Origin of the sequence: Actinosynnema sp. NPDC020468 (assembly GCF_040642015.1) — a bacterium.
Lineage (GTDB): Bacteria > Actinomycetota > Actinomycetes > Mycobacteriales > Pseudonocardiaceae > Actinosynnema.
This window is the reverse complement of the sequence record NZ_JBFAEO010000016.1, coordinates 67,249-123,303: the sequence shown is the minus strand read 5'-3', so window position 1 is coordinate 123,303 and position 56,055 is coordinate 67,249. Positions and strand designations below refer to the sequence as shown.

Here is a 56,055-nt window from a genome sequence, read left to right as displayed (position 1 = left end):
TGGCCCGGTTCTTCCAGGACGTCCACATCGGCCGGGACTGGGGTGACACGGGGCAGCACTTCACGATCACCCGGGGCGCGCACGTGCTGGAGGGGCGGCACGGTTCGCTGGCCGCGTTGCGGGCCGGCGACCACCTCGTGGAGGGCGCGCACTGCCCCGGCCAGAACCGGACGTCGATCGGCGTCGAGAACGAGGGCACCTACACCGCCGAACTGCCGCCGGACGAGCAGTGGGACGCGCTCGTGTGGCTGTGCGCCACCGTGTGCCGGCAGTACGGGATCCCACCGTCGGAGATCCACGGCCACCGCGACCACTACGCCGACACCGTGTGCCCGGGTGACGCGCTCCACGCCCGGCTCCCGGCGCTGCGCGCCGAGGTGGCCCTGCGCTGACCGCGTGCGGTCAGGCGGACTCGATGATCCGCCACTGGGGTCCGTTCACCCAGGTGGCCTCGAGGCGGGAGCGGTGGTCGGGGGTGGTGAACTCGATGACCACGGCGGCGGCGGGGCGTTCGACGGAGGCGGCGAAGCCCTGGCGCGGGGTGGCGGAGATCGGGTCGATGGACTTCTCGGACCAGCGGACCGCGGCGACGCCGCCCTGGAGCTGGAAGCTGCGCAGGTAGACCTGCTCGCCGTTCAGGCTGCTCCAGGTGCCGTTCTCGGACGGGACCTGGGCGGTGGTCGTGGTCGTCGTGGTGGTCGTCGTCGTGGTGGTCGTGCTCGTCGTGGTGCGCTCGGACGTGGTCGTCGTCGGCGGCACGGTCGTGGTCGTCACGACGGTGGTGGTGGTCGGCGGTGGGGTGGTGGACACGACCGTGGTCTGCTGGCTCGTCAGGCCCGCGACCAGCATCGGGCGCTCGGGGACGCCCGCCTCCAGGACCGAGCGGATGCCCAGCCAGGACAGCGCTACGGCGACCGCGGTCGAAGCCGACCACGCCGCCAGGTACTGCAACCCACGGGACACGGGGACATCCTGCCGGCGGGTCCGGATGATCGGACCCCTGAGGTCGCTTCGCGTGAGGCCGGTCACCGGGTCCAGTGACACCCGAAAGCGTTACGGTGCGCGCCATGGTTTCGGTGTTGCTCGTCGAGGACGACCCGGTGGTGCGCTCCGCGGTGTCCAGGGCCCTGACCGGTCTGGGGCACGCCGTCCTGCCCGTCGGCACGGCGCTGGAGGCGCTGCGGGAGATCACCAACTCGACGTTCGACCTGGTGGTGCTCGACCTCGGGCTGCCCGACATGGACGGCGCGGACGCGCTGCGGATGATGCGCGGCGTCTGCGACACCCCCGTCATCGTGGCCACCGCGCGGGACGAGGAGTCCGAGATCGTCCGGCTGCTCAACGCGGGCGCCGACGACTACCTGGTCAAGCCCTTCTCCAGCGAGCACCTCGCGGCCCGGCTGTCGGCGGTGCTGCGGCGGGCCCGCAAGGAGGCCGCGCCCGAACCGCTGCGGATCGGGCGGCTGACCGTCGACCTCGACCGCCGCGAGGCCACCCTGGAGGGCCGCGCGCTCAACCTGACCCGCAAGGAGTTCGACCTGCTCGCCTACCTCGCCGCCCGTGAGGGCAAGGTCGTGGCACGCGGCGAGCTGCTGGCGAACCTGTGGAACATGCCCGGCCGGCACGACGACCAGACGCTCGACGTGCACCTGTCGTGGTTGCGCCGCAAGCTCGGCGAACGGGCCGCCCAACCCCGCTACCTGCACACCGTGCGCGGGGTCGGGTTCAAGCTGACGGCCGCCGAGTGAGACGGTCCCTCGCCCTGGTGTCGCTGGCGGTCACCTCGATGGTGGCGCTGGCGTTCCTCATCCCGCTGGGGCTGATGGTCCGGCAGCTGGCCGAGGACCGCGCGCTGTCCGACGCCGAGCGCCAGGCGGGCGCGCTGGTGCCGGTGCTGGTGATCACCTCGGACCCGGCGAGCATCGAGCAGGCGCTGACCAGCACGACCGGCCGGGTCGCGGTGCACCTGGCGTCCGGCCAGGTGATCGGCAAGGTCAAGGCGACGCCCGACCAGTTGCGCAACGCCCAGCAGAAGGGGTTGGCCTCCACCGAGGAGCTGCCCGACGGCCTCGTGCACCTGCAACCCGTGGTGCTGGACGAGGGCAAGGTGGCGGTGGTCGAGGCGTTCGTGCCGCAGGAGCTGCTGTCCCAGGGCGTGCTGCCGGCGTGGTTCGCGCTCAGCGGCGTGGCGGTGTCGCTGGTGCTGGCGTCGGTGCTGGTGGCCGACCGGCTCGGCGCGCGGGTGGTCACGGCGTCGACCGAGCTCGCCGACGGCGCCCGCCGGATGGAGCAGGGCGACCTGGAGACCAGGGTGACCCCGAGCGGGCCGCCGGAGCTGGCCGACGCGGGCGGTGCGTTCAACCGCATGGCCGACCGGATCAGTCAGCTGATGGCCAACGAACGGGAAATCCTGGCGGACCTCTCGCACCGGTTGCGCACTCCGCTCACCGCGTTGCGGCTCGATTCGGAACTGCTGGGAACGGACAACAACGCCAATCGTGTGCGCCAGGCCGTGGTGGCCTTGGAACGCGAGGTCAACGAACTGATCCGGGCCGCCCGGAAAGAACTCACCGACCCGGCCGGCTCGCGCAGCGACGCGGCGCAGGTGGTGCACGACCGGCTGGTGTTCTGGTCCGCGCTCGCCGACGACCAGCAGCGGCTGTGGAACCTGCGGGGCACCGAACGCAGCGCGTGGGTGCCGTTGACCCGCAGCGACCTGGCGGCGGCGATGGACGTCGTGCTCGGCAACATCTTCCGGCACACGCCCGAGGGCGTCGGGTTCGTCGTGGCGCTGTTCCACCAGCCCGACCGGGTGGTGATCGTCATCGAGGACGCGGGTCCGGGCATCGAGGACCCGGAGACGGCGCTGCGCCGTGGGAGCAGCAGCGCCGGCTCCACCGGCCTCGGACTCGACATCGCCCGCCGCGCGGCCGAGTCCACCGGTGGTTCTCTGGTGATCGACCGGGGTCCGCTGGGCGGGACGCGAGTCCAGCTCCGGCTTACCCGGCTCGGCGATGGCCAAGGTTAGTGCGGACTTTCTTTCCCCCGCCTCATGGCACCTTTAAATGTTCCTTAAATAAGTTCCGGTTGACAATTCCCGGTCAGTCGATAAGGTCATTTTTGGAATTGAGGCCGACCGCAGCGCTCTCCCCCTTGCCCGGTCCGCCTCGTTCCCCGTTCGGTGCGGCGACCGCAGCAGCGCTTCCCTGCGAAAAGCGCTCGCGCGGTCGCCGCGCCCGAAATGCCGCCGAATGCAGAGGGAATCCGCGTGTCGCGCAAGAACAGTGCACTGACCGCTGTCGTCCTCCTGGCCGGGCTGGCGCTCGCCGGGTGCGGCGCCTCCGAGGACGTCGGACAGGTGACGGCCACCGCCACCACCCTGGTCCGGACCGTCTCCCACTCCGGCGCGCAGTCGACCGCGTCCTCCTCGGCCTCGCCGAGCAGTGCCGCGAGCAGCGCGTCGCCGACGACGACCACCACGACCACCACCACGACGACGACCACCACCGAGACACCCACGCCGGAACCGGTGAAGCCGCCCGTCAAGACCACGCAGCAGCCCTCCCCGCCGGACGCGGGCACCGACGTCGACGCCGCCGAGGCGAAGGTGCTGGAGCTGACCAACAGCGAGCGCGCGGCACAGGGGTGTCCGACCTTGGCCTTCGACGCGAGACTGGCGCAGGCGGCGCGCGGCCACAGTGCCGACATGGCCGCCCAGAACTACTTCGACCACACGTCCAAGGACGGCCGGACGTTCGTGGACCGGGTGAAGGCCGCGGGCTACCCGTCGCCGGGCGCGGAGAACATCGCCGCCGGCCAGCGCACGCCCGAGTCGGTGGTCAAGGGCTGGATGGAGTCGCCCGGCCACCGCGCGAACATCCTCAACTGCAAGCTCAAGACGCTCGGCGTCGGGATGGCCAAGGGCGGGTCCTACGGCGTCTACTGGACGCAGAACTTCGGCTGGTGAGCTAACCCGAGGTCAGCTCGTCCAGGATGAGCACGGTGTGGCTGGACGTCACGTCGGGCATCGTCTGGAGCCGGGACAGCACCAGGTCGCGCAGGCTGTGCGCGTCCGGTGCCCGGACCAGCAGCACGAGGTCGTAGTCACCCGACACCAGCGCGCCGTGCCACACCTCCGGGATCGCCAGCACCCGTTGCCGCACCGCCTTCCACGAGTGCTGGCTGATCTTGAGGTAGACGTAGGCGGAGATGCCGAAGCCGTAGCGCTCGGGGTCGACCACCGCCGTGTACCCGGTGACGACGCCGTCCCGGTGCAGCCGGTCGACGCGCGAGTACGCGCTCGCGCGCGAGATGTGCAGCTTCTCGGCGAGCGCGCGCATGGACAGCCGGCCGTCCGCGCGCAGCTCCTCGACGATCCGCCGGTCGGTGTCGTCCAGGGGTGCCGAATGTCCAGCTCTGGCCGTCATGCGGTCGACCATAGCCCCCTGCGGTGACCATTCGTCCAGGTTCCGGGCGCAGATCTGGAACTTTGGTCGGTGTGACGCGGACCATGCCTCCCAACTCGCGTTTCGAGTGACGGAGGAGCCCATGACCCGCACCCACGTGCCAGAACGGTCGCTCGTGCCGACCGACGAGCCCCTGGCGTTGCTGCGCAAGGACGGGTCGCGGGTCGAGGACTCGCCGCTCGCGATGCCCGACGACGACGTGCTGGTGGAGCTGCACCGGCGGATGGTGATCGGCAGGCGCTTCGACACCCAGGCCACCGCGCTGACCAAGCAGGGCAGGCTCGCGGTGTACCCGTCCTCGCGCGGCCAGGAGGCCTGCGAGGTGGGCGCCGTGCTGGCGCTGCGCGAGCGGGACTGGCTGTTCCCGACCTACCGCGACTCGGTCGCGCTCGTCACCCGCGGTGTCACGCCGGCGGGCACGCTGACCCTGCTCCAGGGCGGCTGGCACCTCGGGTACGACCCGTACGAGCACCGGGTGGGCCCGCAGTGCACGCCGCTGGCCACGAACACGCTGCACGCGGTCGGGTTCGCGCAGGCCGCGAAGGTCAAGGGCGAGGACACCGCGGCGCTGGTGCTGCTGGGCGACGGCGCGACCTCCGAGGGCGACACGCACGAGGCGCTGAACTTCGCCGGCGTGTGGAAGGCGCCGGTGGTGTTCCTGGTGCAGAACAACGGCTACGCGATCAGCGTGCCGATGGCCAAGCAGAGCGCCGCGCCGTCGCTGGCCGCGAAGGGCGTCGGGTACGGGGTGCCGTCGGTGCTGGTCGACGGCAACGACGTGGCGGCGGTGTACGCGGTGGTGCGCGACGCGCTGCGCTCCGGCGGACCGACCCTGATCGAGGCCCTGACCTACCGGATCGAGGCGCACACCAACGCCGACGACGCGTCCCGCTACCGCACCTCCGACGAGGTCGCGGCGTGGCTCGACCGGGACCCGGTGGACCGGATCGAGGCCTACCTGACCGGGCGCGGCCTGCTCGACCAGGCCCGGCGGGCGGCCGTGGCGGAGGAGGCCGAGGACTTCGCCGCCGGCGTGCGCGCCGCGCTGAACGCCGACGTCGAGCCCGACCCGGCCGAGCTGTTCGCGAACGTCTACGCGGACATGCCCGTCCACCTGCGCGAGCAGGCCGCGATGCTGCGCGAGGAGTTGGCGTGACCGAGGTGTCGATGGCGGGCGCGCTGAACAAGGCGCTCGCCGACAGCCTGGAGGCCGACCCGACCGTGCTGGTGTTCGGCGAGGACGTCGGCGCGCTGGGCGGGGTGTTCCGGGTGACCGACGGGTTGGCCGCGCGGTTCGGCGAGACGCGGGTGTTCGACACGCCGCTGGCCGAGTCCGGCATCGTGGGCACCGCGATCGGCATGGCCATGAACGGGCTGCGGCCGGTGGTGGAGATGCAGTTCGACGCGTTCGCCTACCCGGCGTTCGAGCAGATCACCAGCCACCTGGCCAAGTTGCGCAACCGGACCCGGGGCGCGGTGTCGCTTCCGGTGGTGATCCGGGTGCCCTACGGCGGCGGCATCGGGGGCGTCGAGCACCACTGCGACTCCTCCGAGGCGTACTACACGCACACGCCGGGGTTGCGCGTCGTCACGCCCGGCACGCCGGCCGACGCCTACCGGCTGCTGCGCGACTCGATCGCCTCGCCGGACCCGGTGATCTTCCTGGAGCCGAAGCGGCGGTACTGGGCCAAGGGCGAGCTGACCGGCGACGCGGTGGCGTTCGACCGCGCCGTGGTGCGCAGGCCCGGGAGGGACGTCACGCTCATCGCCTACGGGCCGATGGTGACGACCGCGCTGGAGACCGCCGAGGCGGCCCGGGACGAGGGGTGGGACGTGGAGGTCGTGGACCTGCGCACGTTGGCGCCGTTCGACGACGAGACGGTGTGCCGGTCGGTGGTGAAGACCGGTCGGGCCGTGGTGGTGCACGAGGCGTCCGGGTTCGGCGGGTACGGCGCGGAGGTGGTGGCGCGGGTGACCGAGCGGTGCTTCCACCACCTGCACGCGCCGGTGCTGCGGGTGACCGGGTTCGACATCCCCTACCCGCCGCCGAAGCTGGAGGAGCACCACCTGCCGAGCGTGGACCGGATCCTCGACACCATCGGTCGGTTGCAGTGGGACGACGAGGTCGTGGGAGGTCGCGGTGCCTGACTTCCGGCTGCCCGACCTGGGCGAGGGCTTGACCGAGGGCGAGATCGTGACGTGGCTGGTGTCGGTCGGCGACGCGGTGGCGATCGACCAGCCCGTGGTGGAGGTCGAGACCGCGAAGGCGGTGGTGGAGGTGCCGTGCCCGTACGCGGGCGTGGTGCGGGCCCGGCACGGGGCGCCCGGCGAGAAGCTGGCGGTGGGCGCGGTGCTGCTGTCGGTCGGCGAGCCGGCCGAGGACGCCGCGGCCGCGCCGGTCGCGGAGTCCTCGGAGTACAGCGGGAACGTGCTGATCGGGTACGGGACCTCGGAGTCCAAGCGCCGTCGTCGGACGCGTCGGCCCGCGGTGCCCGAGGCCCGGCGGTCGGCCGAGCCCGCCATCGCCCCGGCGGCTCCGGCGGTCCCGTCGGCTCCGGCGGTGATCTCGCCGATCGTGCGGCAGTTGGCGCGGGAGAACGGGGTGGCGCTGGACCGGGTGCGGGGTTCCGGTCCGGGCGGCGTGATCCGCCGGGCGGACGTGGAACGCGTGCTGGCCGAGGGTTCCCCGTCGGTGACGGGGCGGCGGATCCCGCTCACCGGGTTGCGCGGTGCGGTCGCGGCGAAGCTCAGCGCCTCGCGCCGGGAGATCCCCGAGGCGACGGTGTGGGTGGACGTCGACGCGACCGGTCTGCTGGCCGCGCGGGCGGCGCTGCCGTCGGTGTCGCTGCTGTCCCTGCTGGCCCGGTTCACCGTGCTGGGGCTGCGGAAGTTCCCCGAGCTGAACTCGCGGGTCGAGGACGACGCGATCGTGGTGCTGGACGAGGTCCACCTGGGCTTCGCCGCGCAGACCGACCGCGGCCTGGTCGTGCCGGTGGTCCGCGACGCCCACCGGTTGACCACCGCCGAACTGGCGTCGGGGATCGCCGGTTTGGCGACGTCGGCCCGGGAAGGCCGGATCGCGCCCGCGTCGTTGACCGGAGGCACCTTCACGGTCAACAACTACGGCGTCTTCGGCGTCGACGGCTCGGCCGCGATCATCAACCACCCGGAGGCCGCGATCCTGGGCATGGGCCGGATCATCGACCGGCCGTGGGCGGTGGACGGGCAGTTGGCGGTCCGCAAGGTCACCCAGCTGACGCTGGCGTTCGACCACCGGGTGTGCGACGGCGGCACGGCGGGCGGCTTCCTGCGCTTCGTCGCCGACTGCGTGGAGAACCCGATCACCGCGCTGGCCGACCTCTGAAGCGGTCCGTGCCGGCGTCCCCACCGTCGTGGCCGCCGGCACGGACCTCCTGCTCGGGACCTTGATCCGCTCTCGTTCGAGCGGAGTCCGCTTCACACGGGGCAGTCCTGGCCGCTTCGACCGGGAGCGTCGCCCTCGTCGGCGCCGCGCACCGGTCGAACCGGTGGCCGAGGTGAACCGGATCGTGGTCGGGTGGCGCCGACCCGGAGGCCGGCGGGCGCTAGCGTGGGACCGTGGCACCGGACTACCCCATTCGCACCGAGCGCCTGTCCCTGCGGCCGTTCGACCTCGACGACCGCGCCGCCCTGTACTCGTGGCAGGCCAGGGAAGACGTGGCGCGGTACCTGTACTCCGCGCCCAGGAGCGTCGAGGAGTCCGCGGCGAGCCTGGCGGCCAAGATCGCGGTCGGGTGGCCGGTTCCCGAGGGGGAGATGCTGTCGCTGGCCGTCGAGCGCGACGGGGTCGTGGTCGGCGAGGCGGTGTTGAAGCACCTGAGCGAGCAGCACCGGCAGGGTGAGGTGGGGTACATCCTGCACCCCGACCACCACGGGTTCGGGTACGCGACCGAGGCCGCCCGGGCGGTGCTGCGGTTGGGGTTCGAGGACCTGGGGCTGCACCGGATCGCCGCGGTGTGCCACGCCGGCAACGACGCGTCGTGGCGGGTGATGGAGAAGCTCGGCATGCGGCGCGAGGCGCACTTCCGGCACGCCGTGATGTTCAAGGGCGAGTGGGTCGAGACGGTCGTCTACGCGCTGCTCGAGGACGAGTGGCGGGCTCAGCGGTAGCGGGACTGCTCGTAGGCGTAGCGGTAGGCGTTGGCCACCGGGTCCGCGGTGAAGTCGAGTTCGTCGTCGTACGCGGTGACCGGCACGTCCGGGTCCACGACGGTGAGCAGGGTGCGGCCGGGCATCGGCTCCGCGCCGAACAGCACCACCGACGGGCCGGGCACCCAGCGGGCGCGGGCGGCCTTCACCAGGGCCTGCCAGCCGGGCGTGGTCAGCTTGGACTTCCAGAAACCCGCGGTGCGCGGCCAGTTCGCGATGTCCAGCTCGCGCACGTCGAACTCGCCGCGGAACGCGCCGTAGAGCACCACCAGGTTCACCTCGTACACCGCGTGCCGGGTCGGCAGGGTGTGACCGGCGGGCAGGTAGTGCTCCCGGGTGCGCACGCGCGGCGCGGTCGACTGCGCGTAGAGCCGCTTCAGCACGGCCGCCAGCTCCGCCCGGTCCTCGCTGTCGGCGGCGAGCTCGCGCAGGAACGGCAGGACGCGGGAGGTCACGGTGGCGAAGGACAGCACCGCGTACAGCGCGCTGTCGTCCAGCAGACCGGGACCCTGGGCAGCCACCTCGCGCAGCAGGGCGCGGGTGTGCCGGGCCACCAGGTACTCGCCGAACGTGGCGTGCAGGAACTCGTAGGTGCGCGACACCGCGCCCCGGTCCAGCGCCTCCGAGTGCTGGATGAAGAAGAACCGGCCCAGCACCGCGCCGCCCGCGCCACGTCCGCCGACGGGCGCCGGCACGTCCAGCAGCGCGGCCAAGTCGGCGTCCACGTCCGCCTCGCGCACCGACTGGCCGCCCCGGTTGAACATCGCGCACGCCACCACCGACAGCCGGGTCAGCTCCTCCTCGACCCGCGCGTCCACGGCCGCCGCGCCGGACTTGGCCACCTCGCGGCGGGCGAACTCGGTCAGCAGCCGCTCGTACAGCTCGGCCTCGCCCAGCGTCCGGTCGAGCCGGTACAGCGCGTTGCCGACCGCGTCGTAGAGCGCGAACATCAGCAGCAGCAACGGTTGCCGGGCGAACGTCGGGTGCCGCAGCACCAGCCCGAGCGCCAGCGGGGCGAGGTTGCCGCGCTTGAAGTAGGCGAAGTTGGCGTGGTTCCACACGTCGGTCCAGCGGCGCACGTGGGCGTCGGTGAACGGCGCGATCCGCAGCACGTGCGCGCCGTCGGGCAGCTCGACGCCGGCGCTGACGCCGATCCGCCCGGTCACCACGACCGCGAGCGGGTGACCCGAGTCGGCGCGGCGGCGTTGGAACTCCGCGATCCGGACCAGGTAGTCGGACTGGTCGTGCGCGCTGGCCTGGAGCAGCTCGTCGAACCCGTCCAGCAGCAGCACGGGCACCGCGTCACCGGTGAGCCGGTCGAACTCGGCCCAGCCGACGTCGTCCAGGAACTCCTGCCGCAGCACGTGCCTGACCTGGTCGGGCAGGTCGGCCTCGGCCGGCACCTTGCGCAGCTCCACCCGCAGCGCGAAGAAGTCGGCGGCGGGCAGCCGGGCGGCGAGCACCTTCGTCAGCACGGACTTGCCGGTGCCCGGGTCGCCCAGCACCAGCAGCGGCGCGTCGTGGGCCTCCGGCGAGGTCAGGTGACCGGCGAGGTAGCGGTGCAGGTCGGAGCGGAACTCGACGTCGTCCTCCCACCAGTCGAGGTCGGTCGGGCGGCAGCCCTGCGCCATCCGCGCCACCTGGAAGTCCGGGTCCACGTAACCCTGGCCGACGGTCGGCGGGCCGAGGTCGCCGGAGGTGAAGTCCGAGCTGAGGATCGGGTCCTTGAGCCCGGCCTGGTACGCGCGGTGCAACTCGGCCCGGCGCGGGTGCGGCTGCCCGCCGACCGAGACGCGGGCGAGCAGTTCGGTCAAGCCCGCCAACGCGTCCCGCGACCGGGACCGGCCGGCGCGCAGCCACCAGCCCAGCTCGGGGTGCTGATCGGCGGCCTCGGCCAGCAGGTCGCGGTAGCGCGCCACGGCGTTGTCTACGAGGCCCTCCATCGCTTTCGCCAGCGCCGCCCGGTCGTCCTCGTGCGGCGGCACGGGCAGCAGGCGGGCCACGTCGTCGGCCGCGTCGGCGTAGACCGCGCGCACCCGCTCCAGGTGCGCGTCGCGCGGGTCGCCGGGCGAGGGCGGGTACAGCGGGACGTCGATCAACCCGACCAGACCCATCGTCCGATCCATCGACGGTGCCATCTCGTACGACCGGTCGGTCTCCGGCAGCCCGAAACCGGTGCCGGGTACCAGTTCGACGAACGCCTTGACCACGAGCACCCGGTGCACCGCGGCCAGTTCGGTGGTGCGCGCGAGCCGCGACGTCCGGACGCGGGTCTTGGCGAGCAGCCGCCGGTTCAGCCGCACGAACTCGGCTCGCGTCACCAGCCAGATCAGCACCTGACCGACGTCCGACCAGCCGCCGTCGGCCACCGCGCCGCACAGCGCGATGTCCAGGCGCGCCAGCAGCTCCGGGTGCTCCTCGCCCAGCAGCGCGACGGCGTCGAGGTAGGTCGTCGGGCCGGCCACGCGCCGATCATCGCACCCGGTGATCGGGCACACGGAGCGGTTCAGTCGTTCGGCCCAGTGCGGCGGCGGGCGGGCGGGGGATCATCAGGCCATGTTGGAGTTCACCGAGGACAACGGCGCCTACGAGTGGTGGATCGCGGCAAACCCCAATCAGTTCGTGATCAACGCCGAGTCGAGTCTGCGGTTGGACAGCATGGTGCTGCACAAGGCGACCTGCCGGACGATCAACGGCACGCCCGCCAACGGCGGCGCGTGGATCGGCGCGTACGTCAAGATCTGCGGCACCCGGCGGGAGCTGGAAGCCCGCTACCCCACCGCGAAACCGTGCGGGCTGTGCCTGCGGTGAGCCTGGTCTGGTACGTCGCGTACGGCTCCAACACCCGCGCCGCCCGGTTCGACCGCTACCTCGCGGGCGGCACGCCGGAGGGCGCGGCGCGGTGCTACCCGGGTTGCCGGGACCGTACGCCGCCGCGCGCGTCGGTCGCGTTCGCGGTGCCGGGCGGGATCTACTTCGCCACCCGGTCGCCGGTGTGGGGCGGCGGGAGGGCGTTCTACGACCCCGCGCTGCCCGGCACGGCGGCTGTGCGGGCGTACCTGATCACCGTCGGCCAGTTCTCCGACGTGGCCGCGCAGGAGATGTACCGGGAGCCGGGGGAGACCCTGGACCTGGCGGAGGTGCTGGCGCACGGGCGGGTCGAGCTGGGACCGGGTCGGTACGAGACGCTGCTGTGCCTCGGCGAGCGCGACGGGCACCCGCTGCTGACGTTCACCGCGCCCTGGTCGGCGGCGGAGGCGGAGCGGGTCGCGCCGTCGGCGGCCTACCTCGCCACCATCGCCGACGGGTTGCGCGAGTCGCACGGCTGGGACGACGCGCGGACCGCGGCCTACCTCAGCGCGGCAGCACGGGCGTGAGGTCGCCGTTCTCGTCCGGTTGGCACTGCGCCGACGGCGCCTCGGTTTTGAGGAACTCGGTCATGCAGCGGCCGAACTGCTCGTAGCCGCGCGCGTTGGGGTGGAACGACTCCTGCAACGCGTGCCGGGCGCGACCCTCGTCGCGCAGGCCGTCGAAGTCGACCGTGAGCCGGGTGAACCACTCGGTGCCCGGGTCGCGCCCGCCGCTGCACGCCTCGTGCTTCGCGCCCGCCTGCGACAGGTCGAGGAACCGCGCGCCCACCGCCGCCGCGGCCTTGCCGAGCCCGGTGGACAGCTGGTTCACCGCCGTCTCCCGCACCCACTTCAGGTCGCCGGTCCGCAGTGGACAGCCGGACAGGTTCTGGAGGTCCACCGGCACGCCGGGCGCCACCGGTGAGGCGTAGGACTGGAGCACCAGCTGGTACGAGCGCTGCGTGTAGCCCTCGTCGCGCAGCGTGGAGGTGATGTCCCGCAACGCTTTCTCGACCTTCGGGACCATCCGCGACACCCGGTCGCGCCACTCGTCGGCCATCGTCGCCGAGCAGTCGGTCTTGCGGTCGAACCACGAGCGCAGGCACGCGCCCAGCACGTCGGAGAAGCGCGGGTCGTCGTTCGCGCCGACCGCGACGAGCACCGTCGTCACGCGGTACTGGCGGGCGATCGCGGCCAGCTGCCGGGACTGCGAGCCCTCCGTGTTGCGGATCTGGTCGGTCCGGCCGACCTGCTCGGCGTTCGAGCCCGAGCACGCCAGGTTGAACACCTTGTCGACGGCGACCTTCGTGCGCCACACCGACGCCTTGAGCGAGCGGTGGCACCAGTTGTCGCCCTCGCCGTCGGTGCCCGGCTCGTAACTGCCCGCGCCCTCGCCGGACATGGTGCTGTCGCCCAGCGCCACCATCGCGGTGGGCGCGGACCTGCCCGGTCCCGGCGCGGACGGGAACGGCGAGTCGCTCACCACGACGAGCAGCGCGAGCAGCGGCAGCACCAGCACGACGGCCAGGAATCGACGGAGCATCACCACCCATCCTACGGACACCCGTCCCACCGGGAGGGTCGGCGTGCGCTCCGCCGCTGACCGCCGGTGTGGGAGGCGGGGTGGGCGTCGGCTCGGATCGGTCCACCCCGCGGTGCGTGTGGCTCGGCCGGCGGATCCGCGTTCGTCGAGGGACCGGTGGGCACGCGGCCCGTTCGGGAGCGGCGGCTAGTCCGCGGCCACGCGGCCGTTCGCCAGGACCACCGTGCGGTCGGCCGCGCGGTGCACCTCGTCGTGGTGGGTGGCGATCAGCACCGCGGTGCCCGCGTCCGCCGCCCGGCGCAGCACGGCCACCGCGACCGGCGCGCTGTCCTTGTCCAGGTGCGCGGTCGGCTCGTCGGCCAGCAGCACCTTCGGCCCGGCCACCACGGCGCGGGCCAGCGCGGCGCGTTGCTGTTGGCCGAACGAGACCTCGGCGGGGTAGCGGTCGGCGAGGTGGCCGATGCCGAGTTCCGCCAGCAGTTCCGGTACCCGGTCCAGCGAGCCGCCCGAACCCAGCCGGACGGGCAGTGCCACGTTCTCCGCCAGGGTCAGCTCGCCGGCCAGGCCGAGCGCCTGCGGCAGGAGCGCGAGCGTGCGCCACGCCGGGGTGCCCACCAGCACCTCGCCGCACAGCTCGACGGTGCCGGCGTCCGGGCGGTCGAACCCGGACAGCACGGTCAGCAGCGCGCTCTTGCCCGAACCCGACGGTCCGGACAGCGTGACCAGCTCACCGGGCGCGACGTCGAGGTCCACCCCGCGCAGCACGTCCACGACGCCGCCCGGGTGGGCGAACGACCGACGCACCCCGGTCGCCTTGAGGCTCATGCCGCGAGCACCCCGTTCTCCAGGTCGAACCTGGTGTCCGCCAACGCGATCAGCCTCGGGTCGTGCGACGCGACGACCACCGGCACACCCCGCCGCGCGAGGTCCGCCACCGTCTCCAGCACCAGGTCGGCCGACGCGGCGTCCAGTTGCGAGGTCGGCTCGTCGGCCAGCACCACCGCCGACTCGCGCGCCAGCGCGCAGCCGAACGCCAACCGCTGCTGCTGGCCGCCGGACAGCGCCGGCACCCGCCACCCGGCGGTGTCGGGCAAACCCAGCTGTGCCAACAACTCCGGCACGCGCGCGGACCGACCGGAGGCCTGGGCCGCGGCACGCAGGTTGTCGCCGACGGTGAGGTGCCCGACCAGGTTGTCCGCCGGGTTCTGGAACACCAGGGAGATCTCGCGCCGGCGCAACCTCCGGCGGGCCCGGTCCGACAACCGCCCGGTGCCCGCGCCGTGCAGCTCCACGGCGCCGAGCGTGGGTCGTTCGACCAGGCTCAGCACGCGCAGCAGCGTGGACTTGCCCGAACCCGACGGTCCGGCGAGGACGGTCAGCCCGCGCGCCGGCACGTCCAGCGACACGTCGGACACCGCGGTCACCACGCCGCCGGGCGTCCGGTAGCGCACCTCGACCTCGCGTAGTCGCAGCACGTGCTCGGACGCGGATCGGCTGGCCGGGGTGTGCTCGGCGGGATGCGGTCCTGGTGCGCGCTCGGCGGCGGGTCGGCCGTGCCGGGTGGAGTGCGGTCCCGGTGTGTGCTCGGCCGACGGTCGGCCCTCTGGTGCGCGCTCGGTGGCGGGTCGGCCGCCGGGTGCGTGCCGGGCGGGGTGCGGTCCCGGTGCGTGTTCGGCCATGCGGCGGCCCCCTGATGTGTGCTCGGCGGGTGCTTCGGGATCGGTGAAATGGTCAGCCACGGATCAGCTCCCCGATCCCCGCCGTGCGCACCGAGCGCACCGCGATCCACGCCGCCGCCAGCACCACCAGCGCGCTGCCCGCGACCGTCAACCCGGCCAGCGGCAGCACGTCCGGCAGCGCGGGTGTCGGGGTGAGCCGAGGCGCGGGATCCAGTCGGGGCACCGCGATCCCGCTGCTCACCCCGCTCGACACCAGGCCGACGGCGACCGCCGCGACCGCCACCGCGCCCAGTTCCAGCAGGTGGCCTGCCAGCAGGGCGGACGGTCGCAGCCCCATCCGGGTGCTGAACGCGCCGGACACCGCGTTCTGCCGGCGGCGCACCTCCACCGCCAGCAGCAGCGCGATCGCCGCGACCACCGCCAGCACCGCGCCGATCGCCGTGACGAAGCCGAACGTCCACTGGATGGTGAGGAACGGCAAGCCCTGCAACGCCTTCGACCGCACCTCGACGTTGCGGTACTTCACGCCCGCCTCGGTCAGCGCCGCGGTCAGCTCGTCCAGCGACCGGGTCGTCCAGACGTACCAGGAGCCCACCGCGTCGGGCGAGGTGACCGCGGCGCGCGGCACGACCCAGCCGGACGTGCCGACCTTGGGGAAGCTGTCCCGGTGCGCGGTCGGGTTCAGCGGCGGCAGGCCGGGCACCGCGACCTCGCGGCGCGGCGCGTCGCCCACCCGGAACGGGGTGGCCAGCTCGGCGGGCGGGATGTCGTGCAGGAACGCGCCGTCGCCGAACGTGGCCGGGTCGACCACCAGGGCCGTGCGGTCGTCCAGCTTGCTCAGGCCCACGATCGTCGCGCTGCCCTTGAGCGAGTCCGGCAGCACGGTGTCCGCCGAGACCTGGGCGGTGGTGTTCGCGCCCGCGTACATGCCGGACTTGAGCTCCAGGGCGTCGCGCTGCGAGCCCGCGACGCCGCTGCCGACCGCGATCGTGCCGACGGCCAGCACGCCCACCAGCAGCACGCCGGTCACCGGTCCCGCCGCGGCGGCCAGCCTGCGGAGCGCGAGCTGCGCGGTCGGCGTCGACCACAGCGACGCCCGGTGCGACGCGCGCAAGCCCCAGCGGACCAGCCTGGCCGCGAGCAGCGCCGCGGTGAGCACCACGAGCAGCGGGAACGCCAGGGCCGCCGCGTCGATCCGGGGCAGACCGCCGATCTTCTCCGGGGTGGCCAGTCCGCTGGTGCGCACCCGGCTCCAGGCCCACACCGCGACGCCCGCGGTCGCCAGTTCCCACGGCAGCCGGGCGAGCGCGCCGCGGGCCCGGCCGGGTCCACCCGCCTGGAACACCCGGTGCGCGCGGAGCGCGGCGGAGGCCCAGGTGACGACCAGGCTCGCCGCGACGACCGCCGCCACCGCCCACGCCGCGGTCGGCACGGCGCCCGGCGGCAGCGCGTCCGACGGCGCGTAGACGGGCAGCAGCAGTCGGGCCGCGCCCAGTCCGGCCGCGCCGCCGAGCAGCAGGGGCAGGCCGAGTTCGAGCACCGCGCGTCCGCCGAGCGCGGCCGGACCCGAGCCGCGCACCCACAGCAGCCGCAGCTCGGCGTGCCGGCGCTGACCCCACTGCGCGGTGACCGTGGCGACGCCCGCGAGTCCGATCAGGAGGCTGATCAAGGTCAGCGGCAGGATCGCGGAGCGGACGTTGGCCGCGGTCTGCCGGGCGTTCTCCACCACGGGCGCCAGCGGCGCCATGACCCGGAAACCCTTGAGGGGCTTGACCGACTCGGTCCCGGTCGCGAGCAGCGCGGCCGCCTCGTCGAGGGTGCGCGGCTCGGCCGCGGGGAACCGGACGGTGACGTCGACCTGGAGTCCGGACACCGCCGGCGGCAGCGCGGCGAACGACTCGGCGCTGGGCATCCAGACGACGGCGGTGGCCACGTCCTTGCTGCGGCTGATGGTGTTGGGCACCACCTGGGCCCGCTCCGAGCACCACCACGGCGCGAGCGGGTCGCGGACGTCCTGGTAGATCGCGGTGACCGGGGGCAGCGCGCCGCCCAGGCCCCGGTCGCCGACCTTGACGTCCGCGGTGCGGGCGATGCTCTCGGGCACCCACAGGCCGTCCTTCGCTCCGCCCTGGAGCACCGTCAGGTGGTCGGTCGCGCCGGGCCGGAACCCGAACTTCGCGAACGTGGGCCGGCCGCCGAAGTCGGTGCGGGCCTCACGGGTGTAGCGGCCGGCCACCCCCGCGCCGCCGGTACGCTCGGCCACCTCGGCGAGCACCCGGGACGCGGTCGCGGCCGGCACGGTGGCCTCCAGCGACGAGCGCAGCGACTCCGCGCACAGCCGGTCGGCCTGGTAGGCGACGGCGGCGCTGCCGGACGCGGCCGGGTGCAGCACGGCGGCCGCGGTCACGAAACCGATCAGCAGCGCGGTCACCAGGCCGACCAGCAGGGTGAGCGGGCTCGACAGCGCGGCGCGCGGTGCGGCTCTCCACGGGATCTGCACCCGAGGACGGTAACTCGTGAATCAGATTCACAAGGTTGTTTCGGCGAGCCGCGCGCGCAGGGCGGTGAGCGCCTCGCCCAGCGGCAGGTCGACCAGCGCGGTCGCGTGCTCGTCGCCGCGGGTGACTCCCCGGTTGACGATCACCACCGGCTTGCCCGCCAGCGCCGCGCGGCGCACGAACCGCAGCCCGGACATGACGGTGAGCGACGAGCCGAGCACCAGCAGCGCGGTCGACCGGTCGACCAGGTCGTAGCAGTGCTCGACGCGGGCCTTCGGCACGTTCTCGCCGAAGAACACCACGTCCGGCTTGAGCACGCCCGTCGCGCAGTCCGCGCAGCCGACCAGCCGGAACCCGGCCACGTCGGCGTCGGGCAGGTCCACGTCGCCGTCCGGGTTGATCCGGGACGCGGTGCCCGCGAACGCCGGGTTCGCCTCGCGGAACCGGCGGTCCAGCTCCTCGCGCGGGCTGGTGGCCCGGCAGGTCAGGCACACCACCCGGTCCAGGCTGCCGTGCAGCTCCACCACGTCCCGCGCGCCGCCCGCCTGGTGCAGGCCGTCGACGTTCTGCGTGACGACGCCGGACAGGTAGCCGTCGTGCTGGAGCGCGGCGACCGCGCGGTGCCCGTCGTTGGGGTGCGCGCGGGCGATCGTGCGCCACCCGAGGTGGCTGCGCGCCCAGTACCGCCGCCTGCCGTGCTCGCTGCCGGTGAACTCCTCGTAGGTCATCGGGGTGTGCTTGCGCAGACTGCCCTCCGCGCCCCGGTAGTCCGGGATGCCCGACTCGGTGGACAACCCGGCGCCGCTGAGCACCAGCACGCCTCGACCGGCGACCACGTCCACGACCGGGGTCAGGCTCGTGGTCCGCGGCCGCGGCGCGCCGGTCGCGGTCCAGCTCAGGGTGGGCCTCGTCCGCATGCCCTCCAGGGTAGGTCGCCGGCGCCGCGGGCGATTCCCGGGCGGCGGTCGGCGCGCGGTGGCAGGATTTCCGGGCATGGACAGGACTTACGCGCACCTGGGCGCACGGCTGGTCGCCCTCGGCATGGTCGCCGAGGACCGGGCGCGGGAGGTCGCCGCGCCGTTCGGTGACGAGGTGCTCGACGGGTACGACGTGCGGGAGGCGCTGGTCGGGTTCGGCGTGGCGGTGTCCGCGCACACCGGCGACCTGGACGACCTCGAGGACGCCTACCGGGTGTTCCTGGAGGACGCGGCCGCGGTCGGCGGGCAGCGGGTGGCCGACGTCGCGCTGGACGGCGACGAGCTGTCGTTCACCTGGAACGGCAAGGACGTGGTGTGGGGCATCGACCTCGACTCGGCCGAGTACCTCGACCAGCTGACCCTCTACGAGCGGGTCAACGAGCTCGACCCGGCGGACGGCCGGGTGTTCCACGCGCTGGAGTTCGAGGACGGCGACGACGCGGTGTACCTGCTCGCCACGCCCGCGGCCGCGGCCGTCCTGCGCGAGGAGTTCGGGGTGGACTTCGACTCCGCCGAAGGCGAGTAGGTGGGGCCGGGCAGTGCCGCGGCGCACCTATTCTGGGTGACATGGAATCGAACGCCGTGCTGTGGCGGCCCACCGGACGGGTCGAGCGCGACCTGGTCGCCCGGTCCGGGTGGCGGGCGTGGCCGCCGCGACTGCCGGACCAGCCGATCTTCTACCCCGTCACGAACCGGTGGTACGCCACGAAGATCGCCCGGGAGTGGAACGTGCCGGCCGAGGGCGTCGGCCACGTGCTCCGGTTCGAGGTCGACGCGGCGTTCCTGGAGCGCTACCCCGTGCAGCGGGTCGGCGGGCGGGACGTGCTGGAGCACTGGGTGCCCGCCGAGGAGCTGGACGGGTTCAACGAGCGGATCGACGGCCCGATCGTGGAGATCGCCGAGTTCCGCGGACCCGTCGCGGCCGCGGAGTTCGCCCGGGCGGGCGCGGGGTTGGGACGCGAACTGCCGCCGGCGTGGCGGGACTACCTGGGCGGCGCGTCGTGGCTGCGGCGCGGGTGGACCGGTGACGAGCACCACCTGAGCCTGAGCACGCCGGAGGAAACCCTCGCCGCGACCCGGGCGTGGGACCGGGCGGGCGCGCACCCCGGCGCGGCGATCATCGGCGGCGACGGCGCGGGTGAGCACCTGGTGCTCGACCTGCGGGAGGACGAGCCGCCGGTGCTGCTGGTCGGTGTCGCGAGCGCCGGGTGGGAGACGGCGGTGCCGCGGGCGGCCTCGGTGGAGGAGTTGGTGGACCTCGTGGAGGCGGGGGAGTTCGAGTTCTACTGGTGAGGCCCCGCCCGGGTCACCGGGTCAGGAAGTCCAGCAGCACCTGGTCGAAGGCGTCCGGCTGGTCCAGGTTCACCACGTGGCCCGCGCCCGGGATCGTCACGTGCGCCGGCAGCAGCCGGGTGACCCGGCGGATGTCGGAGGAGTCCAGGTCGCCGACGACGCCCAGGGTGCGCGGCGCGAGGTCGTGCACGCGGGCGATCGAGCCGATGTCCACGGGAAGCAGGAAGCCGGTCGGGCCGTGCCGGGCCAGGGTGGCCTCGACGGCGCGTCGACAGGGTTCGCGGACGGCGGCCGGTGTGCGGTCGGGAGTGCGGTGCGGGCCGTCGACCCACAGCCGCAGGAACAGTTCGACGCCCTCGTCCAGTGACCGTGCGCGACCGAGCCGGGCGACCAGGTCGAGCACGTAGGGGTCCTCGAAGACCATGCCGCTGATGCCCGTGGCGACCGCGAGCAGGGCGGTGACGCGGTCCGGGTGGGTGAGCGCGAAGTCGATCGAGGTGCGGGCGCCGAGCGACAGGCCGACCAGCGTCACCCGGTCGAGGGCGAGCGCGTCCAGGAGCCGCAGCAGGTCCACGTAGTGCGCGAACGGCCCGGTGGGGGTGGACGAGCGGCCGTGGCCGCGGGCGTCGTAGCGGACCACGAGGTGGGTGGTCGCGAGCAGTGCGAACTGGCGGTCCCACGTCGTCATGTCCAGGCCGCCGGCGTGCAGCAGGACGACCGGGTCGCCCTCGCCCGCCACCTCGTGCGCGAGCACTCCGTCGTCGATGGTGATCACCGGTCGCACCTCCACTGCTGACGGAATGTTACCGGTACTTGACAGCGGGTCGGTGGTCTAGTCCAATTTTCCCCACCTGGAGGCCGCCACCGCAGGGAGGAAAGCATGTCTCGCAAGGTTCTGCTGGCCAGAGTGGCGGCCGTCGCCGCGCTCGTGGCGGGGGCGGTGGTGGTCGGGTTCTCGCCCGCCTACGCCGCCTCGGTGACCGCGACGTTCGCCAAGACGTCGAGCTGGTCCTCGGGCTACACGGGGCAGTTCTCCATCAAGAACGAGACCAGCACCGCCATCACGTCCTGGCAGGTGGAGTTCGACCTGCCCTCGGGCACCTCCGTCGGCGCGTACTGGGACGCCCTCCAGACGAACTCGAACGGGCACTACGTCTTCAAGAACCGCGACTACAACGCCTCCGTCGCGCCCGGCGCGACCGTGACGTTCGGGTTCAACGGGACCGGCACCGCGGCGCCGGTCAACTGCAAGATCAACGGTGCGTCCTGTGCCGGGCCGCCGATCACCACCACGTCGCCGAACCCGACGACGACGAACGACAACAGCACCACCGCGACGTCACCCACGACGTCGACGACCACGACGTCGCGGACTACGACCACGACGACCACCACCACGACGTCGACCGATCCGGGTGACGGCACGGCGCCGCGCAAGGTGCTCGTCGGGTACCTGCACGCGAGCTTCGCCAACGGGTCCGGGTACATCAAGATGAAGGACGTCTCGGACGACTGGGACTTCATCGACCTGGCGTTCGCCGAGCCGACGTCGGTCACCTCCGGCGAGCTGAAGTTCAACCTGTGCCCGGTCGCCGAGTGCCCGAACGTGGACACCGAGGCCGAGTTCATCGCCGGGATCAAGGCCAAGCAGGCGCAGGGCAAGAAGGTGCTGATCTCGATCGGCGGGCAGAACGGGCAGGTGCAGCTGACCACGACGGCGGCGCGGGACGCGTTCGTGCGGTCGGTCGGCGGCATCATCGACCGGTTCGGGTTGGACGGTCTCGACGTGGACTTCGAGGGGCACTCGCTGTCGTTGAACGCCAACGACACCGACTTCCGCGCGCCCACCACGCCGGTGATCGTGAACCTGATCTCCGCGCTGAAGACGCTGAAGGCCAAGTACGGGGCCAAGTTCCAGCTGACGATGGCGCCGGAGACGTTCTTCGTGCAGGTGGGGTACCAGTTCTACGCGGGCAACGGCGGCGCGGACCCGCGTGCCGGCGCGTACCTGCCGGTGATCCACGCGCTGCGCGACGACCTGACGCTGCTGCACGTGCAGCACTACAACTCCGGGCCGATCATGGGGCTGGACAACCAGTACCACACCATGGGCGGCGCGGACTTCCACGTCGCGATGGCCGACATGGTGCTCCAGGGCTTCCCGGTGCGCGGCGACGCCACCAAGTTCTTCCCCGGGCTGCGGCCCGAGCAGGTGGCGATCGGGCTCCCGGCGTCGATCAACGCGGGCAACGGGTTCACGTCGGTGGCGGACACGCAGACCGCGTTCAAGTGCGTGTCGCTCGGGACGAACTGCGGGTCGTACAAGCCCAAGGCGACCTACCCGAACCTGCGCGGGTTGATGACGTGGTCGATCAACTGGGACAAGTACAACAACTTCGAGTTCTCCAAGGCGCACCGGGCGTTCCTGCCGCGCAAGTAGCGGTCGGTGCGCGTGGATTTCGGGGCCCCGTCACCATTTTTGGTGGCGGGGCCCGTTTTTCAGCGTCCGGCGACGGTGGCGGCGGGGGTGTGCTGGAGGTCGGGGGAGACGATCCAGGACGTGCCCACCAGGCTGAGCACGGCGACCAGCGAGGCGACCAGCACCTTGCGGGAGACACGGGCGGTGAGGACTTCGCCGTCGTCGTCCAGGGGTGCGCCCTTGAAGGTGGCCAGGCAGGCTTTCGCGGTGGGGCGGTTGCGGGGGTTCTTCGAGGTCATCCAGCGGAGGATCTTGCGCAGGTCCGCGGGGATGGTCGGGACGGTCTGCTCGGCGTCGGTCACCGTTCCGGTGAGGCATTCCCGGAGCACGACGCCCAGGGCGTGGATGTCGGCCGCGGTGCCGTGGTTTGCCTCGGGGGCCGCGTAGGGGTGGGTGTTGGGCATGCCGAAGTCGGCCAGGTAGGCGACCTGGTCGTCCTCCACGAGGACGTTGCCCGGGGAGATGTTGCGGTGGGCGGTGCCGTGCTCGTGGAGGTGGGTGAGCGTGGCGGCGATCTGCGCGCCCAGTTTGCGGACCCGGACCGGGGACATGGGGCCGTCGGTCAGGTCCTGGCGGAGGGTGCGGCCTTCCACCAGGTGCATGACGACGAAGGGGCCGTGGTCCGGGTCGGTTCCGGCGTCGTAGACGCTGACCAGGCCGGGGTGGGACATGCAGGCCAGGGTGCGGATGTCGTCGTCGGTGTGGGTGGTGGGGGTGTGGAAGAACTTCAGCGCCACCGGGCGGCGCAGGCGGGAGTCCCAGGCTCGGTGCACGGTGGCGGTTCTGCCCTCGCCGAGCAACCCGTCGAGTCGGTACCTACCGGCCACGAGCCCGACGTGCGCTGCCACAGCCACGACCTACTCCTCCCGGGGGTGTGCTCCTTGTGTGTCGGGGGTGCCCTCTCCGGGCGTGGACAAACGTGAGGGGTGTGTTGACAGGTGACGGCACGACGCGGTCACAGGACAGCGGACCGAAATCGCACGGTCGGTTGCAACCGCGGTGAACGACGCGTGAGCCTGCCAGACATCGACGTCGGGCCGACCGGTCGCCCGACCCGCCAACGCCAGGTCGACCAGTCGTGGTCACCTTCCGCCTTCTGCTCGGCGTGGGGCTTGCCGTCGCGGCGCACGCGGCAGCGGCGTAGGTTCGCGTAGAAGGTTTCCAAGGTGCGCGTGGTCAGTCGGCTGAGGGGAACCGCGCCCAGCGCCGGGGTGATCGTGTGCCCGGTAGCCCTCGGCGGTGCTTGCCTCGTGCTCCGATGCCTTCCCGCCACTCGTGGATGGTGTGGGCCAGGGTGACCGACGATTTCGGGCCGCGCTGGGCGTCGGCTTCCGCCTTGGCCGCGTCAGGGCTTTGCCGGCCATGGTTCGGACCGTACTCGCACCCAAATCGGCACCCAGGTGCCTGGAAAGATCTTTGAAGCAGCGTTTCCGCTGCTCAGCTTAGGGCGGGTGGGCTCGAAACCACGAGTTGACGGATTAAGAGCGTCCTCGCCGGACGGGCAGCGCCTCCGGGGGTGAAGGGCGTCGTGTTCTCCCCGTATGGCCTGCCAGAGGCAACCACATTTGGCACGGGGGCGCCGGCATTGGAGTGTGGGCGGCGGTCCTGGGTTCTCGGCGCCCCCGTGCCAAATGCGGTTGGGCTGCGCCCAGGCCATACGGGGAGAACACGAGGCCACCGGTCTGGTCGGGCGTGGCCTTGGCGTGGTTGCTAGCGGATTACCCGTACCGGGACGATGTCCGAGAGGCCGCAGATTCTGAGGATTGGCTCCAGCATTTTGTTCGTGTCCACGGTGATCGACGCCACGTGTTCGAACAGGACTGCCAGGGCCGCGCTGTCCAGGTAGTCCACGGCGGTCAGGTCCACCAGCAGGGGGGTTTCCGTGGTGCGGTGGGCCAGGGCGCCGCGTAGTTCGTGGTTGAAGTCGTCCGAGTTGGACATGTCGATTTCGCCGCTCACCTTGAGCACCGGGGTTCCCTCGGCGGTCTCCGTGGACGTGAAGCGCAAAGGCGTTGTCATCTCGGGCTGATCCTCGTGTGCAGGTCGACGGTGGTTCCGGTGGGTTCGGTGACGACGCTGACGTCGTCCATCAGCTCTCGCATCAGCAGCAGGCCGCGGCCTCGGTGGTCGTCGTCGGTGCCGGTCGGGGGTTTCCAGGAGCCCGTGTCGACCACTGTCACGCGCAGGTCGTCCACGGTCACCAGGGCGCTCAACGTGACCGTCCGGCCCGGGGTGTCGCGGTGGCCGTGTTCCACGGCGTTGCTGCACGCCTCGCCCGCCGCCACCAGCACCGCCTGTGCCTGGGGGTCGGGGAGGTCGCAGCGGGTCAGCCAGTCGCGGAGGGCGTGGCGGACCGGGGCCAGGTGGGCGGCGGCGGCGGTGAAGGACATTTCCAGGGGGGCCGGGTGGCGGTACAGGAGCAGCGCCACGTCGTCCTCGTAGCCGCCCGGTGGGGCCAGGGACGACATGAGGTCCGTCGCCAGGTCGTCCACCGGGACGCCGCTGCCCTCGGTGACCGCCTGGGCCGCCTGGTCGATGCCGGTGACCAGGGAGCGGCGGCGGCGTTCCACCAGGCCGTCGGTGTAGAGCAGGATCGTCGCGCGCGGGGGGACGACGCGGGTGGCCTCGGGGCGGTGGGCGCCCACGCGGACGGCCAGGGGGAGGGAGCGGCCGTCCTCCAGGAGTTCGCGGGCGCCGTCGGGGAGGCTCAGGATGCCCGGGGGGTGGCCCGCGCTCGAGTAGACGAGTTCGCCGGTGTCCGGGTTCAGCACGCCGCAGAACACCGTGGTGCAGCGGGCTCCGGAGAGGGTCGCGGCGAAGACGTCCAGGGCCATCAGGGTTCGGGCCGGGCCGTTGTCCTGGAGGAGGAGGGCTCGGCACGCGCTGCGCAGCTGGCCCATCACCGCCGCCGCGTCCAGGCCGTGGCCCACGCAGTCGCCCACGACGATGCCGATGCGCCCGTCGGCCAGGGCGACCGTGTCGTACCAGTCGCCGCCCACCTCGAGCGGGCGGGCGGCGGGCTCGTAGCGCACCGCGAAACCCGTCGGCAGGTGGAACGGGCCGAGGATGGCGTGTTGCAGGGCCAGCGCGGTCTTGCGCTGCTGGTCGACCTGGTGGATGCGGTGCAGGCCCTGGCCCAGGTGGCCGCCGAGCAGGGCGAGCAGGGTGCGGTCCTCCTGCGCGAAAGGGCGGTGCTCGGACAGGTCGAGCCACAGGGCCACCCTGCCCTCGGGGTGGTCCAGGGCGATGCCGGCGTCGCCGACCGGGATCAGCAGCGGGCTCTCGCGCAGCGCGGTGAGGGTGTCGCGGATCGACGGGGGCAGCGTGGCCCACGTGATCGCGGGGTCGGTCGAGGTCAGGGTCGGCACGTCCGAGTCGCCCCACACGGCGGTCAGGACGCGGCGGGCGTGCCACACGTCCCGCAGTTCCTCGGCCGCGCCCGCGAGCGCCTCGGTCAGGTTGGCGGCGCCCGCCAGCCGCACGCTCACCGCGCCGACGGCCGTCTCCCGCTGCACAGCGAAGTGCTCGGCGGTGACGTCGCGGACCGTGCCGACGATCACGGTGTGCTTCGTGTCCGGGTCCCGCACGTGGTTGAACGACGTCGCGAGCCACAGCCGTCGCCCGTCGCGGGTGGTGACGGGGGTCGTGTAGGTGCCGCCGGCCTCGGTGAGGGTGCGGTCCAGCATCCGGGCGATGTGCTCGCGGGCGTCGGCCTCGGCCGGCCACCACGGCGCGGGCTGGTGGTAGGGCAGGCCTTCCGGGCCGTAGCCGAGCATCCGGCCGAACGCGCCGTTGACCTCGATGACCGAGCCGTCCTCGGCGCAGACGAAGAAGCCCTCCTGCAACGACTCGATCAGCGCCGTCCGCCAGCGCGCGTGGTGGTTGCGCAGCCGCGCCAGCTCGACGTTCGCCCGCACCCGGGCCAGCAGCTCGGCCGCCGCGAACGGTTTGACCAGGTAGTCGTCGGCGCCCGCCTCCAACCCCTCGATGGACGCCTCCTGGCCCGCGCGCGCGGACAGCAGCAGCACCGGCACGCCCGCCGTGCGCGGGTCCGCGCGCAGCGCCGCGACCAGCTGGAGGCCGTCCAGGCGCGGCATCATCACGTCGCTGACGATCAGGTCCGGCGGCGCGGTGCGGGCGGAGGCGAGCGCGTCCTCGCCGTCGGGCACGGCGGTGACCTCGTAGAACGGCCGGAGCAGGCGTTCGAGGTACTCGCGCATGTCGGCGTTGTCGTCGGCGATCAGCACCCGCGCGGGCCCACCGGTCGGCGGCGCCGCGGCGGGCGGCGCCTGCTGGTCGGGTTCGGCGGGCAGCCAGCGCAGCGCCTCCTGGAGGAACGGGTTCGCGCCCGACGGCGCGGTGGTCGACCCGGCGGGCGCCAGGTGCTCGGCGGGCAGGTGCGCCACGCCGAACGGCACCCGGATGGTGAACGTCGTGCCGCGGCCCTCCGCGCTGTCCGCGGTGATCTCGCCGCCGTGCAGCAGCACCAGCTCGCGGACCAGCGCCAACCCGATGCCGCTTCCCTCGTTCGACCGGGAACGGCCGCTCTCGATCCGGTGGAACCGCTCGAACAGGCGCGGCATCTCCGAGGCGGGCACGCCGATGCCGGTGTCGGACACCTCGACCACCGCGTGGTCGCCGTCCGCGCGCAGCCGCACCCGCACACCGCCGTCGAAGGTGAACTTCAGCGCGTTGCTCAGCAGGTTGAAGACGACCTTCTCCCACATGCCGCGGTCCACCTGCACCGGCGCGGGCAGCGGCGGGCAGTCGACCTCGAACGCGAGCCCGGCCTTCTCGATCGCGGACCGGAACACGCCGGCCAGCTCGGCGGTGTGCACCGCGAGGTCCACCGGCTCGTAGCTCGCCCGCATCCGGCCGGCCTCGATGCGGGAGAAGTCGAGCAGCGTGTTGACGAGCTTGCCCAGCCGCAGGCCGTTGCGGTGGATGACCTCCAGCTCCTCGCGCAGCCGCGGGTCGGCGTCGGCGAGGCCCGCGCGCAGCTCCTCGGTGGGGCCGAGGATCAGCGCGAGCGGGGTGCGGAACTCGTGGCTGATGTTGGAGAAGAACGTGGTCTTCGCCCGGTCGAGCTCGGCCAGCTCCTCGGCGCGCCGCTGCTGCACCTGGTAGGCGACGGCCGCGTTGACCAGGGCGGCCGTCTGCTGCGCCACGAGGCTGAGGAACGAGTGGTAGGCCTCGTCCAGCATGCGGCCCGCGCTCGCCGCGAGCACCACGACGCCGATGTTCTGCCCGCCGATCTCACCCCGCAGCGGCAGCACGACGGCCTGGGTGGGCGGGGCGTCCCAGCTGCCGCCGGGCAGCGGGCCGAACCCCTCCACGACCTGGAGCCGGTCCGTGGTCAGCACCTCGCGCAGCGGCCACTCCCGGGCCCGCGCGTCCGGGTCGTCGGTGGTGGCGGAGGCGAGCACGAGGTCGTCGGTGCCCGGCCGGCGCAGGTGCACGGCGGCGAACGGCACGTCCGCGCCCGCGCGGCCCAGCGCCTCGGCGACCAGCCGGCACGCCTCGTCCACGGTCCGGGCGCTGCCCGCGAGCGCGCCGAGGTCCCGCAGCACTGCCAGCCGGCGTTCGCCCAGCACCCGCTCGGTCGTGTCGCTGACCGCGGTGAACACGCCGCGCACCACGCCGTCGTCGTCGTGCAGGGGGCTGTAGGAGTACGTCCAGTACGTCTCCTCGAGGTACCCGTGCCGCACCAGCGGCAGCAGCAGGTCCTCCGACCAGGTGGCCTCGCCGGTCTCCATCACCGAGCGCAGCATCGGGCCGATGATGTGCCAGATCTCCGACCACACCTCGCGGCCGGGTTTGGCCAGCGCCGGGTGGTTCGTGCCGAGCAGCGGCAGGTAGGCGTCGTTGTAGAGGAACGACAGCTCCTCGCCCCACCACACGATCATCGGGAACCGCGAGGTCAGGCAGATGCGGGTGGCCGTTGCCAGGCCCGCGGGCCAGGTCGCGGGGTCGCCGACGGAGGTCTCCGACCACGGGTAGGCGCGCATCCGCGCGGCCATCTCGCCGTTGCCGGGGAACACCAAACCGCCGGGAACCGGTGATCTCATCGCCCACTCCCTACCCGCGCGGCGGTCGGTCCACACCGCCGTTCCGGGGGTGGTGCCGTACAACCTAGAGCGACCGCCGGAGCGCGCGCGAGGCAGCGTCGCGGTCCGGCGGTCGGCGGGCTCGGTCCACAGTGGACTGGAGAGGGGTCACACCTCGATCGCGCCGCCCACGCCGCGCAGGTGGTCGCGGAAGGTCAGGGCCGGGTCGGCGCGGCGGGCGGCGAGGTAGTCGGTGAAGCGGACCTGGGCGCGCAGGGACGTGCCGGCGCGGATCAGCTCGGCCTGGCGGCGCTCGGTGTCGCGGATGGTCTCGGCGGCGGTGAACAGCTCGTCCAGGGCTGCCCCCGGCACGAACAGCGCGCCGTCCTCGTCGGCCAGCACCACGTCGTCCGAGGTCACGGCGTGTCCGGCGATCACGGCCGGCCCGGAGGGGACCTCGTCCAGCCGGCGGGGACCGCTCGGGAACGCGCCGAGGCTGAACACCGGCAGCCCGATCGCGGTGATGTCGGCGGTGTCCCGGTGCAGGCCCCACGCCAGCACGCCGGAGAGCCCCGCGCCGCGCGCCTCCAGCACCACCAGGTCGCCCAGGCACGCTTCGTCCTCGCGGGCGGCGTTGTCCACCACGAGCACGTCGCCCGGCTCGGCCCGCTCGAACGCCTCCAGGTACACGTCGACGCTGCCCGCGTGCCGGACGGGCAGGGCGCGGCCTTCGAGCCGGTCGCCGGGGTGGACCGCGCGGACGGGTGCGCAGCGCACGGCGTGGCCCAGGCGCAGGCAGGCGTCGGTCAGGTGGGCGGTGGTCAAGGTGGCGAAGCGGGTCATGCGAGTGATCCTGGCCGGCTCGGCGCGGCGGACCGAGAGCCAATGCGGCTAGATTGGTCCGTCAATGGATCCACTGCACCTGTCCCAGCGGCTCGGCCGGTGGTCCGCCGGGCGCGGACCGCTGCGCGTGCTGCTCGCCGCCCGGCTGCGGGCGTTGATCGACGACGGCGACCTGCCCGCCGGCGTGCTGCTGCCACCGGACCGGGCGTTGGCGGCCGCGCTCGCGGTCGGGCGGGGCACCGTCGTGGCCGCCTACGACCAGCTGTCGGTGGAGGGGCGGGTCGTGCGTCGGCAGGGCAGCGGCACCCGGGTCGCGGGCCGCGCCGTCGAGGAGCCGCGGCCGACGACCGACGCGCCGACGTTCCTGCACCTGGTGGAGCCGCGCGACGGGGTGATCCTGCTGGCGTGCGCCGCGCCCGACGCGCCGCCGCCCGAACTGGTCGACGCCTACGGCCGGGTGGGGCCCGCGCTGGCCGCGCTGCGCGGCGACATCGGCTACCACCCGCTCGGGCTGCCCGTGTTGCGCCGGGCCGTCGCCGACCGGTTCACCCGACGCGGCACGCCGACCTCCGTCGACCAGGTCATGGTCACCACCGGTGGGCAGCAGGCGTTGTCGCTGCTCGCGCGAGCCCTGCTCAGGCCCGGTGACCGGGTGGTCGTGGAGGCGCCGACGTACTCCGGCGCGCTGGAGGCGTTCCGCGACCAGGCGGCCGTTCCGGTGGGCCTGCCGGTGGGGTTGGCGGGTTTCGAGGCGGCGGTCCGGGCCCGGCCCGCGCTGGCCTACGTGGTGCCGGTGTTCCACAACCCGACCGGGTCGGTGCTGTCCGCGCTGCGCAGGCGGCGGCTGGCGGACGTGGCGGCGGCGGCCGGGGTGCCGCTGGTGGAGGACGAGGCGTTGGTGGACCTGGCGTTCCCCGGCGCCGACCCGCCGCCGGTCGACCAGGGCGACCGGGTGATCACGACCGGCTCGCTGAGCAAGGTGGTGTGGGCGGGGTTGCGGGTCGGCTGGGTGCGCGCGCCGGCGGCGTTGATCACCCGGCTGGCCCGGCTGCGCGCGGTGCACGACCTGGGCGGCAACGTGCCCGCGCAACTCGTCGCCGCGGACCTCCTGCCCACCCTGGAGCCGCTGCGGGCGCGCCAGGCGGCGCTGCGCGAGGCCGCGCACGACCACCTGCGCGCCGAGCTGGCCGCGCACCTGCCGACGTGGCACGCGCCGCCGGTGCCCGGTGGCCAGACGCTGTGGATCGGCCTGCCGCACGGCGACGCGGCGTCGTTCGCCCAGACCGCGCTGCGGCACGGTGTCGCGGTGTTGCCGGGCGCGAGCCTGGGAGGTCCGGCGGACCACCTCCGCGTGCACTTCGTGTTCCCGCCGGACGTGCTGTCCGAGGCCGTCCGCCGCCTGGCCGCCGCGTGGCGCGCCTACGACCCGCCGGCGGAGCGGGTGTCGCCGGCGCCGGGCATCGCGGTCTGACGGGGGATCGGCGTGGTTCGGCGTGGTCGGGAGCCACCCGTGGGTGTGTGCGGCGATGACCGCGGTGTGGCGGGGGTTGGCGTGGTCTTGAACCGCTCGCGGGTGTGCGGTCCGGCTGGGGTGGCGTGGTCGGGAACCGCCCGCAGAGTGCGTGCGCGGCGGGGATCGGCGCGGTTGTCGGGGCGCTGTTCGGGGTTTGCGGCCGGGCGTGGTGTTCCGTGGGCTACGACCCGGTCGCGGTGGGCTCCCGGCCGACGTCGGGCAGCACGTCCTCGAGCGCGGAGTGGTAGATGCGCAGCGCGTCGACCGCCACCCGGTCCCAGGTGTGGCGCTGCTCGACCCGGTCGACCGCGGCGATCGCGTAGGCGGCGCGGTGGGTGCGGTCGGTCAGCAGGGCCTGGATCGCGCGGGCCAGTGCGCGGGGTGTCGCCGACGGGACCAGCACGCCCGTCACGCCGTGCAGCACGGTGTCCGGCAGCGCGCCCACCTCGGTCGCCACCACCGGCACGCCGCACGCCATCGCCTCCAGCACGGGCGTCACCGGTTCCGTCCCGGTCGGCGCGTGCACCGCCACGTCGACCGACCTGACCAGCGCCGGGTCGGCGCACGTGATCGGTCGCACCCGGTCGGCCACGCCCCAGTGGCCGGCGCGGGCGATCAGGGGGTCGTGGTGAGCGGTCACCACGAGCATCTCGGCCGCGGGAAGTCGGCGCAGCACCGCGAAACCCCGGTCGGCGTCGCCGTGGAACAGCAGCCGCGGCCGGGCCGAACGGCGGGCCTTCGGGCCGTCCGGCGTCCACTTCGCGAGGTCCACGGCCTCCGGCACGACGCCGATCCGCCGGCGCGGCAGACCCATCCGCGCGAGCGCCGCCGCCTCCACGTGACTGGCCACCACGAACCGGTCCGCGTCCGTCGGCACGGGTTCGCGCGGGTGCCAGGTGTGCACGAGCGGGGTGCCCGGCGACACGTCCACCGGCACGTCGAGCAGCCGGTGCACCACGTCGGCGACCAGGCGGTCCGGGTTCACCACGACCCGGTGCCCGGCCCGGGAGAGGGCGTCGGCGAAGGCTGTGGACGGGCTGCCGACGAGGGCGATGTGCACGGGGGCGCTCCATTCCGGGCCGCCGGCAGCGACCCGCGTGACGGGGTTCGGCTGCTCGGCAGGTGGCTCGACCGGAGCATCTTCACCGTAACCACCGGCTCCGGCGCCCGCACGACGAGTACGGTGCCGATCATGGCTGTGCGGATCAGGGGGTACGCGCTTCCGGACGGCGAGGCCGTCGACCTCTACGCGGACGGCGACCGCTGGACCACCGACCCGGTGCCCGGTGTCGCGCCGGTGGCCGAGGGCTGGATCGTGCCGGGGCTGGTCGACGCCCACACGCACCCCGGCGCGGCGAAGCCCGGCGACCCGCTTGACGAGCGGCTGCTGCGCGAGGACCTGCACCGGCACGTCGACGCGGGCGTGACCGCGATCCGCGCGCCGGGCATCGCGGGCGAGCCGCCGCCGTAGTTCGGCGTCGACCCGGACGTGCCGCGCGCGTGGCACGCCGGACCGTGGATCGCCCAGCAGGGCCAGTTCTTCGACAACTGGGCCGCGCGCCCGGCCGACCTGCCCGCGGCCGCGGCCAGGCAGGCGGGCCGCACCGGCTGGGCCAAGATCGTCGGCGACTGGCGGCACGACGGCGAGCCCGTGCCGGTGGACGTGCTGACCGCGGTGGTCGAGGCGGTGCACGCGGTGGGCGGCCGGGTGGCCGTGCACACCCAGCACCGCCGGGGCGGGGCGAACGCGGTCGCGGCGGGCGTCGACTCGGTGGAGCACGGCATGTGCCTCGACCCGGCGCTGCTGAACGACATGGCGGCCCGCGGCACCGCGCTCACCCCGACGTTGGCGACGATCACCTCCTCCCTGGACGTGGTCGGCAGGCGTCCCGACGGCCCGGGCAAGGACTGGTACGTCTCCGGGGCCACCGCGCACGGCCCGCTCGTGGTGGCGGCGGCCGAGGCGGGCGTCCGGATCCTGGCCGGCACGGACTCCTGGCCGCACGGCCGGATCGCGGACGAGGTGCGCGCGCTGGCCGCCGCCGGCCTGACCCCGCACGAGGCCCTGGGCGCGGCCTCCTGGCACGCCCGCCCGTACCTCGGCGTGGGCAACCTCGAACCGGGCGCGCCGGCGGACGCGGTCGTCTACCCCGTCGACCCGCGAACCGACCTGTCCGTCCTCGACTCCCCGACGGCGGTGATCCTCCGCGGCGTCCCGGTCCGCTCCTGACCCGCTAGGGTCCCGGCGACCCGATCGACGTCCGAGGAGCAGCGCCCGTGGAGCCGTCAGCCGTCCGGGAACTCGGCCACCTCGACGGGATCGCGGTGTACGCCGCCGCCACCTCCGCCCCGTGGGACCTGGACGTCGAGGTGCTGCTGGTGCCGGTCGGCGACCGGCTCGGCGGCCTGGGCAACGCGTTGATCGCCCGGTTCCCGGAGTACGGGGTGCTGACGGACACGCTCAGCCGGTCCCGGCCGTCCTGGCCGAACCCCACCGGGGTCACGATGCCGGCGGGGCTGGGTGTCCCCGACCGGCTCGTCCTGGTCCGGCCACGTCCGGACGACGGTGAGGTGACGGCGGGCTCGGTCCGGCTCGCCACCAGGAACGCGCTCGAAATGGTGCTGGGCCTGGGGAATCCGAGCGTCGGCATCCCCCTGCTCGGCTCCGGTGAGCTGGGCGCGTCGAAGGGGATGGTCGCGTCGGCGGTGTTCGACGCGATCGCCGAGGTGGCCGGGATGCCGGGGTACTCGTTGCGGAAGGTCGTCGTCTTCGACCGCGCGCCGGACACCCTGGAGTTGTTGGCGGGCCGCTGGCGCGCCCGTGCCCACGAGGGTCCGGTGGAGTTGGCGGGCGGGGTGTCGACCGACCTGGTGGGCCACGACGAGGCGATCCCGGTCGACCGGGACCGGCTGGGGCTCGCGCCCTACGTGTCGATGCTGGCGGGGGTGATCGCCGAGCGCGAGACGCCGACGCCGCTGTCGCTCGGGGTGTTCGGCGAGTGGGGTTCGGGCAAGAGCTTCTTCATGGGCATGCTGCGCGCGCGGATCGGCGGGCTGGGCGGCGAGGACGACGCGCGGTACTGCGGGCGGATCGTGCAGATCGGGTTCAACGCGTGGCACTACGCGGACACGAACCTCTGGGCGAGTCTGGCCGACACGATCTTCCGGGGGCTCGCCGACACCGACGCCGGGCCACGCGGGCGCGCGGGCGGGTTGCGGCACCTGCTGACCGACGTCACCCGGCGGACCGAGGCCGAGGTCGCGCGGCTCACCGCCGAGGTGGACGCGGCGCGGGCCGCGCACGTGCGCGCCGCGCGGGACCTGCTCGCCGGGTCGCGCCGGGTGTGGCGGCTGCTCGGCGTGACCGACGAGGCCGAGCAGGCCCGGCTGTTGTCCCGGCAGCTCGAGGACTTCCGCGCCGTGCCGCCCCACGGCCGGACCGGGACGGCGGTGGCGGTCGCGGCGGCCGTCGTGCTCGCCGGTTCCACGGCGGCGGGCGTCGTGGCGCCGGTGATCACGTGGCTCGGCGGCGCGGTGGCCCTGCTCCTCGGCGCGCTGGGCGGCGGTCTGCTGCTCCGGGCCCGCGCCGGGCTCGAGGCACTCCGGTCGTTCGCCGAGGACGTCCGCGCGGGCCGGCACGAAGGGACGGCTGACGTCGTGGCCCGGCTGCGCGCGGCCGAGGCGGACGAGGCCGTGGCGCGGGCGCAACTGGCCGAGGTGCTCGCGGGCGTCGCGGGGCACCGGGACGCCTACACCCGCGACCTGGGCGTGATCTCCGCGCTGCGCAAGGACTTCGAGCAGCTGGTGGAGGTGCTGGCGCACCGGCGCGACCACCCGACCCCGGACGGGCCGCCGATCGACCGCATCGTGCTCTACGTCGACGACCTGGACCGGTGCGAGCCCCGGCAGGTGGTGGAAGTGCTGGAGGCGGTGCACCTGCTGCTGGCGGTGGACCTGTTCGTCGTGGTGGTCGGCGTCGACCCGCGCTGGCTCGCGCGGTCGTTGCGCAGCCACTACGCGGCGGTGCTCGACGGAAGCGGCCCCGACCCGGCGCGCCGGGTCACGCCGGAGGACTACCTGGAGAAGATCGTCAACATCCCGTTCTCGCTGCCGTCGATGACCGGGACGGCGCTCGGCGCGGTGATCAGGTCGATGGCCGACGTCCGGTCGCCGGTCCGGGACGAGGTGGGGTCGCGGGACGACGAGCCGGGCACGCCGGTGCCGACGATCGGCCTCCCGGTGCCGGCGGAGTCGCCGCCCGTGGAGCCGTCCGCGCCGCCGCACCCGTTGACCGACCGGGAGTTGCGGTTCCTGGAGGCGCTCGGTCCGCTCGTGGACACGCCCCGCGCGGCGAAGAGGTTGTTCAACGTCTACCGGATGCTGCGGTCGAGCCGGGACCTCGGCGGCGCGGCGGACTTCCTCGGCACCGCCGACGAACCCGGCGCGTTCCAGGCCGTGGTGGTGCTGCTGGGCATCCTCACCGGCGCGCCCGACCGGCTCGACCGGCTGCTGGACGAGATACCCGGCGGAGTGCTGGTCCGGGACGTGGCGACCACCTGGGCGGAGGTGCACGCCGGGTTGCGGCACGACCACGAGCGCCTGCACGACGGGCTCCGCCAGGTCACCGCGCTCGTCACGCTGCCCGACCTGGCCGCGTTCCGGACCTGGGGGCCGCGGGTGCGGCGGTTCACCTACACGACCTGACCCGCGCGGCGGGCCGGCCTGCGGTGCACCCGCACCGGGACCCGGGCGGGCGGCGCGTCGGTGGCGGTCAGCGAGGTGCCGGAGGACGCGGCGGGCGTGCCGTCCTCGGTCCACGTGGCCACGAACCCGTGCGGGATGCAGGAGGTGTACCGGTCGCGCGGGCCGAGCTCGACCAGGCCGACCTCGCCGTCGTAGACCCGCTTGTCCAGGTGCAGCGCGGTGATCGGCTCGTCCCGCACCAGCGGTACCAGCCGCACGCCGTGGGGGAAGACGAGCCGCGCGTCCGCCCGGCCGGAGGTCCACAGTGGACGGTGCGACCCGGCCGGCTCCTCGAACAGGAGGTGGCACGCCAGGGCGAACGCCATCCGGCACCGCCGCGACCCGACCCCAGGTCCCCGCCGGCCGCCCGCTCGTCCGGGGACAGCGACAGCACCTACGAGGCCAACCGGGTCAGCGGCATCGTGGCCAGGTCCGCCGGAACCCCGGAGCCGCAACCGCTCCAGCCGCGTCAGCCGGGCGCTCGCCGGCAGCCGCGGCACCATCCGCGCCGCGTCGGCGTGGAACCCGCGCCGACCGGTCGCCGGCGCGTCGACGAACAGCGGCATGTCCTCGGCGGGTCCCGGAAGTCGCAGCGGAGTCCCGAGACCGGCTGCCGCCGCGGTCGCACCGGGGTACGACAGCCGGTCTCGAAACGATCAGCGCACCGCGTCGACGCCCTTGATCCGGCCGCCGCGGAACGCGTCCACGAACAGCCGGTGGTCCTCGCGGGTCTGCTCGGCGTACCGGGTGCCGAACGCGACGACGCTGTCCGCGAACTCCTCGTCCCGGTCGCCGATGACGGACGCGATGGCGTCCTCGCTCTGGAACTCCACCAGCGCCTGCTCCGAGTCCGAGTCGGACACGCAGTGCATCTTCGCGGTGGCCCGGCCCAGGTACTCCAGCACCGGCAGCATCTCGGCCGGCTCCGTCAGGTCCGACCAGTCCAGGTCCGCCACGTACGGCGACAGCTCGGCCACCACGTACCCGACACCGTCGATCTGCGTGTGCCCGAGCCACGGGTCGGCGTGCGCCTGGAGCGCGCGCTGCGACACGGCGGTGCGGTGCCCGTGGTCGGTGAAGTACGCCCGGATCCGCTCGTCGCCGACGATCCGGCTCGGCGCGGCCACGTTGGCCTGCTTCATGGACAGCACCACGTCGTTCTCCAACGCCTGGGTGCGCCCCTCCACCAGCACGTTGTACGCGGGCAGCCCGGCCGAGCCGATGCCGAAACCGCTGCGCCCCACCACGTCCTTGACCGCGTACGACAGCGAGCTGGCCGCCCGCTTGCCGGACGGGATGGTGTCCAGGTACGCCTCGAACGCCCGCTCGACGCGCGCCCGCTCGTCCGCGCCGAGCTCCCGGGTGCCGGGCCGGTCGCGGCGGAACACCCGCTCGTAGTCCACGATCGTCGTGGTCTCGTCCAGCAGTCCGATCCGAGTCGCCAGCGTCGCCTGCTGCAACACCCGGTGCAGCACGCCCTCGGTGCTGTCCAGGCGGAGGCTGAACAGCTCGTCGCCGGGGTTGCGCGCGAACGACCGCACCTGCGCCACGTACGCGCCGACGTAAGTCCGGATCAGCTGCTCGATCGACTCGTCGGGCAGCGCCTTGCGCCAGCCCAGCAGGGCCATGCTCGCCGCGAACCGGCGCACGTCCCAGGTGAACGCGCCGAGGTAGGCCTCGTCGAAGTCGTTGACGTCGAACACGAGTGTGCCCTCGGAGTCCATGTAGGTCCCGAAGTTCTCCGCGTGCAGGTCGCCCTGGATCCACACCCGGCTGGTGCGCGCGTCGGCCCACTCGTCGGGCTCCTCGGCCATGTCCGCGTAGAACAGGCACGCGCTGCCGCGGTAGAACGCGAACGGCTCGGCGGCCATCTTGCGGAACTTGTGCCGGAACGCGGCAGGGTCGGCGGACATCAGGTCCGCGAACGCGTCCTGGAGAACTGCCACGATGCGATCGCCGCGGTCGGTCAACGTCGGCTCCTTTCGACGGGCGCACCGTAGTCCATTCCCGACACGGTGCGACCAGCGGTGGCACGGGCGTTCGCCCCCGGTTCGACAACCCGTTCCCGCGGCGAGACCAAGATCGGAAACCGACCCCAAAACGCCCGTGCGGACGCCGTTTCGCGGCGCGTCGGGTGCGCACCGCTCGCCATCGGGCGGCCGGCCGACGACGATGGGCGCATGGACGTGGGTCGGGACGTGGCGGTGGCCGGTGGCCGGGTGGTGCGGGTGCACGAGGCGGGAGCCGGGGAGCGGGTGCTGGTGTGGCACCACGGTTCGCCGCAGACCGGCGCGCTGCTCGACCCGGTGGTGCGGGCGTGCGCGGAGCGGGGTGTCCGGCTGATCTCCTACGGGCGGCCCGGGTACGGCGGGTCGACCCCGGACCCTGGCCGGGTGGTGGCGTCGGCGGCGGACGACGTGGCGCGGGTGGCGGACGCGCTGGGCGTCGACCGGTTCGCGGTGATGGGCGCCTCGGGCGGTGGGCCGCACGCGTTGGCGTGCGCCGCCGCGCTGCCGGACCGGGTGGTCGGCGCGGTGTGCCTGGCCGGTGTCGGGCCCTACACCGAGGAGTTCGACTGGTTCGCGGGCATGGCCGCGCCGGGCGCGCTGCGGGCCGCGGTGGCGGGGGAGCGGGCGGCGTTCGAGGAGGAATTCGACCCCGAGAGCTTCACCGGCGCGGACTGGGCGGCGCTGGCCGGGGAGTGGCGGTGCCTGGGCGAGGACGCGCAACGCGCGGGTGAGGACGGCGACGAGGGGGAGGTGGCCGACGACGAGGCGTTCGTCCGGCCGTGGGGTTTCGACCTCGCCGACGTCACCGGCCGGGTGTTGCTGGTGCAGGGCGACGAGGACCGCGTGGTGCCGCCGTCGCACGCCGCCTGGCAGCACGCCCGCCTGCCCGCGTCGGACCTGCTGGTCCGCGCGGGCGACGGGCACATCTCGGTGCTGCGGGCGGTGCCGGACGCGCTGGACTGGCTGTGGCCCGCCGATCAGGGCCAGGCGCCGGGCTCGCAGTAGAACGTGTCGGTCGAGGTCACCGGCTCGTCGGTGGTGCTGGTGATGGTGACCGACACGGTGAACTCCTCGTCGGCGTCGCACCGCCGCCGCTTGCCGGTGTCGAAGCGGTCGTCGGCGGCCGACAGCGGCTCGCCGTTGTACTCCCAGCGCACCGACGTCGGGATCGGCCCGCTGTAGGCGGTGTCGCAGACGTACCGCGAACGGCCGCTCTCGCACCGCACCTGCGCGGTGGCGGCGTTCGCGGGTGTCGTCGTCAGTCCGGTCACGGCCGCCGCCGCGACGAGCGGGATCAGGATCTTCCTCACCGGTGGTCCTCCCTCGGGTCAGGGGAGAACGGTCACACAGCGGAGTCGTCCGGTGCCAGGGGGCAACCGGGCGCATCGACGGTCACGACGGGTGATGTCGTTTGCCAGGATGGTCGCCGACGAAGGGGGATTCGTGGACGAGATCGTGGACGGGTCGGTGCGCCTGCGCCGGGTCGTGGTCGGGCACCTGGACACCAACTGCTGGATCGTCACCGCGCCCAACGCGCGGGAGGCGCTGGTCGTGGACCCGGGCGACGACCCGGACGCGCTGCTCGCCGCGTGCGAGGGGTTCCAGGTGCGGGCGGTGGTGCTGACCCACGCGCACAGCGACCACGTGCTGGCGGTGCCGGTGGTCGCGGCCGAGTGGGACGTGCCGGTGTTGGCCCACCCGGCCGACGCGGTGGTGTGGCCGACCGAGCTGGACTTCCTGGCGCGCCACGGCCACTGGGACGCCGGCACCTCCGAGGCCCGCGCGGTACCCGAACCCGGCCGGCCGATCTGGGACGGCACGAGCACCCCGGTCACCGACGGCCACACGGTGACCCTGGGTCCGCTCACCGCGACCCTGCTGCACACCCCGGGCCACACGCCGGGCGGCCTGACCGTGTCGCTGCCGGGCCACCTGCTGACCGGCGACACCCTGTTCCCCGGCGGCCCCGGCCTCACCGGCGCGGAGTGGGCGCACAGCTCGTTCGACGCGATCATGACCAGCGTGACCCGCCTGCTGGCCTTCCCCGACGCCACCGCGATCCACCCGGGACACGGCGAGAGCACCGCGGTGGCCGCCGAACGCGACCACGTCGAGGAGTGGCGCGCCCGGGGCTGGTGACGCCGGCGGGCCTGATGTCCTTGCCGTACAACGAGTCGCGCCTGACGGACGCGGCAGGCCCGGTCGGGGGAGGTCTTGCGGTCGACGCCCGGTCGACGCGCGGTCGGCGCTCGCGGCCCGGCGCGCCGACCCGGTCCGGCGATCGGCCGCGCGGTCGTCGCGCGGCCGATCACGCCCGTCGGGGCACCGAGAACCGTGCGGTGCTCAGCCGCGCAGGGCGGTCCGGATCGCGGCCACGGTCGCGCTTTCCGCCTGGTCCACGTGCCCGTCGGCGGCGGCGACCTCGGCGCAGATCTCCAGCACCGCGTCGGCGAAGGCGCGGGCCTGCGCGGTCGAGCGCGCGGTGAGCAGGGTGATCGACGCGCGCAGGGCCGTCAGCACGCCGTCCTCCACGTCGCGCACCGAGCCCGCGGGCAGTTCGGGCGCGGCGGCGGCGATGGCGGTGTGCACCTCGGGCGCGAGCGCGGTCATGGCCCTGACGCCGGCGTGGCTCTCCTCGTCCACCGCGCCCTCGTCGGCCACCGACACCAGCACCATCGCGCCGTAGACCGCGGTGCGCAGGGTCCGGCTTTCCTCGTCCGTGAACATGCCGCCACCCTATGAGTAGCCTCGACGGCGTGGCCGACCAGACCCGCTACGCCGCCGACCCGGACCGCCTTGCGCTCGTGCTGCCCGGCGGCGGGTACACCCCGGCCCGCCCGCTGCTGCACCTGACCCGCCTGGTCCTGCTGAGCCTGGGCTGGACCGTGCGCGAGGTGTGGTGGCGGCCGCCGGCGTGGCCGAACCCCGAGGAGCGGACCGCCTGGGTCGCGGAGCAGGCGAGCGCGGCACTGGCCGAGGAGACCGCGTCCCGGGTGCTGCTGGTCGGCAAGTCGCTCGGCTCGCCGGCCGCCGGACTGGCCGCCGAACGCGCGCTGCCCGCGGTCTGGCTCACCCCGCTGCTGGTCGAGCCCGCGGTGGTCGACCGGCTCCGCGCGGCCACCGCGCCGACCCTGCTCGTCGGCGGCGCGGCCGACGCCCTGTGGCACGCCGACCGGGCCCGCGAACTCGGCCACGCGCTGCTGGAGGTGCCGGAGGCCGACCACGCCCTGGAGGTGCCCGCCGACCCGGTCCGCTCGGCGCGGATCCTCGTCGAGGTGACCGACCGGCTGAACCGGTTCGTCGCCGCGCTCGACTGATCCGTTCGGCTGACCGGCGCGGTTCCGTTCGCACGAAAGGGAGAACCGCCGTCCACAGTCCACAGTGGACCAGCTAACGCGAGCGCGCGCGGCGTCGATCCCCGTGATGAGGAGGTGGACCTTGACCACCGTCACCCGGAGCGCCGCGGGCCCGCTGCGCCACCTGCCCCTGATGCTTCCCGTCTTCCTGCTCGCCCTGGTGATCGCGCTGATCCCGGTCGCGTCGAGCCGGTTCACCGACGGCCTGATCCGCGTCGACACACCGCAGTTCTCCCTGTCGCACGGCGACATCCCCTGCGCCGACAGTGGAACGACCGTCACCTGCACGGTGCAGTTGGCCGGCAAACCGCTCGAGCTGATCTCCGACGTCGCCACCTTCACGGGCTCCTGCGAGGCCACCTACGGCGGCGAACGGGTGTCCTGCCGCAAGTCCTCCGACTACGGCCTGGTCCGGCCGTGGCTGTACCTGGGGCCGGTCGCCGTGCCCGCCGACGTGGCCGCCGACCTGCGGTCGGACTTCCCCTGGTACCGCGACCTGATCGACCTGAACTGGATGGCGTTCGGCCTGATCCTCACCGGCGTGCTGGCGGTGCTCGCGACGGTCGGCGCGGTGCTCTGGTCCCGTCGCCCGCGCGAGGTGGCGCGGCTGCGCACGGTCAGGACCCTGGTGACCGCCGCCGTCGCCTGGGCGCTCGCCCTGGTGGCACAACTGCTGCTGGGTCCGGAGTGGCGCCACGACACGGCGTGGGCGGTGTTGTTCATCCCGCACTCGGTGATCGTGCCGGTGCTGCTCGTGGTGGTCTGGCAGTGGGCGTGCGGCGGCGAGGTGACCGGCACACCCGGTCAGCGCTTCCGGCACGGCCTCATCGCGTTCGTCGCGACGGTGCCCTACACCGCGTGGAGCCTGCTGCTGATCGGGATCAACGCGGGGGTGCCGGACTAGCGGCTCATGCGAACCGCGCGGGGTCGCCCGCGCCCACCCGCACGATCTCCGGCTCGCCGTCGGAGAAGTCGACGACCGTGGTCGGCTCGGTGCCGCAGTCGCCCGAGTCGAGCACGGCGTCCACCTGGTGGTCGAGCAGTTCCTTGATCTCCCAGCCCTGCACCAGCGGCTCGGCCTGGTCGGGCAGCAGCAGCGTGCTGGACAGCAGCGGCTCGCCCAGCTCGGCCAGGATCGCCAGTGCCACCGGGTGCTGCGGGATGCGCGCGCCGACGGTCTTCTTCTTGGGGTGCAACAACCGGCGCGGCACCTCGCGGGTGGCCGGGAGGATGAACGTGTAGCTGCCGGGCGTCGCCGCCTTCACCGCGCGGAACACCGCGTTGTCCACCTGCGCGAACTGGCCCAGCTGCGCGAAGTCCCGGCACATCAGGGTGAAGTGGTGCTTGTCGTCCAGGTGCCGGATCTGCCGGATCCGGTCCAGACCCTCCTTGTTGCCCAGCGCGCAGCCCAGCGCGTAGCAGGAGTCGGTCGGGTAGGCGATCAGGCCGCCGTCGCGGATCAGCGCCACCACCTGGTCGATGGTGCGCTTCTGCGGGTTCACCGGGTGGACGTCGAGGTACCTGGCCATGCCGGAAGCCTAGGCGGCCCGACGCGCGCACGCCCGGCTGGGCCGCCGCGCGCGTCGGCTACCGGCCGCGCAGCCCGTTCACCACGATGTCGAGCGCGCGGTCCACGCCGTCCTCGCGGTCCGGGGTGTGCTCGGCCAGCCAGCCGATCGCGTTGACCACGCCGAACAGGTCGGTGGCGTCCACGCCCGCGCGCACCGCGCCCGCCCGCTGCGCGCGGGAGAGCAGTTCGGCCGCCGTCTTGTGCATCGTCAGGCACGTCTCGTAGAGCGGGTCGGTGTCGTGCAGGTGGACCATCAGCGCGGCGGTCAGCCCGCGGTAGGTGGCGGCGTGCCGGATCACCTCGCGCAGCCAGCCCAGCAGCGCCTCCGCCGGGTCCGACCCGCCCAGCTGCCGCGTCGCGTTGTCCGACAGCGCCGCGACCCGGTCCCGGACCACCGCGTCGAGCAGCGTCTCCCGGGTCGGGAAGTGCCGGTACAGGGTGCCGATGCCGACACCGGACTGCCGCGCGATCTCCTCCAAGGAGGCGTCCGCGCCGTGCTCGGCGAAGACCTTCCGCGCCACCTCGACCAGCGTCGCGCGGTTGCGCCGCGCGTCGGACCGCATCGGGCGACGACCCGCGCCCGCGGCGCTCATCGGGACCACTCCACGGCAGGAGGGTACCTCCGCGTGCGCCGGCCGGGATGTCCACTGTGGACCATCGACGGCCCGGTGGTCGCCGGCGGTCCGGTCCGCGTCGGGGAAACCGCTGGTCGGGCGCTCCGGCCCGGGCGGCCCGCGGCACGAAACGGAGTAAGGCTCCGGTACGGTCGGTTCCGGTGCCGCCCGGTGGACTTGTGCTGAAGCGCGATCACGTCGGCACTACTGTCTCGGGAAGAAGCCCAAGAGGAGGAACCTGTGGTTGCAGGCGAAGAGAACGCCCACCGGTTGACCGCGCTGCTCCGGGAGCAGGCGGACACCGTCGTCCGGCGGTGGGTCGAGATCGCCGCCGCGGAGGTGCGGGGCCGGTCGACGCACGCCGAGTTGGAGCGCGACTTCCGCGAGCTGTTCGCCGCGCTGCTCCCGCTGGCCGACGGCGACGGTCGCGACGTGGGGGGCGCGCGGTTCGACGAGGTCCGGTCGCAGCTGGCCGAGATCTCCCGGGTCAGGGCGCGGGGCGGCTACACGCCCACCGAGACGGCGTCGAGCGTGTTCGCGCTCAAGCAGTCCGCGTTCGAGCTGGCCCAGAACGACGAGGACCCGGACCTGTACCGCCAGCTCATCCGGTTCTCCGGCCTGCTGGACGCGCTGGGCCTGTACACCTTCGACACCTACACCCGCGCCCGCGAGGAGATCATCCAGGAGCAGTCCGAGCAGCTGCTGGAGCTGACCACCCCGGTCGTGAAGCTGTGGGAGGGCATCCTGGCCGTGCCGCTGGTCGGCACGCTCGACTCCGCGCGCACCCAGGTGGTGATGGAGAAGCTGCTGGAGGCGCTGGTCGAAACCGGCTCCGAGCACGCCATCATCGACATCACCGGCGTGCTGGCGGTCGACACCCAGGTCGCCCAGCACCTGCTCAAGACGGTCGTCGCGGCCAGGCTGATGGGCGCCGAGTGCACGATCTCGGGCATCCGGCCGCAGATCGCGCAAACCATCGTGGAGCTGGGCATCGAGTTCGGCGACATCGCCACGAAGGCCTCGCTCGCCGACGCGCTCCGGCACGCGTTGCGCCGCGAGGGAGTCGAAGTGGTCAAGGGGAGGACCCACTGATGGAGCGCGTGCCGATCCTGGAACTCGGTGGCGTCCTGCTGGTGTCGATCCAGATCGACCTGCACGACCAGAGCGTCCTCGCCCTCCAGGAAGACCTCGCCGAGCGCATCAGCGCGACCGGCGCGCACGGCGTGGTGATCGACATCTCCGCGGTGGAGATCGTGGACTCGTTCATCGGGCGGATGTTCGCCACCATCGCGTCGCTGTCGAAGCTGTTCGACGCCGACACCGTGGTGGTCGGCATGCGGCCGGCCGTGGCGATCACCCTCGTGGAGCTGGGGCTGACGCTCGGTGACGTGCGCACCGCGCTGGACCTCCAGCGGGGCATGAAGATCCTCAAGGTCCTCGGCGAACGGCGAAGAGGAGCACTGTGACCGCCGCCGGCGCGGAGCCGGAGGTCCTGCCGATCGCCGGTGACGACGACGTGGTGCGGGTGCGCCAATTGGTCCGGACCTACGCGCAGCGGGTCAAGTTGTCCCTGGTGGACCAGACCAAACTGGTCACCGCGGCGAGCGAGCTGGCCCGCAACACGCTGATCTACGGCGGTGGCGGCGCGGCGAGCATCCAGGTCGTCGGCGACGGCAGGCGCAGCGGCGTGCGCGCGGCGTTCAGCGACACGGGTCCGGGCATCCCGGACACCGGCCTCGCGCTGGCCGACGGGTGGAGCAGCGGCAGCGGGCTCGGCCTCGGGCTCAGCGGCGCGCGGCGCCTGGTGGACGAGTTCGACCTGGACACCGAGGTGGGCCGCGGCACCACCGTCACGGTGGTCAAGTGGAAGAGGTGAGCGCCCACCAGCCCGTCGTGGAGGACGTGGCCTGGGTGCGGGTGGAGGAGGCGGCCGAGGTCGGCAGGCTCCGCCGGGTGGCGACCGTGCTGGCCGAGCAGTTGGCGTTCACCGAGCGCCGGGCGGCCGAGGTGGCGCTGGCCGTCACCGAGATCGGCACGAACCTGCACAAGCACGCGCGCGAGGGCCGGGTCGTGGTGCGGTCGGTGCGCGCGGTCGACCGGGCCGCGGTCGAGGTCGTCGCGATCGACGCCGGGCCGGGCATCGCGGACGTGGAGTGGGCGATGGCCGACGGCCGGTCGACCACGGGCACGCTCGGCGTGGGCCTGGGCACCGTGGCGCGCGGCGCGGACCGGTTCGCGATCGGCTCCCGGCGCGGCGAGGGCACCGTCCTGACCGCCCGGTTCGACGCGGACCGCAGGCTGCCGCTGCCCGCGGTGCCCGCCGAGGGCCTCACCCGGCCGATCGACGGCGAGGAGGTCTGCGGCGACGCCTACGCGATCCGCCGCGAGGGCGACGTGCTGTGGCTGATGATGTGCGACGGCTCGGGCCACGGCCCGCTCGCCGCGTCCGCCTCCCGCGAGGCGACCCGGGTGTTCGACACCCAACCCCTGAGCACGCCCGAGGACGCGGTGGCGCGCATCCACGCGGCGTTGCGCGGCACCCGCGGCGGCGCGGTGGCGGTCGCCGCCCTGAACCCCGCCACGGCCTCGGTCCGCTTCTCGGGCCTGGGCAACATCGCGGCCACGGTGATCTCCGAGGGCCGCAAGAAGGGCATGATCTCGGTGCCGGGCGTGGCGGGCTACCAGGCCCGCACGGTGAAGGCGTTCGACCACCCCCTGCCGCCCGGCTCGGCGGTGGTCCTGCACTCCGACGGCCTGACCGAGCGCTGGACCCCACCCCAGGACCCGCCCCCGGTGCCCCTCCTGCTGGCCGCGATCCTCCTGCGCGACGCGGGCGTCCGCCGCGACGACGCCGGTGTCCTGGTGGCGATCCCGACATGACCACGAACCCCGCCCACGCGGCCCGGCCCACCCACCCGGAGCACCCGGTTCGCCCGGTTCGCCCGGTCCGCACCGTCCGGCGCGATCGCCCGCGGCACCCGGCCCGCACCGTCCTGCTCGCCCGCCCGGGCCATCCGCTTTGCCCGGCCCGCGCCGTCCGGTTCGCCCGCCCCGAGCACCCGGCTCACCCGGCCCGCGCCGTCCGGCCCGGCCGCCCGCAGCACACCGTCCACACCGGTCACCACACCGGTCACCAGGCCCGTCCCGGTCACCCGGTCGGCCTCGTCCGTCCGGGTCGTCCCGGTCCCGCGACCGGTGGTCGCGCGGCGGGCGGGAACCGGGGGTTGAACCGACCCCCGAGCGGGTACGGGAGCGTCGTGATACCGCGATGAGCCTCGACGAGCTGCTCACCCTGACGGTCCAGCGCGAGCCGGACGTCTTCCTGCTCCGCCGGCACGGGCGCGAGGTGGCCGGGGTGGTCGGCTTCGAGGGTCAGGACCAGATCCGGGTCGCGACCGCGCTGAGCGACCTCGGCCGGGAACTGGTCCGCCGGACGACACCGAGCACGGTGGTGTTCCGGTTGCGCGGGTCGCCCAGGTCCGCGCTGGTCATCCACGTGGACACCACCGACACCGACGGCCCGGGCTGGGACACCGTGCGGAGGCTCATGGACGAGGTCCACACCACGGACGACGGCGTCACGCTGGAGAAGGCGTTGGCGCACCCGGCTCCCGCCGACCCGGCCGAACTGCGCCGCGCCCTCACCTCGCAGACGCCGACCGACGCGCTGGACGAACTCCGCGCCCAGAACCAGGAACTGCTCGTCACCCTGGAGGACCTGGAGCGCAAGCGGAAGGAACTGGTCCGGCTCAACGAGGAGCTGGAGGACACCAACCGCGGTGTCGTCGCGCTGCACAAGGAGCTGTCCGACGAGCTGGAGCAGACCAACCAGGGCGTCGTCGCGCTCTACGGCGAGCTGGAGGAGAAGACCACCCAGCTCCGCCTCGCGGGCGAGGCCCGCACCCGGTTCTGGTCCAACATCAGCCACGAGCTGCGCTCGCCGGTCAACTCCGTGGTCGGGCTCACCCGGCTGCTCGTCGCGCCCGGCGCCGACCCGCTCACCCCGGAGCAGAAGCGCCAGGTCGACCTGATCAACGACGCGGGCACCACGTTGCTGGACCTGGTCAACGAGCTGCTCGACACCGCGAAGGCCGAGTCCGGCAACCTGCGGGCCCGGCTCGCGCCGGTCGACCTGCCGCTGGTGCTCGCCCAGCTGCGCGGCGGCTCGCAGCCGCTGGTGCGGCCCGGGGTGGAGCTGGTGGTCGAGCCGCCGCCGGTCACCTCCGCGGTCACCGACGAGGTCATGCTGCTGCGCGTCCTGCGCAACCTGCTGTCGAACGCGCTCAAGTTCACCGAACGCGGCCGCGTGCGCCTGGAGGTGCACCTGGACGAGGACCCGGGGACACTGCGCTTCGTGGTGTCCGACACCGGGATCGGCATCCCGCCCGAGGAGCAGGAGCGGATCTTCGAGGACTTCTACCAGGTGCCAGGACGCCTCCAGGTGGGCGCGAGCGGCACCGGCCTCGGCCTGCCCTACGCGCGCAAGCTCGCCGAGATCCTCGGCGGCGACCTGAGCCTGACCAGCACGCCGGGTCAGGGCACCGAGGTCACGCTCGCGCTGCCGCTCCAGGAGCGCGACGACCCGCCGGTGGCGGTGGCGCTGGTGGTCGAGGCCGACGACGCGGTCCGGGCCCGGCTGGTCGCCGCGCTGGTCGGTCTCGCCGAGGTGGTCGTGGAGTCCACCGACGGCCGGGACGCGCTCGCGAAGGTCCGCGACCGGCCCGACCTGGTGTTCCTGGCCGCCGACGCGCCGCTGGTCGGCGGCACGGAGGTGCTGGGCGTGCTGCGGGCCGACCCGGAGCTGCGCGGGGTGCCGGTGGTCGTCGTCGGTCGCGAGATCGACGCCGGCCTGGAGCGCACCGCCTCGGGGTTGGCCGCGGCGATCCTGCCGACCGCGGCGATCGCCGCCGAAACGGTGCGGCAGTCCGTCCGCGTCGCCCGAACCGTCGCCCGACGCACGGAGCGCTCATGACCGCACCGGACACCGCCCGCATCCTCGTCGTGGACGACACCGAGGCCAGCCGCTACATCCGGGCCAGCTGGCTGCGCCGCGGCGGGCACGAGGTGACCGAGGCGGTCACCGGCGGCGAGGCGCTCGTGCTGCTCGAACAACGGGTGTTCGACCTGGTCGTGCTCGACGTGAACCTGCCGGACATGAGCGGGTTCGAGGTCGCCGAGCTGATCAAGGGCGACCCGCGCACCGCCGCCGTGCCGGTCGTGCACGTCTCGGCCGCGTTCCGCGAGGCCGAGGACCGGATCACCGGGCTCAACCGGGGCGCGGACGCCTACCTGACCGAGCCGGTCGACCCGGGCGAGCTGCTGGCCACGGTCGAGGCGGCGCTGCGCTACTACCGGGCGCGCGCCCTGGCCGAACGGCTGGTCGACCGGCTGGCCAAGCTCACCTCGGCCACCCTGCGGATCAACGCCGCGACCACGTTCGAGGACCTCGTGCTCGCCGCCGCGACCGGCACCGCCACCGTGCTGGACGCGCCCGCGACCGTGGTCGTGACGCTGCCCACCGGCGCGCTGCGGGTGGGTCGGGCCGACCGCGCGGGCGCGCTCGCCACCGTCGCGACCGAACCCGAGAGCCTGCTCGACGGCGTGCCGCCGGACAGCGCCACCGTGCTCGACCCGCCGTGGGGGCCTCCGGGCGCGGCGACCGTCGTGGTGGCGCGCGGCAACGCCCGCCGGCCGCCGATCCGGGTGTCCGTGGCGCCCGAGGCGGTGAGCACGGGCGAGGACCGCAACCTGCTGCTGCAACTCGCCCAGGCGACCGCGCTGGCCGCCGAGGGCCTGCGCGCCTACACCGAGGAGCACACCCTCGCGCTGACCCTCCAGCGCAGCATGCTGCCGCGCCAACTGCCGACCGTGGCCGAGTTCCCGATGACCGCGCGGTACGTGCCGGCGTCCGCGCACGCCGAGATCGGCGGCGACTTCTACGAGGTGACCCGGCTGGGCGACCGGCTGCTCATCGCGATCGGCGACGTGTGCGGCCACTCGCTGGCCGCCGCGACGATCATGGGCGAGGTCCGGCACGCCCTGCGCGCGTACGCGGTGGACACCGAGGACCCGGCCGAGATCCTGCGCAAGCTCGACGCGATGCTCCAGCGCTACCACACGGTCAAGGGCATCACCACGATGTGCCTGATCCTGGTCGACCCGGCCGAGGGCACCGCGCTGGTGGCCAACGCGGGTCACGTGCCGCCGCTGGTGGCCGACGCGTCCGGGGTGCGCTACTTCGCGGTGCGCGGTCCGCTGCTGGGCATCGGGCTGCCGAGGCCGGAGGCGACCAGGGTGCCGCTGCCCGCGGGCTCGCTGGTGCTGCTGACCACCGACGGCCTGGTCGAGCACTCGGGCGCGGACCTGGACGAGGGCATGGAGCTGCTGCGGTCCGCGGTGTCCCACGAGGACGACATGGACGAACTGTGCGACCGTCTGCTGGCGTCGTTCGGCCAGGACAAGAAGGACGACATCGCGCTGCTCGTGTTCCGCAGGGTGTGATCGGACGGGTTTGGCCGGCCTGGCTCCGTGGCACCTCTGCCAGGACGGATGGAGGAACCGACGTGGTCGACGTGACCAGGACTTTCACGGTGCGGGCCGAACCCGAGGCGGTGGCGGGTTACCTGCGGGACTTCGCGCGCACCGAGGAGTGGGACCCCGGCACCGTGTCCACCACTCGACTGGGTGATGACCCGGTCGGGGTCGGCACGCGCTGGCACAACGTGTCCAAGTTCCTCGGCTCCACCACAGAGCTGACCTACGAGCTGACCCGCGAGGAGCCGGGCAGGCTGGTGTTCGTCGGCCGCAACGACACCGCGACGTCCACCGACGACATCTCGCTGGTCGCGGGCGGCACGCCGGGCACCACGGAGATCACCTACCGCGCGCACGTCGAGTTCAACGGGCTCGCGAAGCTCGCGGCGCCGGTGGCCAAGGTGGCGTTCGAGAAGCTGGGCAACGAGGTCGAGCGCAACCTCACCCGGGTGCTGGACGGAAAACGCACCGATCCGGGGGCGTGAACCGGCTCCAGCCGGGTATCCGAGGCCACCGTGAACGCGCGTTCTCGCGGTCGGGCCACCCTGGGGGTGGTCTGGGCCGGACCGGCGGGGGACCGTTGACGACACAGCGCCCCCGCCGGCCCGGCCACCCTCACCAGCGGTCCCAGTGCAGCACCTCGTCGCGGTCGACCCGGCGGGCCGGCCGGAAGTCGGTGCCCAGCGTGTAGGCCAGCGGGATCAGGGCCGCGAGCATCACCTCGTCGTGGGGCACGCCCAGCAGCCCGGCCAGTTCCCGCTCCAGCGGGGCGTGCGCGGTCGTCCACACGGTGCCGAGCCCGCGTTCCCGGGCGGCGAGCATGAAGCTCCACGCGGCGGGCAGGATCGAACCCCAGGTGCCCGCCTGCTCGCGGACGTCGGCGCCCTCGGTGCGACCCTCCACGGCCGGGATCACGATCACCGGCACCCGGTGGATGTTCTCGTGCAGGTGCTCGAACCCCTCGGTGATCCGGGCGAGCGAGGTCGGGTGCGCGTTCATCCGCCGCACGTCCTGCGGCGTCAGGGGTTTGCTCACGGTCGCCGCCACCGCGCGGCGGAAGATCTCCGCGATCCGGGCGCGCCGCTCCTCGTCGTCCACCACGATGAAGTGCCACCGCTGCCGGTTGCGCCCCGTCGGAGCCTGGGTCGCCAGGTCGACGCACTCCTCGATCAGCCGGCGCGGCACCGGCCGGTCGAGGTCGAGCCGCTTGCGCACCGCGCGCGTGGTGGACAGGACCTCGTCCGCGGACAGTCCCAGCGTCATCGCCGCACCCCTCGTAATCATCTGGGTCAAGACGATTGGCGACCCTACGATCGCCGATCGTCTGCTGTCAAACGATCTGGCCGCAGACCGTCACGCTGGTAGGGTGCCGTCGTGCCCCGCAACGACTACTTCCCGCGCCTGGCCGCCGAACGGCCGGACATCGCGCTGTGCCGGGCGTCCTCGGCGGTCGCGAAGGCGGTCGAGGCGGCGAGCGACCTCGGCGTCGGCGCCCACCTGGTGCTGAAGATGCTGGCCGCCGTCGGCCCGTGCTCGCAGCAGGTGCTGGCCGAGGAGCTGCGCATCGACCGCAGCGTCATGGTCGGCGTCGCGGACGGCCTGGAGCGGGCGGGTCACGTCCGCCGCGACCGCGACCCCGCCGACCGCCGCGCCTACGCCGTCACCATCACCCCGGCCGGCCGGCGGGCGCTGGCCAGGGCGGAGAAGGGCGTGCCGTCCTTTTTGGACACCGCGTTCGGCGGTCTGACCGCGGCCGAACGCGCCCAGCTGACCGCCCTGCTGGGCAAACTGCTCTGACCGCGCCCGGGTGCTACGGCAGGTCCACGACGACCGCGCAGGCGTTGTCCCGGGTCCCGGCGGCCGCGGCGGCGGCGATCAGGGCGCCCGCGGCGGCGGCCGGGTCGGTGGTGGTGCGCACGACGTGCCCGATGGTGTCGGTGGACAGCACCCGGTGCAGGCCGTCGGTGACGAGGGCCAGCCGGCCGCGGCCGCGGGGGCCGAGGACGAAGCCGGGGTCGCCCTCGCGGGCGGTGGTGGTGACGACGTGGTCGAGGTTGCGGCCGGTGTGGACGCCCCGGTCGCGCAGGTACTGGCCCATGGTGTGGTCGTGGGTCAGCGGCACCGCGGGGCCGTGCTCCGGTACGAAGTAGGCGCGGCAGTCGCCGACCCACGCCACCGACCACCCGCGCGCGTCACCCGAGGCGACCGCGAACACCGCGTTGCCGACCACCGGCTCCCGCGCGAAGTCGTTCCCCGGCACCGGGTGCCCGGCGAAGTCTCGTGGTGCGGGTGTCGGCGGGGTCGCGACGGTCACCGGGCGCAGCGCCGTTTCGGTGAACTCGGCGTCGAAGTGCGCGTCGTGGTGCGCGTCCAGGTCCTCCTCCGGCCACTCGGGGGTGTTCGGCACCGTCCGCGACTCCCCGATCCTCGGCACGGGCGCGGTCGGGAGGCCGGCGGTCAGCACGTGGCGGACGTCGTCCACCGCCGCCCGGGCGCCGCGCCGCCACGCCGACGCGACCGCGTGGTCGGCCACCAGCCTCGCGACCTCGGCCGACTGGGTCGAGTCGCCGATGCCGTCGGCCACCGCCACCGCGAACGCCGAGGCCGACGTGCGGGCCGCGGCGGCGTCGGCGTTCACCCGGCGCGGGCCGCGGCTCCTCGCCCAGCCCGAGCCGGGGACGCGCAGGGCCTGGGTGGGTGCGTCGAGGACCGTCATGTCGACCTCCGGTGTCGCGAGGTTCCTTCCCCATCGATGGTCGCCGCGGAAGCTGAGTGGCGCCTGTGAGTCTCCTGTGGTTGCGCCCGCACAGCCGGCGCACAGGTCGCACACACGTCGCGTTCAGCCGAACGGCCCAGAGTTCCGGGCATGGCCCCAGCGACCGCCGCCCGACCACAGGAGACCTCCCGATGACGACCCTGCTCGCCCGTACCGCGCCCGCGCAGGCGCCGACGCCGGCCCGCAAGTCCACCTGGCCCACCTGGGCGCTGTTCGGCCTGCTCGCCGCCACCGCCGTGCTCTACCTGTGGAACCTCTCCGGCTACGGCAACAGCTTCTACGCGGCCGCGGTGCAGGCCGGCACGCAGAGCTGGAAGGCGTGGCTGTTCGGCTCGCTCGACTCCGGCAACGCGATCACCGTCGACAAACCGCCGGGCGCGCTGTGGGTGACGACGCTGTTCACCCGGCTGTTCGGGTTCTCCGACTTCACCGTGCTCGCGCCGCAGGCGTTGATGGGCGTGGCGTCGGTGGCGCTGCTGCACGCGACCGTCAAGCGCACCAACGGTCCCGTCGCCGGCCTGCTCGCGGGCGCGGCGCTGGCCGTGACACCGGTGGCCGTGCTGATGTTCCGGTTCAACAACCCCGACGCGCTGCTCGTGCTGCTGATGGTCGCCGCCGCCTACTGCGTGGTGCGGGCGCTGGAGAAGGCCGGGCCGTGGTGGCTGGTGCTCGCGGGCACCGCGATCGGGTTCGCGTTCCTGACCAAGATGATGCAGGCGTTCCTGGTGCTGCCCGCGTTCGTGCTGGTGTACCTGGTGGCCGCGCCCACGTCGCTCGGTCGCAGGCTCGCGCACCTGGCCGCGGCGGCGGGCGCGGTCGTGGTGTCCGCCGGGTGGTTCATCGCGCTGGTCGAGCTTTGGCCCGCGGACAGCCGCCCCTACATCGGCGGCTCGACCGACAACAGCCTGCTGGAACTCGCGCTCGGCTACAACGGCCTGAGCAGGCTCACCGGCGGCGAGGGCAACGGCGGCGGGATGGGCGGCGGCAACACCGGGTTCGGCGGCTCGACCGGGTTGTTCCGGATGTTCGGCGCGTCGTTCGGCGGCGAGATCTCGTGGTTGCTGCCCGCCGCGCTGGTCGCGCTGGTGGCGGGCCTCTGGTTCACCCGACGCGCGCCGCGCACCGACCGGACCCGGGCCGCGCTGCTGCTGTGGGGCGGTTGGCTGGTGGTGACAGCCGGCGTGTTCAGCTTCATGGACGGCACCACGCACCCTTATTACTCGGTGGCGCTGGCGCCCGCGATCGCCGCGCTGGTCGCGATCGGCGGGCGTGAGCTGTGGCGGGCCCGGTCGAACCGGGCGGCACGGGGTTCGCTCGCCGGGATGGTCGCGGTGACCGCGGCGTGGGACTACGTGCTGCTGTCGCGCGGCGACTACCCGGCGGTGCTGAAGCTCGGGGTGCTGTTCGTCGGGTTGGTCGTCGCGGCGCTGCTCGTCGTCGGTGCGCGGGCGGTGGTGGCGTTGGCGCTGGCGGCCGTGCTGGTGACCGGCGCGGGCACCACGGCGTTCGCGCTGAGCACGGCGTCGGTCGCGCACAGCGGGTCGATCCCTACCTCGGGGCCGTCCGGTGGCGCGGGCATGGGCGGCATGGGTGGTGAGCGGTCGACCGACGACACGGCGGTGACCGCGCTGCTCTCGGCGAGCACGGCGCGGTGGGCGGCGGCGACCACCGGCGCGCAGTCGGCGGCCAGCCTGGAACTGGCCTCCGGCCGGTCGGTGATGGCGATCGGCGGCTGGTCGGGTTCGGACGATTCGCCCACGTTGGACCAGTTCAAGGCGTACGTGGCGGCCGGGGAGGTCGACTACTACGTCGTCGGCGGCCAGGGCGGCGGCGGGCGGGGTGGGTCCTCGTCGGCGGAGATCCTGGCGTGGGTCCAGGCGAACTACACCGCCAAGACCGTGGGCGGCACGACGGTGTACGAGTTGTAGGCGTTCCGCGGTGCCCGGCCCGGCCGTCGATCACGACGGCCGGGCCGTTCGGCGTTTGCGGGTGGTCGGCCCCCTGGGAGCGTTGCCCGGCCCACCGCGCGGGTGACCGGCCGGTGGTGGCGGGTGATCGCCGTGGTCGTGGGCGTCTTCGGTGATCGCCGGGTCGGCGGTCGTCCGATTGGTGGGTCAGGTGTCACGGGCCGTTGTCGGAGTTCGCGCACAATTGTTCGAAGGGGGGCGCTGAAAGGTGGCGAAAGGCCGGGTTGTAAGCTGACGTAATTCGGTGTCCGAGGTTCGTGAGAGGGCACCAAAGAGCGCACGTGAGCATTCCGTGCGGTCACGCCGTGCCTGCTGCACACAGGGCGTTCGTAGGGGTTGTGCCTGACGCTTGCCCCACCGGTCACCCGTCCGGGTGGCGAAGATTTTTAAACCTGACGTTTTGCGTATCGGGGCGACGTTCGGCGCATTTCTTTCACATTCCTGCGTTGGCGGGCCGGGGTTACGGTGGCCTTCCGGTTCGGATTTACGCCAACAAGGAGAGAGAATGAACAGGATTGCCCGTTTCGTCGCCGCCGCGGCAGCCGGTGGTGTCCTCGCCCTCTCGGGTGCCGGTCTGGCCAACGCGGAGACCGCTTCCAACGACGCGTCGACGCAGGACCGCGCTGTTTCGCAGGTGACGCAGCTGAACGACGCGGCAACCAGGTTCGTCGTGGCCTTCGACAAGGCTGACGTCGCCGGCGTGCAGAGCGCGCTGACCGACCTCCGCCCGGTGCTGGCCGAACTGCAGACCAACCGAGCCCTCTCGTCCGAGGCCTCGCAGGCCGACGCCCTGGCCGCGGACCTCCAGAAGGCTCTGCCGAGCCTGCCGGGTCTGCCCGACCTGAGCTCGCTGCTGGCGCTGTTGCAGCCGGCCACGGGCCTGGTCGGCCTGGTGCAGGGCCTGCTCACCAGCCTGCTGGGCAACCTCCCGGTCCCGCTGCCGACCTCCCTGCTGACCGGCCTTCTGGGCGGCCTGCTGGGCGGCGTCACCGGTGGCGGCTCGGGCGGCGGCCTGCCGGGCCTGCCGAGCCTCCCGGGTCTCGGCGGCCTCCCCGGCCTGGGCGCCTTGGGCGGCCTGACCGGTGGCCTCCCGCTCCTGGGCGGCCTGCTGGGCGGCCTGGGCGGCTGACGCCACCCCTTGGTAGTACCTGATCGCACGACCAGCACGACCTGATCGACCGCAACACCTGATCGCGAAGCCGGTGGCCCGTGCACAACGGACCACCGGCTTCGTCCTGTCTCCACCCCATGCCCTGGGTCGCGCGGGGCGGTTGCGGCGGCGGTTGCGGCGGCGGTTGCGGGCGGCAGTCGCGGGTCACAGTCGCGGGCGGGGTTCGGGTGACCGCTCGCCGGCGGGGTCGCGCGCGGCAGTTGCGGGCGGGGCGCAGACAGGGCTCAGCCGGCGCTCACCGGCGGGACCGCAGGCAGCAGTCCCAGGCAGCAGTCGCGGGCGCCGGCCACTTGTACGGGCGGCGGTCACTTGCAGAGGCCGCACGTGACACTCGCGGGCGAGAGCGGAAGCCTCAAAGCCGACAAGCTGACCACCGCCACCACCACCGCCACCACCGCCGCCGCGACCACCACCACCGCCGCCGCCGCCGCGACCACGACCACCGCCGCCGCGACCACGACCGCCGCCGCCGCGACCGCCGCGACCACCACCACGACCACCACGACCGCCACCGCCACCACGACTGCCGCCGCCGCGACCGCCGCCGCCACGGCCGCCGCCACGGTCGCCGCGACGGCCGCCGCCTGGGCAACCGCCACGCGACGGCCACGGCTGCGGGTCTGGTGGGCGTGGCCGCCGACGCCGCGCGTTCGCCAAGCCCGCTCGCCAGCCGCGATCCCAGGCCCGCTCGCGAGCCCCACTCGCCATGCCCGATCCCCAGCCGCTATCCCAGCCCCGATCCCAAGCCCGCTCGTCAGCCTCGATCCCCAGGCTCGCTCGCCAGACGCGATCGCGGTGCCCGACTGCGAGGCCGGTGGTTCGCGATGAGCGACCACCGGCCTCGCGACCACCGGCCTCGCGACCACCGGCCTCGCGACCACCGGCCTCGCGACCACCGGCCTCGCGACCACCGGCCTCGCGACCACCGGCCTCGCGACGT

General features: G+C 73.6%; 54 protein-coding genes (1 of these 54 only partly in view). 31 read left to right on the top strand and 23 right to left on the bottom strand.

The genetic code is table 11. The features are described 5' to 3' along the window. Positions 1-392, top strand: partial view of a peptidoglycan recognition family protein gene (locus AB0G50_RS14475; protein ID WP_360107262.1) — the 3' portion only. Its footprint begins 217 nt before the window's first position; the window shows 392 of its 609 coding nt (coding positions 218-609); the start codon falls outside the window, past its left edge; the stop codon is at positions 390-392. A gap of 10 nt (positions 393-402) precedes the next feature. On the opposite strand, the gene AB0G50_RS14470 is transcribed toward AB0G50_RS14475, so the two are convergent. Further along, positions 403-963: a hypothetical protein gene (locus tag AB0G50_RS14470; protein WP_360107259.1), complete on the bottom strand. Its 561-nt coding sequence runs from the start codon at positions 961-963 to the stop codon at positions 403-405. Positions 964-1,067: 104 nt separating this feature from the next. Between AB0G50_RS14470 and AB0G50_RS14465 the strand changes: the two genes are divergently transcribed. From AB0G50_RS14465 to AB0G50_RS14455, 3 genes are all read left to right on the top strand, one after another. Continuing rightward, positions 1,068-1,748, top strand: coding sequence for a response regulator transcription factor (locus AB0G50_RS14465; RefSeq protein WP_360107256.1), 681 nt, complete (start codon positions 1,068-1,070; stop codon positions 1,746-1,748). Then, a complete protein-coding gene (locus tag AB0G50_RS14460) occupies positions 1,745-3,028 on the top strand; it encodes a HAMP domain-containing sensor histidine kinase (protein WP_360107253.1) in 1,284 nt (427 codons plus the stop codon). Before AB0G50_RS14465 ends, AB0G50_RS14460 begins: the two co-directional genes overlap by 4 nt. Before the next feature lie 240 nt (positions 3,029-3,268). Next, positions 3,269-3,967: a CAP domain-containing protein gene (locus tag AB0G50_RS14455; RefSeq protein ID WP_360107250.1), complete on the top strand. Its 699-nt coding sequence runs from the start codon at positions 3,269-3,271 to the stop codon at positions 3,965-3,967. Between the two features lies 1 nt (position 3,968). Here AB0G50_RS14455 and AB0G50_RS14450 read toward each other — a convergent pair whose 3' ends face one another. Continuing rightward, a complete protein-coding gene (locus AB0G50_RS14450) occupies positions 3,969-4,427 on the bottom strand; it encodes an Lrp/AsnC family transcriptional regulator (protein WP_360107247.1) in 459 nt (152 codons plus the stop codon). 121 nt (positions 4,428-4,548) lie between these two features. On the opposite strand from AB0G50_RS14450, the gene AB0G50_RS14445 reads away from it, so the two are divergent. The 4 genes from AB0G50_RS14445 (at position 4,549) to AB0G50_RS14430 (ending at position 8,615) form a co-directional block, all read left to right on the top strand. After that, positions 4,549-5,622, top strand: a complete 1,074-nt coding sequence (locus tag AB0G50_RS14445; RefSeq protein WP_360107244.1) for a thiamine pyrophosphate-dependent dehydrogenase E1 component subunit alpha — start codon at positions 4,549-4,551, stop codon at positions 5,620-5,622. A gap of 11 nt (positions 5,623-5,633) precedes the next feature. Then, positions 5,634-6,614: an alpha-ketoacid dehydrogenase subunit beta gene (locus AB0G50_RS14440; protein ID WP_360107320.1), complete on the top strand. Its 981-nt coding sequence runs from the start codon at positions 5,634-5,636 to the stop codon at positions 6,612-6,614. Then, complete coding sequence (locus tag AB0G50_RS14435; RefSeq protein ID WP_360107242.1) at positions 6,607-7,830, top strand: dihydrolipoamide acetyltransferase family protein; 1,224 nt, start codon at positions 6,607-6,609, stop codon at positions 7,828-7,830. Before AB0G50_RS14440 ends, AB0G50_RS14435 begins: the two co-directional genes overlap by 8 nt. 233 nt (positions 7,831-8,063) lie before the next feature. Then, a complete protein-coding gene (locus tag AB0G50_RS14430; RefSeq protein ID WP_360107239.1) occupies positions 8,064-8,615 on the top strand; it encodes a GNAT family protein in 552 nt (183 codons plus the stop codon). Here AB0G50_RS14430 and AB0G50_RS14425 read toward each other — a convergent pair. Continuing rightward, positions 8,606-11,119, bottom strand: coding sequence for a hypothetical protein (locus AB0G50_RS14425; protein ID WP_360107237.1), 2,514 nt, complete (start codon positions 11,117-11,119; stop codon positions 8,606-8,608). The genes AB0G50_RS14430 and AB0G50_RS14425 overlap by 10 nt on opposite strands. A 91-nt stretch (positions 11,120-11,210) precedes the next feature. Here AB0G50_RS14425 and AB0G50_RS14420 point away from each other — a divergent pair, with 91 nt between their 5' ends. Continuing rightward, positions 11,211-11,465 (top strand): hypothetical protein, encoded by a 255-nt coding sequence (locus AB0G50_RS14420; RefSeq protein ID WP_360107234.1) that lies wholly within the window; start codon positions 11,211-11,213, stop codon positions 11,463-11,465. Then, on the top strand, positions 11,453-12,031 hold the full coding sequence (locus AB0G50_RS14415; protein WP_360107231.1) for a histone deacetylase: 579 nt from the start codon (positions 11,453-11,455) through the stop codon (positions 12,029-12,031). Before AB0G50_RS14420 ends, AB0G50_RS14415 begins: the two co-directional genes overlap by 13 nt. Here AB0G50_RS14415 and AB0G50_RS14410 read toward each other — a convergent pair. The 5 genes from AB0G50_RS14410 to AB0G50_RS14390 form a co-directional block, all read right to left on the bottom strand. Next, the gene (locus tag AB0G50_RS14410; RefSeq protein ID WP_360107229.1) at positions 12,009-13,046 is read right to left on the bottom strand and encodes a GDSL-type esterase/lipase family protein; all 1,038 of its coding nucleotides are present in this window, start codon (positions 13,044-13,046) and stop codon (positions 12,009-12,011) included. The genes AB0G50_RS14415 and AB0G50_RS14410 overlap by 23 nt on opposite strands. A gap of 186 nt (positions 13,047-13,232) precedes the next feature. Further along, the gene (locus AB0G50_RS14405) at positions 13,233-13,871 is read right to left on the bottom strand and encodes an ATP-binding cassette domain-containing protein (protein WP_360107226.1); all 639 of its coding nucleotides are present in this window, start codon (positions 13,869-13,871) and stop codon (positions 13,233-13,235) included. Beyond that, a complete protein-coding gene (locus tag AB0G50_RS14400) occupies positions 13,868-14,521 on the bottom strand; it encodes an ATP-binding cassette domain-containing protein (protein WP_360107223.1) in 654 nt (217 codons plus the stop codon). The genes AB0G50_RS14405 and AB0G50_RS14400 overlap by 4 nt, the downstream gene beginning before the upstream one ends. Before the next feature lie 256 nt (positions 14,522-14,777). Further along, entirely contained in the window at positions 14,778-17,225 is a 2,448-nt protein-coding gene (locus AB0G50_RS14395) for an ABC transporter permease (protein WP_360107220.1), read from the bottom strand. Between the two features lie 27 nt (positions 17,226-17,252). After that, complete coding sequence (locus AB0G50_RS14390) at positions 17,253-18,140, bottom strand: NAD-dependent protein deacetylase (protein WP_360107217.1); 888 nt, start codon at positions 18,138-18,140, stop codon at positions 17,253-17,255. A gap of 76 nt (positions 18,141-18,216) precedes the next feature. On the opposite strand from AB0G50_RS14390, the gene AB0G50_RS14385 reads away from it, so the two are divergent. Both AB0G50_RS14385 and AB0G50_RS14380 read left to right on the top strand, forming a co-directional pair. Then, positions 18,217-18,726: a hypothetical protein gene (locus AB0G50_RS14385; protein WP_360107214.1), complete on the top strand. Its 510-nt coding sequence runs from the start codon at positions 18,217-18,219 to the stop codon at positions 18,724-18,726. 41 nt (positions 18,727-18,767) lie between these two features. Beyond that, positions 18,768-19,493, top strand: coding sequence for a hypothetical protein (locus tag AB0G50_RS14380; RefSeq protein ID WP_360107211.1), 726 nt, complete (start codon positions 18,768-18,770; stop codon positions 19,491-19,493). 13 nt (positions 19,494-19,506) lie between these two features. Here the strand turns inward: AB0G50_RS14380 and AB0G50_RS14375 are convergent, their stop codons facing one another. After that, a complete protein-coding gene (locus AB0G50_RS14375; RefSeq protein ID WP_360107208.1) occupies positions 19,507-20,268 on the bottom strand; it encodes an alpha/beta hydrolase in 762 nt (253 codons plus the stop codon). Between the two features lie 105 nt (positions 20,269-20,373). Between AB0G50_RS14375 and AB0G50_RS14370 the strand changes: the two genes are divergently transcribed. After that, positions 20,374-21,933, top strand: coding sequence for a cellulose binding domain-containing protein (locus AB0G50_RS14370; RefSeq protein WP_360107205.1), 1,560 nt, complete (start codon positions 20,374-20,376; stop codon positions 21,931-21,933). A gap of 59 nt (positions 21,934-21,992) precedes the next feature. On the opposite strand, the gene AB0G50_RS14365 is transcribed toward AB0G50_RS14370, so the two are convergent. From AB0G50_RS14365 to AB0G50_RS14350, 4 genes are all read right to left on the bottom strand, one after another. Continuing rightward, positions 21,993-22,826 (bottom strand): serine/threonine-protein kinase, encoded by an 834-nt coding sequence (locus tag AB0G50_RS14365; RefSeq protein ID WP_360107202.1) that lies wholly within the window; start codon positions 22,824-22,826, stop codon positions 21,993-21,995. Positions 22,827-23,682: 856 nt separating this feature from the next. After that, positions 23,683-23,991, bottom strand: a complete 309-nt coding sequence (locus tag AB0G50_RS14360; RefSeq protein WP_360107199.1) for an STAS domain-containing protein — start codon at positions 23,989-23,991, stop codon at positions 23,683-23,685. Then, positions 23,988-28,040, bottom strand: a complete 4,053-nt coding sequence (locus AB0G50_RS14355; RefSeq protein ID WP_360107196.1) for a SpoIIE family protein phosphatase — start codon at positions 28,038-28,040, stop codon at positions 23,988-23,990. The genes AB0G50_RS14360 and AB0G50_RS14355 overlap by 4 nt, the downstream gene beginning before the upstream one ends. A gap of 147 nt (positions 28,041-28,187) precedes the next feature. After that, a complete protein-coding gene (locus tag AB0G50_RS14350; protein WP_360107193.1) occupies positions 28,188-28,862 on the bottom strand; it encodes an RraA family protein in 675 nt (224 codons plus the stop codon). Positions 28,863-28,926: 64 nt separating this feature from the next. Here AB0G50_RS14350 and AB0G50_RS14345 point away from each other — a divergent pair, with 64 nt between their 5' ends. Continuing rightward, the gene (locus AB0G50_RS14345; RefSeq protein WP_360107190.1) at positions 28,927-30,333 is read left to right on the top strand and encodes a PLP-dependent aminotransferase family protein; all 1,407 of its coding nucleotides are present in this window, start codon (positions 28,927-28,929) and stop codon (positions 30,331-30,333) included. 223 nt (positions 30,334-30,556) lie between these two features. Here AB0G50_RS14345 and AB0G50_RS14340 read toward each other — a convergent pair whose 3' ends face one another. Beyond that, positions 30,557-31,435, bottom strand: coding sequence for a glycosyltransferase family 4 protein (locus AB0G50_RS14340; protein ID WP_360107187.1), 879 nt, complete (start codon positions 31,433-31,435; stop codon positions 30,557-30,559). Between the two features lie 132 nt (positions 31,436-31,567). On the opposite strand from AB0G50_RS14340, the gene AB0G50_RS14335 reads away from it, so the two are divergent. The 3 genes from AB0G50_RS14335 to AB0G50_RS14325 are packed head-to-tail and all read left to right on the top strand — an operon-like array spanning position 31,568 to position 35,079. Further along, a complete protein-coding gene (locus AB0G50_RS14335) occupies positions 31,568-31,846 on the top strand; it encodes a hypothetical protein (RefSeq protein ID WP_360107184.1) in 279 nt (92 codons plus the stop codon). Between the two features lie 18 nt (positions 31,847-31,864). Further along, the gene (locus tag AB0G50_RS14330; RefSeq protein ID WP_360107181.1) at positions 31,865-32,605 is read left to right on the top strand and encodes an amidohydrolase family protein; all 741 of its coding nucleotides are present in this window, start codon (positions 31,865-31,867) and stop codon (positions 32,603-32,605) included. Positions 32,606-32,652: 47 nt separating this feature from the next. Continuing rightward, positions 32,653-35,079 (top strand): P-loop NTPase fold protein, encoded by a 2,427-nt coding sequence (locus AB0G50_RS14325; RefSeq protein ID WP_360107178.1) that lies wholly within the window; start codon positions 32,653-32,655, stop codon positions 35,077-35,079. Here the strand turns inward: AB0G50_RS14325 and AB0G50_RS14320 are convergent. Next, positions 35,067-35,444, bottom strand: coding sequence for a hypothetical protein (locus tag AB0G50_RS14320; protein ID WP_360107175.1), 378 nt, complete (start codon positions 35,442-35,444; stop codon positions 35,067-35,069). The two genes, AB0G50_RS14325 and AB0G50_RS14320, sit on opposite strands and share 13 nt — an antisense overlap. A 330-nt stretch (positions 35,445-35,774) precedes the next feature. Next, positions 35,775-37,031 carry a DUF2252 domain-containing protein gene (locus tag AB0G50_RS14315; protein WP_360107317.1) on the bottom strand — a complete coding sequence of 419 codons (1,257 nt, stop codon included), beginning with the start codon at positions 37,029-37,031 and terminating at the stop codon, positions 35,775-35,777. A gap of 267 nt (positions 37,032-37,298) precedes the next feature. Here AB0G50_RS14315 and AB0G50_RS14310 point away from each other — a divergent pair, with 267 nt between their 5' ends. Further along, positions 37,299-38,132: an alpha/beta hydrolase gene (locus tag AB0G50_RS14310; protein ID WP_360107173.1), complete on the top strand. Its 834-nt coding sequence runs from the start codon at positions 37,299-37,301 to the stop codon at positions 38,130-38,132. Here the strand turns inward: AB0G50_RS14310 and AB0G50_RS14305 are convergent. Further along, positions 38,105-38,437: a hypothetical protein gene (locus AB0G50_RS14305; protein ID WP_360107170.1), complete on the bottom strand. Its 333-nt coding sequence runs from the start codon at positions 38,435-38,437 to the stop codon at positions 38,105-38,107. The two genes, AB0G50_RS14310 and AB0G50_RS14305, sit on opposite strands and share 28 nt — an antisense overlap. 133 nt (positions 38,438-38,570) lie before the next feature. On the opposite strand from AB0G50_RS14305, the gene AB0G50_RS14300 reads away from it, so the two are divergent. Next, positions 38,571-39,266 (top strand): MBL fold metallo-hydrolase, encoded by a 696-nt coding sequence (locus tag AB0G50_RS14300; RefSeq protein ID WP_360107167.1) that lies wholly within the window; start codon positions 38,571-38,573, stop codon positions 39,264-39,266. Positions 39,267-39,470: 204 nt separating this feature from the next. On the opposite strand, the gene AB0G50_RS14295 is transcribed toward AB0G50_RS14300, so the two are convergent. Further along, positions 39,471-39,854 (bottom strand): hypothetical protein, encoded by a 384-nt coding sequence (locus AB0G50_RS14295; protein WP_360107164.1) that lies wholly within the window; start codon positions 39,852-39,854, stop codon positions 39,471-39,473. A 29-nt stretch (positions 39,855-39,883) separates the two neighbouring features. Here AB0G50_RS14295 and AB0G50_RS14290 point away from each other — a divergent pair, with 29 nt between their 5' ends. Continuing rightward, positions 39,884-40,444, top strand: coding sequence for a hypothetical protein (locus AB0G50_RS14290; RefSeq protein WP_360107161.1), 561 nt, complete (start codon positions 39,884-39,886; stop codon positions 40,442-40,444). A 121-nt stretch (positions 40,445-40,565) separates the two neighbouring features. Then, positions 40,566-41,387: a hypothetical protein gene (locus AB0G50_RS14285; RefSeq protein ID WP_360107158.1), complete on the top strand. Its 822-nt coding sequence runs from the start codon at positions 40,566-40,568 to the stop codon at positions 41,385-41,387. 4 nt (positions 41,388-41,391) lie between these two features. On the opposite strand, the gene AB0G50_RS14280 is transcribed toward AB0G50_RS14285, so the two are convergent. Beyond that, a complete protein-coding gene (locus AB0G50_RS14280; protein ID WP_360107155.1) occupies positions 41,392-42,012 on the bottom strand; it encodes an L-threonylcarbamoyladenylate synthase in 621 nt (206 codons plus the stop codon). Between the two features lie 58 nt (positions 42,013-42,070). After that, positions 42,071-42,646, bottom strand: a complete 576-nt coding sequence (locus tag AB0G50_RS14275; protein ID WP_360107152.1) for a helix-turn-helix domain-containing protein — start codon at positions 42,644-42,646, stop codon at positions 42,071-42,073. Between the two features lie 261 nt (positions 42,647-42,907). Between AB0G50_RS14275 and AB0G50_RS14270 the strand changes: the two genes are divergently transcribed. From AB0G50_RS14270 to AB0G50_RS14240, 7 genes are all read left to right on the top strand, one after another. Next, positions 42,908-43,759, top strand: coding sequence for an STAS domain-containing protein (locus AB0G50_RS14270; protein WP_360107149.1), 852 nt, complete (start codon positions 42,908-42,910; stop codon positions 43,757-43,759). Further along, positions 43,759-44,133, top strand: a complete 375-nt coding sequence (locus AB0G50_RS14265; protein WP_360107146.1) for an STAS domain-containing protein — start codon at positions 43,759-43,761, stop codon at positions 44,131-44,133. The genes AB0G50_RS14270 and AB0G50_RS14265 overlap by 1 nt, the downstream gene beginning before the upstream one ends. Continuing rightward, positions 44,130-44,543 (top strand): ATP-binding protein, encoded by a 414-nt coding sequence (locus AB0G50_RS14260; RefSeq protein ID WP_360107143.1) that lies wholly within the window; start codon positions 44,130-44,132, stop codon positions 44,541-44,543. The genes AB0G50_RS14265 and AB0G50_RS14260 overlap by 4 nt, the downstream gene beginning before the upstream one ends. After that, entirely contained in the window at positions 44,531-45,547 is a 1,017-nt protein-coding gene (locus AB0G50_RS14255; RefSeq protein WP_360107140.1) for a SpoIIE family protein phosphatase, read from the top strand. Before AB0G50_RS14260 ends, AB0G50_RS14255 begins: the two co-directional genes overlap by 13 nt. 388 nt (positions 45,548-45,935) lie before the next feature. Then, the gene (locus AB0G50_RS14250; RefSeq protein WP_360107137.1) at positions 45,936-47,639 is read left to right on the top strand and encodes an ATP-binding protein; all 1,704 of its coding nucleotides are present in this window, start codon (positions 45,936-45,938) and stop codon (positions 47,637-47,639) included. Beyond that, entirely contained in the window at positions 47,636-49,168 is a 1,533-nt protein-coding gene (locus tag AB0G50_RS14245) for a fused response regulator/phosphatase (RefSeq protein WP_360107134.1), read from the top strand. Before AB0G50_RS14250 ends, AB0G50_RS14245 begins: the two co-directional genes overlap by 4 nt. A gap of 71 nt (positions 49,169-49,239) precedes the next feature. After that, positions 49,240-49,686: an SRPBCC family protein gene (locus AB0G50_RS14240; protein WP_360107131.1), complete on the top strand. Its 447-nt coding sequence runs from the start codon at positions 49,240-49,242 to the stop codon at positions 49,684-49,686. A gap of 130 nt (positions 49,687-49,816) precedes the next feature. On the opposite strand, the gene AB0G50_RS14235 is transcribed toward AB0G50_RS14240, so the two are convergent. After that, positions 49,817-50,464 carry a nitroreductase family protein gene (locus AB0G50_RS14235; protein ID WP_360107128.1) on the bottom strand — a complete coding sequence of 216 codons (648 nt, stop codon included), beginning with the start codon at positions 50,462-50,464 and terminating at the stop codon, positions 49,817-49,819. A 111-nt stretch (positions 50,465-50,575) separates the two neighbouring features. Here AB0G50_RS14235 and AB0G50_RS14230 point away from each other — a divergent pair, with 111 nt between their 5' ends. Next, positions 50,576-50,998 (top strand): MarR family winged helix-turn-helix transcriptional regulator, encoded by a 423-nt coding sequence (locus AB0G50_RS14230; protein WP_360107125.1) that lies wholly within the window; start codon positions 50,576-50,578, stop codon positions 50,996-50,998. A gap of 13 nt (positions 50,999-51,011) precedes the next feature. Here AB0G50_RS14230 and AB0G50_RS14225 read toward each other — a convergent pair whose 3' ends face one another. Further along, positions 51,012-51,917: a hypothetical protein gene (locus tag AB0G50_RS14225; protein WP_360107122.1), complete on the bottom strand. Its 906-nt coding sequence runs from the start codon at positions 51,915-51,917 to the stop codon at positions 51,012-51,014. Positions 51,918-52,108: 191 nt separating this feature from the next. On the opposite strand from AB0G50_RS14225, the gene AB0G50_RS14220 reads away from it, so the two are divergent. Together AB0G50_RS14220 and AB0G50_RS14215 are read left to right on the top strand one after the other, a co-directional pair. Next, entirely contained in the window at positions 52,109-53,905 is a 1,797-nt protein-coding gene (locus AB0G50_RS14220; RefSeq protein WP_360107120.1) for a glycosyltransferase family 39 protein, read from the top strand. Between the two features lie 544 nt (positions 53,906-54,449). After that, positions 54,450-55,073 (top strand): hypothetical protein, encoded by a 624-nt coding sequence (locus tag AB0G50_RS14215; protein WP_360107117.1) that lies wholly within the window; start codon positions 54,450-54,452, stop codon positions 55,071-55,073. A gap of 347 nt (positions 55,074-55,420) precedes the next feature. On the opposite strand, the gene AB0G50_RS14210 is transcribed toward AB0G50_RS14215, so the two are convergent. Beyond that, on the bottom strand, positions 55,421-55,714 hold the full coding sequence (locus tag AB0G50_RS14210) for a hypothetical protein (protein ID WP_360107114.1): 294 nt from the start codon (positions 55,712-55,714) through the stop codon (positions 55,421-55,423). Positions 55,715-56,055 lie beyond the last annotated feature (341 nt).

Coding starts and splice junctions, on each gene's coding strand:
- AB0G50_RS14410 (WP_360107229.1), bottom strand. CDS start 13,046: ATGCTCCGTCGATTCCTGGCCGTCGTGCTGGTGCTGCCGCTGCTCGCG.
- AB0G50_RS14370 (WP_360107205.1), top strand. CDS start 20,374: ATGTCTCGCAAGGTTCTGCTGGCCAGAGTGGCGGCCGTCGCCGCGCTC.
- AB0G50_RS14350 (WP_360107193.1), bottom strand. CDS start 28,862: ATGACCCGCTTCGCCACCTTGACCACCGCCCACCTGACCGACGCCTGC.
- AB0G50_RS14315 (WP_360107317.1), bottom strand. CDS start 37,031: ATGTCCGCCGACCCTGCCGCGTTCCGGCACAAGTTCCGCAAGATGGCC.
- AB0G50_RS14245 (WP_360107134.1), top strand. CDS start 47,636: ATGACCGCACCGGACACCGCCCGCATCCTCGTCGTGGACGACACCGAG.
- AB0G50_RS14310 (WP_360107173.1), top strand. CDS start 37,299: ATGGACGTGGGTCGGGACGTGGCGGTGGCCGGTGGCCGGGTGGTGCGG.
- AB0G50_RS14355 (WP_360107196.1), bottom strand. CDS start 28,040: ATGAGATCACCGGTTCCCGGCGGTTTGGTGTTCCCCGGCAACGGCGAG.
- AB0G50_RS14380 (WP_360107211.1), top strand. CDS start 18,768: ATGGAATCGAACGCCGTGCTGTGGCGGCCCACCGGACGGGTCGAGCGC.
- AB0G50_RS14225 (WP_360107122.1), bottom strand. CDS start 51,917: ATGACGGTCCTCGACGCACCCACCCAGGCCCTGCGCGTCCCCGGCTCG.
- AB0G50_RS14420 (WP_360107234.1), top strand. CDS start 11,211: ATGTTGGAGTTCACCGAGGACAACGGCGCCTACGAGTGGTGGATCGCG.
- AB0G50_RS14280 (WP_360107155.1), bottom strand. CDS start 42,012: ATGGCCAGGTACCTCGACGTCCACCCGGTGAACCCGCAGAAGCGCACC.
- AB0G50_RS14235 (WP_360107128.1), bottom strand. CDS start 50,464: ATGACGCTGGGACTGTCCGCGGACGAGGTCCTGTCCACCACGCGCGCG.
- AB0G50_RS14390 (WP_360107217.1), bottom strand. CDS start 18,140: ATGCGGACGAGGCCCACCCTGAGCTGGACCGCGACCGGCGCGCCGCGG.
- AB0G50_RS14440 (WP_360107320.1), top strand. CDS start 5,634: ATGGCGGGCGCGCTGAACAAGGCGCTCGCCGACAGCCTGGAGGCCGAC.
- AB0G50_RS14360 (WP_360107199.1), bottom strand. CDS start 23,991: ATGACAACGCCTTTGCGCTTCACGTCCACGGAGACCGCCGAGGGAACC.
- AB0G50_RS14335 (WP_360107184.1), top strand. CDS start 31,568: ATGGCTGTGCGGATCAGGGGGTACGCGCTTCCGGACGGCGAGGCCGTC.
- AB0G50_RS14295 (WP_360107164.1), bottom strand. CDS start 39,854: ATGTTCACGGACGAGGAAAGCCGGACCCTGCGCACCGCGGTCTACGGC.
- AB0G50_RS14275 (WP_360107152.1), bottom strand. CDS start 42,646: ATGAGCGCCGCGGGCGCGGGTCGTCGCCCGATGCGGTCCGACGCGCGG.
- AB0G50_RS14320 (WP_360107175.1), bottom strand. CDS start 35,444: ATGGCGTTCGCCCTGGCGTGCCACCTCCTGTTCGAGGAGCCGGCCGGG.
- AB0G50_RS14405 (WP_360107226.1), bottom strand. CDS start 13,871: ATGAGCCTCAAGGCGACCGGGGTGCGTCGGTCGTTCGCCCACCCGGGC.
- AB0G50_RS14250 (WP_360107137.1), top strand. CDS start 45,936: ATGAGCCTCGACGAGCTGCTCACCCTGACGGTCCAGCGCGAGCCGGAC.
- AB0G50_RS14465 (WP_360107256.1), top strand. CDS start 1,068: ATGGTTTCGGTGTTGCTCGTCGAGGACGACCCGGTGGTGCGCTCCGCG.
- AB0G50_RS14445 (WP_360107244.1), top strand. CDS start 4,549: ATGACCCGCACCCACGTGCCAGAACGGTCGCTCGTGCCGACCGACGAG.
- AB0G50_RS14220 (WP_360107120.1), top strand. CDS start 52,109: ATGACGACCCTGCTCGCCCGTACCGCGCCCGCGCAGGCGCCGACGCCG.
- AB0G50_RS14215 (WP_360107117.1), top strand. CDS start 54,450: ATGAACAGGATTGCCCGTTTCGTCGCCGCCGCGGCAGCCGGTGGTGTC.
- AB0G50_RS14345 (WP_360107190.1), top strand. CDS start 28,927: ATGGATCCACTGCACCTGTCCCAGCGGCTCGGCCGGTGGTCCGCCGGG.
- AB0G50_RS14385 (WP_360107214.1), top strand. CDS start 18,217: ATGGACAGGACTTACGCGCACCTGGGCGCACGGCTGGTCGCCCTCGGC.
- AB0G50_RS14265 (WP_360107146.1), top strand. CDS start 43,759: ATGGAGCGCGTGCCGATCCTGGAACTCGGTGGCGTCCTGCTGGTGTCG.
- AB0G50_RS14450 (WP_360107247.1), bottom strand. CDS start 4,427: ATGACGGCCAGAGCTGGACATTCGGCACCCCTGGACGACACCGACCGG.